This is a genomic window from Pseudoalteromonas sp. NFXS39 (genome assembly GCF_040148775.1).
Lineage (GTDB): Bacteria > Pseudomonadota > Gammaproteobacteria > Enterobacterales > Alteromonadaceae > Pseudoalteromonas > Pseudoalteromonas apostichopi.
Window position 1 is genome coordinate 461,372 of sequence record NZ_JAGDEC010000001.1, and the last position, 57,671, is coordinate 519,042.

General features: G+C 40.7%; 51 protein-coding genes (2 of these 51 running past the window's edge). 12 read left to right on the forward strand and 39 right to left on the reverse strand.

Features of this window, described 5'->3' with window-relative positions:
* Positions 1–3,566: the 5' portion of an Ig-like domain-containing protein gene (locus tag J3455_RS02005; RefSeq protein ID WP_349560890.1), read on the reverse strand. It extends 5,707 nt beyond the left edge of the window; the window shows 3,566 of its 9,273 coding nt (coding positions 1–3,566); the start codon lies at positions 3,564–3,566; its stop codon lies off the left edge, out of view.
* A gap of 121 nt (positions 3,567–3,687) precedes the next feature.
* On the reverse strand, positions 3,688–4,356 hold the full coding sequence (locus J3455_RS02010; protein WP_349561106.1) for an outer membrane beta-barrel protein: 669 nt from the start codon (positions 4,354–4,356) through the stop codon (positions 3,688–3,690).
* 278 nt (positions 4,357–4,634) lie between these two features.
* On the opposite strand from J3455_RS02010, the gene J3455_RS02015 reads away from it, so the two are divergent.
* The 3 genes from J3455_RS02015 (at position 4,635) to J3455_RS02025 (ending at position 7,960) form a co-directional block, all read left to right on the forward strand.
* On the forward strand, positions 4,635–5,612 hold the full coding sequence (locus J3455_RS02015; protein ID WP_349560891.1) for a Solitary outer membrane autotransporter beta-barrel domain: 978 nt from the start codon (positions 4,635–4,637) through the stop codon (positions 5,610–5,612).
* 73 nt (positions 5,613–5,685) lie between these two features.
* Positions 5,686–7,422, forward strand: coding sequence for an amidohydrolase (locus tag J3455_RS02020; protein ID WP_349560893.1), 1,737 nt, complete (start codon positions 5,686–5,688; stop codon positions 7,420–7,422).
* A 19-nt stretch (positions 7,423–7,441) separates the two neighbouring features.
* Positions 7,442–7,960, forward strand: coding sequence for a protein tyrosine phosphatase family protein (locus J3455_RS02025; protein WP_349560895.1), 519 nt, complete (start codon positions 7,442–7,444; stop codon positions 7,958–7,960).
* A gap of 30 nt (positions 7,961–7,990) precedes the next feature.
* Here the strand turns inward: J3455_RS02025 and J3455_RS02030 are convergent, their stop codons facing one another.
* From J3455_RS02030 to dapA, 24 genes are all read right to left on the reverse strand, one after another.
* Positions 7,991–10,237 carry a carbohydrate binding family 9 domain-containing protein gene (locus tag J3455_RS02030; RefSeq protein ID WP_502935085.1) on the reverse strand — a complete coding sequence of 749 codons (2,247 nt, stop codon included), beginning with the start codon at positions 10,235–10,237 and terminating at the stop codon, positions 7,991–7,993.
* A 199-nt stretch (positions 10,238–10,436) separates the two neighbouring features.
* Positions 10,437–11,738 carry a DEAD/DEAH box helicase gene (locus J3455_RS02035; RefSeq protein WP_349560896.1) on the reverse strand — a complete coding sequence of 434 codons (1,302 nt, stop codon included), beginning with the start codon at positions 11,736–11,738 and terminating at the stop codon, positions 10,437–10,439.
* Between the two features lie 67 nt (positions 11,739–11,805).
* On the reverse strand, positions 11,806–12,237 hold the full coding sequence (locus tag J3455_RS02040) for an excinuclease ABC subunit A (protein ID WP_250662206.1): 432 nt from the start codon (positions 12,235–12,237) through the stop codon (positions 11,806–11,808).
* Entirely contained in the window at positions 12,238–13,068 is an 831-nt protein-coding gene (locus J3455_RS02045; protein WP_130052706.1) for a MipA/OmpV family protein, read from the reverse strand.
* Positions 13,065–14,291 carry a beta-ketoacyl-ACP synthase gene (locus tag J3455_RS02050; RefSeq protein WP_250662207.1) on the reverse strand — a complete coding sequence of 409 codons (1,227 nt, stop codon included), beginning with the start codon at positions 14,289–14,291 and terminating at the stop codon, positions 13,065–13,067. The genes J3455_RS02045 and J3455_RS02050 overlap by 4 nt, the downstream gene beginning before the upstream one ends.
* Positions 14,291–15,016 carry a 3-oxoacyl-ACP reductase FabG gene (gene fabG, locus J3455_RS02055; protein WP_250662208.1) on the reverse strand — a complete coding sequence of 242 codons (726 nt, stop codon included), beginning with the start codon at positions 15,014–15,016 and terminating at the stop codon, positions 14,291–14,293. Before fabG ends, J3455_RS02050 begins: the two co-directional genes overlap by 1 nt.
* A complete protein-coding gene (locus J3455_RS02060; protein ID WP_167657516.1) occupies positions 15,013–15,468 on the reverse strand; it encodes a hotdog family protein in 456 nt (151 codons plus the stop codon). The genes fabG and J3455_RS02060 overlap by 4 nt, the downstream gene beginning before the upstream one ends.
* Positions 15,455–16,618 (reverse strand): beta-ketoacyl-ACP synthase, encoded by a 1,164-nt coding sequence (locus J3455_RS02065; RefSeq protein WP_250662209.1) that lies wholly within the window; start codon positions 16,616–16,618, stop codon positions 15,455–15,457. Before J3455_RS02065 ends, J3455_RS02060 begins: the two co-directional genes overlap by 14 nt.
* A gap of 2 nt (positions 16,619–16,620) precedes the next feature.
* Complete coding sequence (locus J3455_RS02070) at positions 16,621–17,172, reverse strand: DUF3261 domain-containing protein (protein ID WP_349560897.1); 552 nt, start codon at positions 17,170–17,172, stop codon at positions 16,621–16,623.
* Positions 17,160–18,401 carry an NAD(P)/FAD-dependent oxidoreductase gene (locus J3455_RS02075; protein ID WP_349560898.1) on the reverse strand — a complete coding sequence of 414 codons (1,242 nt, stop codon included), beginning with the start codon at positions 18,399–18,401 and terminating at the stop codon, positions 17,160–17,162. The genes J3455_RS02070 and J3455_RS02075 overlap by 13 nt, the downstream gene beginning before the upstream one ends.
* A gap of 3 nt (positions 18,402–18,404) precedes the next feature.
* On the reverse strand, positions 18,405–20,624 hold the full coding sequence (locus J3455_RS02080; protein WP_349560899.1) for an MMPL family transporter: 2,220 nt from the start codon (positions 20,622–20,624) through the stop codon (positions 18,405–18,407).
* Positions 20,621–21,139, reverse strand: a complete 519-nt coding sequence (locus J3455_RS02085) for a LolA family protein (protein ID WP_130052714.1) — start codon at positions 21,137–21,139, stop codon at positions 20,621–20,623. Before J3455_RS02085 ends, J3455_RS02080 begins: the two co-directional genes overlap by 4 nt.
* Positions 21,139–21,564 carry an acyl-CoA thioesterase gene (locus J3455_RS02090; protein WP_054554548.1) on the reverse strand — a complete coding sequence of 142 codons (426 nt, stop codon included), beginning with the start codon at positions 21,562–21,564 and terminating at the stop codon, positions 21,139–21,141. Before J3455_RS02090 ends, J3455_RS02085 begins: the two co-directional genes overlap by 1 nt.
* Positions 21,557–23,101: an HAL/PAL/TAL family ammonia-lyase gene (locus J3455_RS02095; protein WP_297330141.1), complete on the reverse strand. Its 1,545-nt coding sequence runs from the start codon at positions 23,099–23,101 to the stop codon at positions 21,557–21,559. Before J3455_RS02095 ends, J3455_RS02090 begins: the two co-directional genes overlap by 8 nt.
* Position 23,102: 1 nt before the next feature.
* Positions 23,103–24,068, reverse strand: a complete 966-nt coding sequence (locus J3455_RS02100) for a lysophospholipid acyltransferase family protein (protein WP_349560901.1) — start codon at positions 24,066–24,068, stop codon at positions 23,103–23,105.
* Positions 24,068–24,805, reverse strand: coding sequence for a glycosyltransferase family 2 protein (locus J3455_RS02105; protein WP_348708248.1), 738 nt, complete (start codon positions 24,803–24,805; stop codon positions 24,068–24,070). Before J3455_RS02105 ends, J3455_RS02100 begins: the two co-directional genes overlap by 1 nt.
* Before the next feature lie 3 nt (positions 24,806–24,808).
* Entirely contained in the window at positions 24,809–25,162 is a 354-nt protein-coding gene (locus J3455_RS02110) for an ApeI family dehydratase (protein ID WP_063707686.1), read from the reverse strand.
* Positions 25,146–26,504, reverse strand: a complete 1,359-nt coding sequence (locus J3455_RS02115) for an AMP-binding protein (RefSeq protein WP_130052717.1) — start codon at positions 26,502–26,504, stop codon at positions 25,146–25,148. Before J3455_RS02115 ends, J3455_RS02110 begins: the two co-directional genes overlap by 17 nt.
* The gene (locus J3455_RS02120) at positions 26,491–27,057 is read right to left on the reverse strand and encodes a COG4648 family protein (protein WP_130052718.1); all 567 of its coding nucleotides are present in this window, start codon (positions 27,055–27,057) and stop codon (positions 26,491–26,493) included. The genes J3455_RS02115 and J3455_RS02120 overlap by 14 nt, the downstream gene beginning before the upstream one ends.
* A gap of 8 nt (positions 27,058–27,065) precedes the next feature.
* A complete protein-coding gene (locus J3455_RS02125; protein ID WP_054554554.1) occupies positions 27,066–27,311 on the reverse strand; it encodes an acyl carrier protein in 246 nt (81 codons plus the stop codon).
* Positions 27,312–27,336: 25 nt separating this feature from the next.
* Positions 27,337–27,594: a phosphopantetheine-binding protein gene (locus J3455_RS02130; RefSeq protein ID WP_054554555.1), complete on the reverse strand. Its 258-nt coding sequence runs from the start codon at positions 27,592–27,594 to the stop codon at positions 27,337–27,339.
* Complete coding sequence (locus J3455_RS02135) at positions 27,591–28,376, reverse strand: lysophospholipid acyltransferase family protein (RefSeq protein ID WP_349560903.1); 786 nt, start codon at positions 28,374–28,376, stop codon at positions 27,591–27,593. Before J3455_RS02135 ends, J3455_RS02130 begins: the two co-directional genes overlap by 4 nt.
* Entirely contained in the window at positions 28,366–29,076 is a 711-nt protein-coding gene (locus J3455_RS02140; protein ID WP_130052720.1) for a beta-ketoacyl synthase chain length factor, read from the reverse strand. Before J3455_RS02140 ends, J3455_RS02135 begins: the two co-directional genes overlap by 11 nt.
* Positions 29,077–29,182: 106 nt before the next feature.
* Positions 29,183–30,097, reverse strand: coding sequence for a 4-hydroxy-tetrahydrodipicolinate synthase (gene dapA, locus J3455_RS02145; protein WP_130053029.1), 915 nt, complete (start codon positions 30,095–30,097; stop codon positions 29,183–29,185).
* A 160-nt stretch (positions 30,098–30,257) separates the two neighbouring features.
* Between dapA and J3455_RS02150 the strand changes: the two genes are divergently transcribed.
* Positions 30,258–30,911 (forward strand): DUF6058 family natural product biosynthesis protein, encoded by a 654-nt coding sequence (locus J3455_RS02150; RefSeq protein ID WP_130052721.1) that lies wholly within the window; start codon positions 30,258–30,260, stop codon positions 30,909–30,911.
* 239 nt (positions 30,912–31,150) lie between these two features.
* On the forward strand, positions 31,151–34,927 hold the full coding sequence (locus tag J3455_RS02155; protein ID WP_349560904.1) for a S8 family serine peptidase: 3,777 nt from the start codon (positions 31,151–31,153) through the stop codon (positions 34,925–34,927).
* A gap of 93 nt (positions 34,928–35,020) precedes the next feature.
* Here J3455_RS02155 and J3455_RS02160 read toward each other — a convergent pair whose 3' ends face one another.
* Complete coding sequence (locus J3455_RS02160; RefSeq protein ID WP_372799648.1) at positions 35,021–35,248, reverse strand: hypothetical protein; 228 nt, start codon at positions 35,246–35,248, stop codon at positions 35,021–35,023.
* Positions 35,249–35,497: 249 nt separating this feature from the next.
* Here J3455_RS02160 and J3455_RS02165 point away from each other — a divergent pair, with 249 nt between their 5' ends.
* Positions 35,498–35,749, forward strand: a complete 252-nt coding sequence (locus tag J3455_RS02165) for a type B 50S ribosomal protein L31 (protein WP_349560906.1) — start codon at positions 35,498–35,500, stop codon at positions 35,747–35,749.
* An 18-nt stretch (positions 35,750–35,767) separates the two neighbouring features.
* The gene (gene ykgO / locus J3455_RS02170; protein ID WP_349560908.1) at positions 35,768–35,905 is read left to right on the forward strand and encodes a type B 50S ribosomal protein L36; all 138 of its coding nucleotides are present in this window, start codon (positions 35,768–35,770) and stop codon (positions 35,903–35,905) included.
* 43 nt (positions 35,906–35,948) lie between these two features.
* Here ykgO and J3455_RS02175 read toward each other — a convergent pair whose 3' ends face one another.
* Positions 35,949–36,335 carry a cytochrome b562 gene (locus tag J3455_RS02175; protein ID WP_130052726.1) on the reverse strand — a complete coding sequence of 129 codons (387 nt, stop codon included), beginning with the start codon at positions 36,333–36,335 and terminating at the stop codon, positions 35,949–35,951.
* Between the two features lie 348 nt (positions 36,336–36,683).
* Here J3455_RS02175 and J3455_RS02180 point away from each other — a divergent pair, with 348 nt between their 5' ends.
* A complete protein-coding gene (locus J3455_RS02180) occupies positions 36,684–39,530 on the forward strand; it encodes a TonB-dependent receptor plug domain-containing protein (protein ID WP_130052727.1) in 2,847 nt (948 codons plus the stop codon).
* Between the two features lie 151 nt (positions 39,531–39,681).
* The gene (locus J3455_RS02185) at positions 39,682–40,725 is read left to right on the forward strand and encodes an ABC transporter substrate-binding protein (RefSeq protein ID WP_349560910.1); all 1,044 of its coding nucleotides are present in this window, start codon (positions 39,682–39,684) and stop codon (positions 40,723–40,725) included.
* A 22-nt stretch (positions 40,726–40,747) separates the two neighbouring features.
* Here J3455_RS02185 and J3455_RS02190 read toward each other — a convergent pair whose 3' ends face one another.
* The 5 genes from J3455_RS02190 to upp all read right to left on the reverse strand — a co-directional run bounded on the left by J3455_RS02190 (position 40,748) and on the right by upp (position 47,501).
* Entirely contained in the window at positions 40,748–42,517 is a 1,770-nt protein-coding gene (locus J3455_RS02190) for a sugar phosphorylase (protein WP_349560911.1), read from the reverse strand.
* Between the two features lie 12 nt (positions 42,518–42,529).
* Entirely contained in the window at positions 42,530–43,750 is a 1,221-nt protein-coding gene (locus tag J3455_RS02195; RefSeq protein ID WP_130052730.1) for a glycosyltransferase family protein, read from the reverse strand.
* Positions 43,743–45,485: an HAD-IIB family hydrolase gene (locus J3455_RS02200; protein ID WP_256853927.1), complete on the reverse strand. Its 1,743-nt coding sequence runs from the start codon at positions 45,483–45,485 to the stop codon at positions 43,743–43,745. Before J3455_RS02200 ends, J3455_RS02195 begins: the two co-directional genes overlap by 8 nt.
* 138 nt (positions 45,486–45,623) lie before the next feature.
* The gene (locus tag J3455_RS02205; protein WP_349560913.1) at positions 45,624–46,862 is read right to left on the reverse strand and encodes a uracil-xanthine permease family protein; all 1,239 of its coding nucleotides are present in this window, start codon (positions 46,860–46,862) and stop codon (positions 45,624–45,626) included.
* A 9-nt stretch (positions 46,863–46,871) separates the two neighbouring features.
* Complete coding sequence (gene upp, locus J3455_RS02210; protein WP_130052733.1) at positions 46,872–47,501, reverse strand: uracil phosphoribosyltransferase; 630 nt, start codon at positions 47,499–47,501, stop codon at positions 46,872–46,874.
* A 193-nt stretch (positions 47,502–47,694) separates the two neighbouring features.
* Here upp and J3455_RS02215 point away from each other — a divergent pair, with 193 nt between their 5' ends.
* A complete protein-coding gene (locus J3455_RS02215; RefSeq protein ID WP_349560915.1) occupies positions 47,695–48,513 on the forward strand; it encodes a hypothetical protein in 819 nt (272 codons plus the stop codon).
* Here the strand turns inward: J3455_RS02215 and J3455_RS02220 are convergent.
* The 5 genes from J3455_RS02220 to J3455_RS02240 form a co-directional block, all read right to left on the reverse strand.
* Entirely contained in the window at positions 48,510–49,481 is a 972-nt protein-coding gene (locus tag J3455_RS02220) for a Gfo/Idh/MocA family protein (RefSeq protein ID WP_349560917.1), read from the reverse strand. The two genes, J3455_RS02215 and J3455_RS02220, sit on opposite strands and share 4 nt — an antisense overlap.
* Before the next feature lie 2 nt (positions 49,482–49,483).
* Entirely contained in the window at positions 49,484–50,431 is a 948-nt protein-coding gene (locus tag J3455_RS02225; protein WP_349560919.1) for a phosphotransferase, read from the reverse strand.
* A gap of 145 nt (positions 50,432–50,576) precedes the next feature.
* Positions 50,577–52,832 (reverse strand): acyl-CoA dehydrogenase, encoded by a 2,256-nt coding sequence (locus tag J3455_RS02230; protein WP_349560920.1) that lies wholly within the window; start codon positions 52,830–52,832, stop codon positions 50,577–50,579.
* Between the two features lie 252 nt (positions 52,833–53,084).
* Entirely contained in the window at positions 53,085–54,617 is a 1,533-nt protein-coding gene (locus tag J3455_RS02235) for a phospholipase D family protein (protein WP_130052738.1), read from the reverse strand.
* A 158-nt stretch (positions 54,618–54,775) separates the two neighbouring features.
* Positions 54,776–54,970 (reverse strand): (2Fe-2S)-binding protein, encoded by a 195-nt coding sequence (locus tag J3455_RS02240; RefSeq protein ID WP_105181791.1) that lies wholly within the window; start codon positions 54,968–54,970, stop codon positions 54,776–54,778.
* Between the two features lie 371 nt (positions 54,971–55,341).
* Here J3455_RS02240 and J3455_RS02245 point away from each other — a divergent pair, with 371 nt between their 5' ends.
* Positions 55,342–56,040 (forward strand): hypothetical protein, encoded by a 699-nt coding sequence (locus J3455_RS02245; protein ID WP_349560921.1) that lies wholly within the window; start codon positions 55,342–55,344, stop codon positions 56,038–56,040.
* 57 nt (positions 56,041–56,097) lie between these two features.
* Here the strand turns inward: J3455_RS02245 and J3455_RS02250 are convergent, their stop codons facing one another.
* Complete coding sequence (locus J3455_RS02250) at positions 56,098–56,514, reverse strand: hypothetical protein (RefSeq protein ID WP_167657498.1); 417 nt, start codon at positions 56,512–56,514, stop codon at positions 56,098–56,100.
* 295 nt (positions 56,515–56,809) lie between these two features.
* On the opposite strand from J3455_RS02250, the gene J3455_RS02255 reads away from it, so the two are divergent.
* On the forward strand, positions 56,810–57,671 hold the 5' portion of the coding sequence (locus tag J3455_RS02255; RefSeq protein ID WP_349560923.1) for a CHRD domain-containing protein. The gene runs 1,418 nt beyond the window's last position; 862 of the gene's 2,280 nt are visible here — the first part of the coding sequence; it begins with the start codon at positions 56,810–56,812; its stop codon lies off the right edge, out of view.

Consider the following 57,671-nt stretch of genomic DNA (forward strand, 5'->3'; position numbering starts at 1 on the left):
GTTTCGTCTTTGTCAGCATCGGTGACAGCAAGTTGATATGCATAAGCTGTATCTTCAGTTGCAAGTACTAAGGCTTGTGAAGTAATCGTTGGTGCATCATTAACAGCAGTAATAGTTATAGTGCCATTTACAGGTGTGACAGTGTTACTGCCATCAGATAGTTTAAACGAAATACCCAATGAGCCAGAATAATCAGCAGCTGGCGTATACGAAAGGCTTGCTAAACTTGCGTTAACATCGACTAGTGAGCCACTCAATGTGAGTGTAGCTGTTTCAATATCGTAATCTAAGTTGGCACTACCACTTGCAGTACCCGCAAGTTTGCCTGATGTATTGTTTGCAAGAGTGATGGTAAGAGTAACATTATCGTTTTCTTTATCAGTTATTATATGCCCTCCAAAGAGTAAGTTTTTATTGCTATCTTCCTTGGTAGTCATAGAGAAGCTGTCAAAAATTGACTGCTCATACTTCATCATAGAAGCATTACTGTCGTTATCTGTATCTCCAAATGAAACTAGTAGTGTATCGTTGTCATCAATTGCGAAAGAAGGAAAAGTAGTTCTCTTAGTTGTTATTCCGGCTTTACCAACATGGTTCCACGTATTTCCCGTCAACTGCATTACAGATACATCTCCACCGTTGACATAATCATTCACAGCAACAAAAGGAATATTGTCACTATTTGCTGCTATTTTTGGCCCGAAACCACTGCCGCCCAAAAGATCACTGTTACCAGCCAACTCCCAAGTTTGACCATTAAACCTATTGACAGATATGAGTTGAGATGATTTTTTTGAAAAAGCAACGTATGGAACATCATTAATAATAGTGAAATCTAATCTCATTACATTCGTCTCAAAATTTGCAGAGCCGACCTGAGTCCAACTATTATTCTCGAATTTAACTACATTGATATTATTTTGATTAATATCTACTTTATATGCCAAATAGGGCGTGTCCTTACTATCAAAAGAGAGCTTCATTTGCGATGTAACCCCAGATGCAATTGCGGCTTCACCCACAGTGGTCCATTCTGTGCCATCCCATTTTTTCACTGTTGCAGTGTTATTATTTAAATAATCTTGGTAAGTGAGGTATAAATTATCAGCACTGTCAAAAGCAATAGAAGCGTGATTTGCGACCCCTGCGCTTACGGCCTCTCCCCCAAGTACTGTCCAAGAGCCATTTTTAAGAGTCTTTACAACAACCTTATTCTCAAACCCTGAATCTTCATAAGCAATAAAAAGCTCATCAGAACGATTAATAGCTAAACTAAGATTACTATTAACCGAGCCCTCAGCGAGATTAGTGTTACTTATGTTTTGCCAAGTCCTGCTATCATATTTCTTTACTGCAATTCCATACCCTGCTGGTTCGAGATAATAAGTAAAAGCTGAATATACTACACTGTTTCTATCAACAGCTATGGCGGTATCACTTATCCGTTCTTTTGCAAAATTTGCATCACCAACATATTCCCATTTTGCGGCTTTAGATATTTTAGGTGCATCATTTTGCGGTGTAATAGATATAATGAAAGATTGATCTATAATCGGTGCAACATCATCCTCCCCACCATCTGCAAGATCGAACTTAAAGTTATCAGAGTTTGTTTCAGTGCCATTGTGTTTATAATAAAGTTTTGAATCATCCAGTGTTTGCTGTGTAAAAGTACCATTCAACGAAAGCTTTTCACCCGCATCTAAACTGCTATTATCATTGGCATCGACAAATAAACTGCCATAAGTAGGTACTGATTTAAGCGTGTATGTTAACCCTGTGCTGCTATCATCAGGATCTGAAGCCGATAAGCTCTGAGTATTAATTACTTTCGTTGCACCTTCATCTAATGAAAGGCCCGTATTAATATCGATAGAAGGGGCTTTATTGGGTACAACAACTGAATAGGTCCCCACAATTGCAGAGTTTGTATCTGTGCCATCCGTTAATGAAAACGTGAGTGTGAATTGACCTGCACCATTTGCAGCCTGTATTAACTCAATACTTTCAAGCGAAGCATTAATATCTGAGACTGTTCCTGAAAGTGTTAGAACGCCTGTGCTAGAATCATAATTAAGTTCTGCGTTACCACTTGCAGTACCTGACAATGACCCGAATTGCGTATCTGAAATCGTAATTGTGAGGGTAACGTTATCGTTTTCAGCATCCTCAACTATTACATTTTCAAATAACCTAAAGCTTGATGCTCCCTCCATAATGCTCTTAGAATGATTGCTAAAAGAAGCATTTTCCTTAGTGATTACAAAAGGTCCACCAACCTCTGACTTTAAGTCAATAGCGTAGATAATGTCGCTTGAATTAAGTACAGCTCTCATTGCGAGGCCGAAATAATATGATTTTTCCGGTGGGGCAATTGGCCCTTTTAAATTCCATACCTCTCCTTCAAAAGCATATAGTTTTCCTCGGCCATATGTGCTCTGTTCATTAAATGCAATTAACACGTTGTCGTTTGAGTCAATTAATAGATTTAATTTTCTCATTGCAGAAAGGTTTGATGTATCGCCAACCGAAACCCAGTTATCCTCTACAAATTTATAAACCTTTACAGGACCCAAATATGTCGTAGAGTTTATAAATGAAATATAGAGTGTGTCTTGGCTGTCAAACGCTATTTGAGGATCTATCGCTGGTTGAGTCCCTAAAGCAGATGAGCTTAAAGTTATCCATGATGTGCCATTAAACTTTCTTACCTCAACAGAGGCAGGACTTACTGTTTTATTATAAACGACATACATTTCATTTTTCGAATTAAAGGCAATTTCAGGGCTTTTAGCATTTCCATTACTTGCCTGCGTACCTACATTAACCCAACTATTATTAGCCCACTTTTTCACGTATACGGTTGAGTTATCATAGGCAAGATATAAAATATCATTATCATCAACCTTTAAATCAATGCGCTCTATTTTTGTGCCGCTAATTTGGCCTGAGCCAAGCTCAGTCCAATTACCATTTACAAGTTTTTTTACAACTATTGTCTGCGACGAACCAGTGCCAGATATATAAGCAATATATAAATTATTCTTTTGGTCAAAGACAATATCTGTTTCGCCATACGCATCAGCAAGCGTTTCCCCCCCATCAATTGATTCCCAAGCACTATCCACATATTTATAAACATCGGCTCTATTGTTGAAAGTATTTTTTAAAATAATATAAGGGACTTCATTATTATCTAAAGTAATATTTGGATATAGAGAATCATCCAAGCTTAAACTCCCTAGTAGCTGCGATGGATTCTCATAGGAAAAACTAGGGGCTAAATTCGATTTAGTGACATTCAAAATAGAGTTTTTTACCACATTGTAATCAGACAATGACCGAGCATTTTCTAATGTTTGACCATTAAAAGTGATGATTTGTCTAGTCAGTACAATTTGAGTCTGCTGTTCAACAAGCCCTTTAACTGTTTCAATGCTGTCACTTGGCTCAACATCGAGTGTGAAGGTCACAGTAGGTGCGATAATTGTAATCGGCATAGCCAATATAGTCATAGGCGAAATAAGCGCTATGAGGTATAGGTATTTAATAATTGTTGATAGCATGACGTCGTGTTCCTGTAGAAATTTCAAGCTGGTAGTAAATTCATCTAAAATGGTTTACTCGTGTTTCAGCTATTCCTTGAGGTAATTAAAATGTACGCCCCTCGCATACATCGATAATGGGTTAGTCGAAATAATATCTTGCGCCAATTGAGAACATCGAAGCATCATTTGCATCTAGCGCTGCATGGTCGTAACTTAGAAAAATCTGGATATTTTTAAAAAGATCAAAACTCGCTTCAATTCCAAAGGTGGCACTGTTACCACTGCGTTTTGCTTTAAATAACTGTGAAGAGTTTGATTGGTATTGGTAATCTTGGTGCCAATCTAAATATCCTATCTTACCAGTCAGCGATATTATTTTGGTGATTGGCCACGACGCTAAAATTGATACCTGAGGCCCCTTTGCTGATTCAGGGTAAATTCGTTTTATGGCCGTGTGAAAGTAGTCTAAATCGGTGACTTCGCCTGTAAAGCTGAAATGTCTCTCACCGAAATCTACATAACCGACTTGTAGTGAATAAATTGAGTTGAATTTATAACCGATTGCAGCTTGGTAACCTGTATCCGAGTCTTTAATCGAAACAGAATCAATAATGGTCCCTTGTTCACTTAATGATGATGTTAAGTCTTTTGTGCTAAGGTCTGTGGAAGCTGAACCTATTTGCCCAGATACAAACCAGTGAGTTTGCTCGGCTTTACTATGTTGACTACATAATAATAAGCCAGTAAATAGCATGATTGTCGAAAACTTAAGTTCCAATCCATTATAACTAGTTAAAAAGTATGACACTTTCAAAGTGAGACCTCTTTATTAGGTTAATTGTAATTGCAACAAATCCACTGTTAATTACGAACATCCACTTTGTACATATCATTTACATTAGATTAAAATCCTAGCCATTCTAATGAGAAAATTCTGATTCAAGATGGGTATGTGAAATTTCTGACAACCTTTGTTATTAGTTCTGAGAAAGAACCTTTGTATGATCTGAATAGCAATTAGGGACTAATACAGCTAAATTTCCCCCCTTCGCTATTTAATACTTTTGAGCGAGAGTTGATTTTTTAATGAATAACAAGTACATACCGTATTTAACTGCTTGCATAATGATGACGTGTGTGTTTTGCGCGAGCAGCTATGCAAGCCCAACTAAGCAACTTGAAACCGCATTTGCAACCTCGTTAGTTTTAACTGATGGTGACAGTATTACCTTGGGGTTTGGTGATTTTGATCCGCAAACATTGTTTAACTCGCAACATGCTAGTAAAGATGAAGACAGTATCGCACTTAGAAAAAAACTCAAACTCTACAGCATTCCTTATACATGGCAGCTTGATGAGCCAATTTATCAGCACAAACTAAGTTTGACCGGTAGAGTCAGCTATTTAAATCAATCAGATTTTATCTCACTGTATGACAATGTCGCTGACGACTATATTTCAGAAACGGTGTATAACAGCATGATCGGTGTTAATGCAGAGAAAGCGCTTGGATCTAAATGGTCATATCAACTTGGCTTTAACAGTCACTACTTACATTACAACAATGATTACGAGTACAACTCGCCCGAATCTAGACGTAATATACAGCCTTTAGCTGATAATCTTTACACCAACCTAAATAGTAATGCACTAGTACTAAATCCAAATGCGACCATGATTTATCGCCTGCCAAGGCACTGGGGCTATTACGAATACAAACTTAACTTTAATTACTATTATGGCTGGGCCTTGTCTCATCCTGACGGAATGAGTAATGCAGCTCCTGAAACTTGGCGTACACTCAATGGAATTAAAGCTAAGTTTAACATGTTTAAAATAGGCCTTTTTGAGCAAGCTTTTTATATTAAAGGACAGCGAATTGATTTAGGTGGTGATGGTCGTATTGCATTTTCTACAGATCACTTTTATGAATACGGTATCGGCTTTTTATGGGACAGTAGAAAGTGGACGTCATGGTTTGACAACTTTGGCATTGGTATCAACATTCACAACGGTAGTAGCCTCGATGGTGCAGCTATAGTCTTGTACTTTAATGAAATTTAAGTCTATTTTTTAAAGACAAAATTTTTAAACAGACTATATTCTTAGACATAATTAAAATTCATGGAAGATTTAAATGAAACATCACCTCGCAATCGCTTGTTCATTACTTGCCTTAACGGCTTGCGATAATCGCCCTGAACAAACAGCTAAAACGCTACCTCTGCAAGTGAGTGCTGCAGATACCATTTATTATGGTGGCGATATTCTTACAATGACTGGCGATGAACCAGAATATGCACAAGCAATCGCTACCCAAGGTGACAAAATCATCTTTGTGGGTGATAAAACTAAAGCCCTTGAGTTTAAATTTGGCAAAACAAAGCTGATTGATTTACAAGGAAAAACCTTGATGCCAGGCTTTGTAGATGGTCATAGCCATGTCTACGGTGTTGGTTTGCAAGCCATGGTAGCCAATGTATTACCTAGCCCAGATGGTGATGCCAATAGTGTTGAGCAAATCGTTAATATGCTTACAGCCGCACAGAATAACCCTGATTACACCACATTTATTGAAAAAACCGGCGCTATCTTAGGCTTTGGTTACGATGATGCTGAGCTTGATAGATACCCGACTAAAATGGACTTAGACCGCGTTAGCACCGAAAAGCCAGTGATCATCATTCATACCTCGGGGCACTTAAGTGTTGCAAACAGCAAAGCTTTAACTCTGGCTGGCATCGACGAAAACACAGAAAACCCTAAAGGTGGGCTAATTCGTCGTATGGCGAACTCACAAGAACCTAATGGGGTGCTCGAAGAAAACGCGCACTTTGGTTTACTGTTTAAACTCATGCAGTCGTTTGATCCTGACTTACAAGATTTAATGCTACAAGAAGGACAAAAGCTCTACACAAAATACGGCTACACCACAGCGCAAGAAGGCCGAGCAACTCAAGAAGCCTATGATTCGATGGTAAGAGCATCAAAGGCTGATAAATTCGTGATTGATGTGGTTGCGTATGCTGATATGGCCACCAGCAGCAGTTTTATGGACTCAACCTATAACAGTAAACACTACACAAATCATTTTCGTATTGGTGGTGTAAAACTTAACTTTGATGGCTCACCGCAAGGGAAAACTGCTTGGTTATCTCATCCATACTTAAAAGCACCTGAAGGCCAAGAGCAAGGTTATGCAGGCTACCCTACTTTTAATGATGAACAAGCTTATCAATATGTAGAAACGGCCTTTGCCAATGGTTGGCAAGTGATGACACATGCAAATGGTGATGCCGCCATTGAGCAATTTTTAGATGCTGTTGAAAATGCCAATAACAAGCTTGGTAAAAAAGACAGACGCCCTGTACTTATTCATGGTCAGACAATTCGTCAAGATCAGGTAAATCGCCTTAAAGAGTTGGGCATATTTCCATCGCTCTTCCCAATGCATACCTTTTATTGGGGCGACTGGCATGTAAATTCGGTACTTGGTCACCCCCGTGCCGATTTTATTTCACCCACTCATGCGGTTCGAAAACAAGGATTAATGTTCAGCACCCATCATGATGCGCCAGTGGCTCTACCAAATGCACTAAGGGTATTAGATGCAACGGTGAATCGCACTACTCGCACAGATAAAGTATTAGGTCCTGAACAACGTGTTTCTGTGTATACTGCACTACAAGCAATGACGACATGGCCGGCGTATCAACACTTTGAAGAGACCTCAAAAGGGCAATTAAAACAAGGGATGCAAGCAGATTTAATTATCCTTGATAACAACCCGTTGAAAATAAAGCCCGCAGAGCTACATAACTTACAAGTGTTAGAAACCATTAGCCGTGGTAAAACCGTCTACCGCAAAAATTAAACTTAATAGAAGGAATAACATGAAGAGCTTCATATTATTAGCGTGCGCTACTTTACTGTCTTTTTCAGTATCGGCAGCACAAACGACCGCAACACAACTGGATATTTTAAATCTTAAGGCGCAGTCTGAGCATGTGCTAACTTCAGGGCAGCCCAATCAAACCGATTTTGCCAAGTTAAAACAACTTGGTGTTGAAAACATCATCAACCTACGTGGTGATAACGAAACAAATTGGTCTGAGCAAGAATTAGTGACTGAGCTTGGCATGAACTATTACCATATTCCTGTGCAATCTAAAGCTGATATTACGATTGAAAATGCCACTAAACTTCAGGCCTTACTCAATGAGCATCAACAACAAACCACCTTACTTCACTGTGCTAGCAGCAACCGTGTTGGCGCTCTCGTTGCGCTATACAATGCCATAACTTTAAAAAAGCCAATTGATGAAGCTGTCGAGATTGGTAAGCAGTGGGGCTTAAAAAGCCTTGAAGGGGTGGTAAGAAGTAAAGTAAACGAAGAAGTTGGTCAGCCATAAGCTGACCAAGTTTTTATTATATTGCTTCAGCTATAGCTGCCATGCATAGCTTAGCTTAGTGAAGAAGGTGCGTTGATCACGCTCAAGACCTTCCAACGAATCGTCTTGGTATCCTTTATCTGAATAACCTAAATAAAACAGTGTTTGTGAGTTAATCTTGTACGAATACACTAACTGACTACCATAATCGCGGTTAGTTTGGCTTACATCAAATCGATAAGCTTCGTTGTTTCGATCGACATCTTCAAACTGCAAAACGAGTTTCAGCATTGAACGCATATTAAATTTATAATAAACGCGTAGATCCGTTAAGTTAGCAGTATAAACACGCTCATTTTGCTCGTTATCTAGGTAGCTGTAGCTGTGCTCCAACTGAACCTGCCAATGATCGTTAATATCCCACGTCATCTCAGGTTCAATGCGGACCATTGTACCTAGAGCTGCATTACTGTAGTCAATTTTGCTGCCATATTGAGCATATAATAAGAAACGGACATCGCGGATGGGTCTAAAACCGCCGTAGATATAACCTATGTTTTGATTAAAAAACTCACCGGCATAAAATTCATTACGATGGATAAAGCCAATTTCTGTTTGCGATTGCATCTTACCTTTAAAGGTAAAAAAGCCATCGTATTCTTCTTCAAGTAAGTCGCCATTTTGCGCCCAAGTTTTATCCCATTCAGCATTATAGCTGTACTCAGTGATTGCATCATCAGCATCACGGTACCAGGTTTGCCCACCACCTAATTGTATTTGCTCGTAATCAACTTTAGCTTGGTAACCTAAGTCTGAGCGGTATTCTTTACCTATATTTTCGTAATTAGCATAAACTTCGTAATCACGCTTAGTTCTAGTAAATTCAATAGCATAAGCTTGATCTGATTGATTTTTATCAACGCCATAATAATCAACTAAAAATTCTGAGTTAGTGGTATCTGTGCTTGCTACTTGATACTGCAAACTATCTGATTGATTAAACCAGTAGCTGCCATCTAAAGATAACACCGTATTATGATAATCATCATTTTCACGGTGAGTGCTCATCACACCAATTGTGCCTTTTTGGCCAATATCAAACTGATAGCGCCCTGCTACGGCTTGCGTTTTATCTGCCAGATTAGCAAAGCCAGAACCTTGATTCGTCGGAAGTAATACACTAGTGTTCTGATCGTCAGCGTACATAAAGCCGTAGCTGTGCGCGCCGGTTTTACCTGTTAATTTTAAACCTACATCAGGTTCAGCAATCATTCGCGTATATAAAAGCTCTAGTTGGCTGGTATTAAAATAAGAGGCGCCATCTAAAAAGAATGGACGCTTTTCAGCGTAGTAAATTGAGTAAGTAGTATTTACATCAAGTTCAAGTGAATCGGCCTCGACCTGCGAAAAGTCAGGGTTAATGGTGGCATTAATAACCGCATCTTGCGTCACCCCCCAACGTAAGTCCAAGCCCGCTTCAGTATCAATATCGCCATTTTGCCAATCACCAGGCACTGCGTCTTTGGTATCATGGCGAAGCGCAGTTAAAGTTGGCGTAAGCTGAATGTTTTGGCTTTCAGTCATGTTGGCAAAGCCTGTTAGTTTATCAAACTGACAAAAGCTACATTTTACATCTCTGTCAAAACCAACATTCGACATTTGATAAAATACATCACGCGGGTAATTACGCCATACAGCAAAACTCCACGTTAACTCAGCTTGATCTTTTGGAAAGCGAAGAGCAGTGAACGGAATACGCATTTCAACCACATAGCCATCGTTATTAATTTGCCCTGCACTATCCCAAATGGCATCCCACGATGGGTCTTCCACCCAATCGTCAATATCCGTCATGCGCATATCCCCTTGCGCACCTAGTGGATTTACATAAAACTCATAACCAGTTCGTTCATCGTTGAACGTATCAATCATCAAGGCAACATTGTCATCTTGCCAAAGCGTGTCGCGGTCACGAAGTGCAGCACGAATTTGTGAAGGGTCATCATCTTTTGCAATAAAGCCAACATACAAGTATTTACCATCTTCATACATATAGGCATCAGTTTGTACAAGCGGTGTGCCTTTTTCGGTTGGTTCATTTTGATATTTTAATGACACTTTTGTGGCTTCTTGCCAATGCGGTTCATCCATTACACCATCAACGCTGATGGACTCTTTTATATGGGCAAGGGAGAATTGCGCTTTATCATAGGCATTGGCATAAAAAGGCACACAGACAACACCAAGTAAAAAAGTAGGGGTGATTATTTTTTTTATAATTCTTTTTAAGTACTGCATAAACATCCATTTAGACACTGACGCGTTAGAAACGCTACTTGACTGATTTCAAAGCGATTGTAATTCAGCATGGTACATTTGTTAATCTAATTCTGCATTTAACACCATAAAAATTAACAAAATACTCCGTTCGTACTATATATAGAGCCAAAAAAAGCCCCATTGCCAAACAGCAATGGGGCTTTTTGTAGAAAATTTATTACTTTTTAAGGCTTAGTTTATTGCCTTTCAAAGATTTGCGAACATTTGCGATGCGTGAACGGTTTTTCGCACGAGCCTCGCCAGTTGCCTGACCTGAAGGCTTGTTTGTGCGACTGCGGCGTAAATGTGATGGCTTTTTAACTATTTTATCAATCAATACATCACGGTTACTTACTTCATAACCAGGTAAAACAATACGCTTAATACGCTGACCAATTAACTTTTCGATATCGAATAACGTGTTTTCTTCTTCACGGCTCACAAACGAAATTGCTTGACCCGGCTTACCCGCACGACCTGTACGGCCGATACGGTGAACGTAGTCTTCTGCAAGCCAAGGTAGGTCGATGTTAATCACACGTGGTAAACCTTCAATATCAATACCACGGGCAGCCACTTCAGTGGCTACCAGTACGCGAACATTACCTTCTTTAAATTCACGTAAAGCACGGCGGCGATTACCTTGTGTTTTATCGCCATGACAAACAACTGCAGGAATACCATCAAGATTCAGCTCTTTGACAAGCTCATCAGCGGTTTCTTTCATGTTTACGAAAACAAGTACCTGCTGCCAATTTTTCTTACCAATCAATTCAGATAAAAGCTCTTGCTTACGACGTTCTTCAACTGGATAAACAACGTGTTGCACTGTTTCTGCAGTACTGTTTGTTTGATCTACATGAATGACTTCAGGCTGCTTTAAAACTTTACTTGCAAACTGTTTAATTGCAGCTGGAAAAGTTGCAGAGAACAGTAAGATTTGACGCGCTTCATCACAGCCATTGATAACATTTTGCATATCGCTGATAAACCCCATGTCTAGCATGCGGTCAGCCTCATCAAGCACTAAATGCTTCACTTTAGCTAAGCTAATGTTACCCAAACGAAGTTGGTCAAGTAAGCGGCCAGGTGTTGCAACTACAATATCGACACCCGCTTTTAAGTCATTAGCTTGGCCTGCAAGATTAACCCCACCAAAAAGACAAACAGTTTTTAATTCCGTGTATTTGGCAAACGCTTTAAAATTATTGGCTATTTGCTCTGCTAATTCACGAGTAGGCGCTAACACTAGGGCACTTGGCGCATTCTTATCACTAACAGCAGATTCTGATAACTTTTGAATAATAGGCAATGCAAAAGCAGCCGTTTTACCCGTGCCTGTTTGCGCACTAACAAGTACGTCTTTGCCTTTTCTTACCGCAGGAATTGCACTACGTTGAACGGGAGTAAGCGTTTCGAAATTAAGCTCTTCTAATGCCTGTAAAAGCTCAGAAGAAAAACTAAATGATTTAAAATTCATGCTGTATAACCTGCGGCCATCATATCAAGGGTCGCAAATTATACAGAAAAAAAATGACTTTAGTTAGTTATAACTTAACTAAAGTGCCTTTTAATGCCACACCAGCGATAAATGTACCCGCACCACATTGATATTCGGTTTGGCTAACAAACTCACGTTTCTTGTAGTACGACTGAATATTTACAACCGCATTCATGCCTTCACGTACAGCACGCTCTTGTAATGCTTTTAAAGCACTAAGCATTACCCACTCACAGGCTTCACGGTCCGTTTTATTAAACGCGTTGGTTTTCTTATTGGTGATAACTTCACCATACTTAGTTTTAATGGTGTTATGACTTTGATCAGCAAAGTAAAGTGGAATATCTAACAGTGCTTGTTTCGCTTTACTGGTTGCAAGTAATGCTTGTATAGGTAGGGTTTGTATATCATCACGTGCAAAACTTTTTACTGAAAACAAACAAGCAACTAAAACACATGTAAGGATAAATAATTTCATTTAAAAATTCCTTCTATAAAATTTCCAAGCAACCCCAAAACCGACCGAAACATTATAATCTTGCTTCACTAGCGGGCTTGCATCTTGTTGACTGTCAGCAAGGTGATGATATTTAACAAAACCACCTAACCAATACTTTGGTGTGTCAAAATGTACCCCAATTGATACATCAGCACCAGAAAAACCTGAACGGCTTGAGTATGCTTGGCGAGTTTCATTGCTATGTAAGTCACTCACCCCATAGTAGTAATCAAGGTATTTATCGGTAGCAAAGTTGATATTGCCACGAAACGCTAATGAAAATTGTGAATCCGCCTTTTCGATGATCGGCACTCGATAATACACACTTGGTCCATAACGCCAACCAATATCATCAATACCAGAGAAATCCGTTGCAATGGCTTTGCGTGCAAACAGGCTTAAATACAAGTGCTGTTTAGCGTTTGGTTCACCTATTAGGTAGTAATTAAGTGAAGGCCCTAATTCAAACACCCAATCTAGATCATCCATACCTTCTCGGGCTTTATTGTCTTCACTGTCAACCGCAAGCCCCACATTGGCAGATAAATCTAAATGAAGATTTTCTTGTTGCCACAAAAAACCAGTGAAATTGTTGCGGTCGATGGCCATTTTATCGCTTTGATAACGAAAATAAGGCACAGGCAATAAGTAGTGCTCACTTTCATCCGATCCCAAATAATGTGGGATATCAGCATAAAACAGGCCAGCGCCTAGCTCCATTTTTGCAGCACCTTTTTCTGCACTATCTTCTGCAGCATAAGCATTAAAAGTTAGAACAAATAAAATACTTAAAATGCAGCGGTTGATCATGCTTGCCACTTTTTAAAGATTAACGACGTATTGATGCCACCAAACGCAAAATTATTACTCATGATGTAATCTGTTTGCATTTCACGGCCATTACCCTTGATATAATCTAAATCAGCGCACTCTGCATCGACATCAGTTAAATTGATAGTAGGTGCAAACCAACCATCATTCATCATATTAATACTTGCCCATGCTTCAATGGCACCACACGCTCCTAAGGTGTGACCTAAATAGCTTTTTAATGAGCTAATTGGTTTCTTCCCAAGGGCATTGAAAGTCGCCAGAGATTCCGCAATATCACCACGGTCCGTTGAAGTACCATGGGCATTTACATAGCCAATCTGACTAGCAGTAAGCTGTGCATCATTCAGTGCCATTTCGATAGCTACTTGCATTGTTTCTGCAGTGGGCTGCGTGACATGTTGACCATCTGAGTTACAACCAAAACCGACTAACTCAGCATAAATAGTCGCTCCACGGGCAACAGCGTGTTCATACTCTTCTAAAATGAGTGTGCCCGCGCCTTCACCAATAACGAGACCGTCACGATTTTGATCAAATGGCCGTGGCGTGCTTTTCGCAGCATCGTTTTTGGTGCTTGTAGCATATAAGGTGTCAAATACCGCGGCTTCAGTGATACACAACTCTTCTGCACCACCAGCAACCATGGCTTTTTGACGGCCATACTTAATGGCTTCGTAGGCATAACCTATCCCCTGAGAACCTGATGTACAAGCTGAGCTAGTGGTGATCACTCGGCCTTTTAAACCGAAAAAGACCCCTACATTCACAGGCGCCGTATGTGCCATCATTTGGATGTAACTAGTTGCCGTTACGCCAGTCATTTCACCAGTTTCCATCATTTTCGCAAAAGCCAATAATGGTGGCGTTGACCCCGTTGACGAACCAAAGGCAATACCTGTTGAACCATCGGTTAGACTTGGGTGTTCGAGCAGACCAGCTTCTTCTAAAGCAAGCTCTGTGGTTCGCGTCGACATCATAGCAACGCGCCCCATTGAGCGAACTTGTTTGCGTTTGTAGTGGCTTGGTTTACTAAAATGAGTAACAGGTGCGGCTAATCGAGTGTTTAATTCTGGTGCAACATCCCAGTCAGTCATGTACTGAACGGCATTTTCACCTTTTTGCAAAGCTGATTTAAATTCGCCCCATGTATCACCTAATGCGGTGATAGCAGACATGCCTGTAACAACAACGCGCTTCATTACACCATACCGCCATTCACAGAAATAACTTGGCGTGTGATATACGCGGCGTCATCTGAGCATAAAAATGACACCGTGCCAGCCACTTCACTAACTGAGCCCATACGTTTTAATGGGATCATTTTTAGCATTTCATCAACTGGTAAATCGTCTGTCATTTCGGTTTCGATTAATCCAGGTGCCACACAATTAACGGTAATCTTACGCTTAGCAAGCTCGAGCGAAAGCGCTTTTGTCGCACCAATTATGCCCGCTTTCGCTGCACTGTAGTTTACCTGCCCGCGATTACCAGCAATCCCTGACACTGATGCCATAGTTACTATACGTCCACCTTTACGACCTTGCACCATTGGCATCACGGTTGGATGAACCACATTGTAAAAACCATCAAGGCCGGTACGGATCACCTTATCCCAGTCATCACCTTGCATTGCTGGAAACGCCATATCATTAGTGATACCAGCATTACAAATCACGCCGTAATAAGCACCATGCTCAGCGATATCTGCTTCAATTTGTTGTTTAGCAAGCTCTCTGTCGCACACATCAAATTGCAATAAGCTTGCGTGGCGACCAAGGACACTAATTTCTTGACAGGTTTGCTCTGCTTCAGCCACACCACTGCGACAATGAACAGCGATATCAAAGCCATCGTTAGCTAATCTAAGAGCGATTGCTTTGCCTATTCCGCGGCTTGAGCCTGTGACTAAAATACGTTTTGTCATTGATTTTCTCTTATAAACTGCATTGGGTCCTGTGGTTGAAACACATTAATTTTAGCTTCTGCTAAGCATGTTTCATCGCTGTGAATTTGACACTCAAATACACTCAACCCTGATTCTTCTTGATATAACTTTGTGACCGATACTTTAAGCGTCTGCTCGTTTTTAAATACCGGGGCATAGGTTTTATATTTGCGCGTACCAATTAAAAAGCCAATTTGAACTTCATCCCCTTTGTCCTTTGCCAGCGCACCAGCGTAGGCCGCGATAGTTTGCGCCATATATTCACAGCCAATATAACTAGCAACTCCATTTAAGCTCTCGTCATAAAACGGGCTGTGTGAACTAATATCAACTTCGCAGCAACCTGACTCTTCGCTGTAATTACTGAGACGATTGAGCAAAATCATTGGTTCGCTATGAGGGACTACTTGCTCAATTTTATAGTGATTCATTTAGATGTCCTAATACTACACTGACATTATTGCCACCAAAGGCAAATGAATTTGATAAACAGTGATTAATTTCTGCTTTTTCTGACTGCGTTATTAAGCCAATTTCAGCTAAAGAGTCATCCTCAGTAACCTGATTCCACACTAAATCATTAAACTCTGGATAAGCTAGGTATAACCAACATAACCCAGCCTCTAAAGCACCGGCGGCTCCTAAAGTATGCCCGGTTAAATGTTTAGAGGAGCTCACCTTGGTATCTTTGCCAAACACTTCACTGATTGCCAAAGATTCCATTGCATCATTTTGCGGCGTTGCTGTCCCATGAGCATTTATGTAGTCGATATCTGATGGCCTTAAATTCGCGTCTTGTAACGCCATTGTCATAGCAGCGATTGCACCAGAACCATCAGCAATCGGAGCTGAAATATGATGGGCATCAGAGCTTTCACCACCACCTAAAAAGGCGATACTTTGTTTTGTATGCTGCTCTTTACTCATAACAAATAACGCTGCGGCTTCACCAATATTAATGCCTGCTCTGTCAGCGCTAAATGGCTTACAAATTTCATCACTGATAGAAGATAACGAATCAAAACCATTGATAGTGAGTTGGCATAAACTATCTACGCCACCACAAATCACCACATCGGCTAAATCGGCACTAAGTAAGGCGCGAGCACTAATAAGCGCCTTGGCACTTGAACTACACGCAGTTGAAATACTATAACAGGGCCCGTTTGCAGCGAGCTTTTTGGCAATGTAATTGGCCGGAGCGACGAGCGCTTGGTCGTAATAATCAAATCCCTCTGGCCACTTTCCCTGCGCCGCATGGGATTTTCGGCCTCTTTCACCTTCTTGAATGGCTGCAGTACTAGTACCAATAACCACTGCAATACGGCTGCTCGGAATGTTTATACTTGCTAATGTGTCTGCAATTTGCGCCAGCGCTAAATCGATTAGCTGATAAAATCGCATTGATGCTGTTAATGGCAACTCATTAACCAAGCCGACAAAGGTTGGACGCTGCTCAAATGCAAGCGACGTCACCTCTGTGAGTGTTTGTTTAGGTTGTAAGCTGATACTTTGCATTGTCTGTTGGTGACCAACCCCCAATGCACTAACAATACCTAAGTCGTTAAGCCAAAATGGCATAATCAATTAACCCTTTGAAATTTAATTTTGTAATTTCGCTGATAGTTTACAAGTTCTGTTGCACCGTCTAAATAGCGAATTTCACTAATTAACTGCTCACCCTGATATAAACGTCGCGTCGTTCCTTGTTCAACTAGGTTCAAGCCATAAAGCTGAGAGTTCAGCACAGTAACAGGCCAGTGCACAAGCATGATATCAGCGAGAATATAACGAGGATCAACAGCGTTGATTGGGAGCATTTTTTCGCTTTTAATTGGCCCAAGTGGCGCTTTCTCTAATTGAAAAATAGGCATACCTTGAGCTGTCATAACAGCCAAGTTAATACCTGTTTCACTATTTAAACTCAGCTGCGCTAGTAATGTATGCTGCTCATCATCATGGCGTACTTCAAGCACTTGCTGCCAATTATCAGCAACTAATGACGGAGGTGGATCAAGCAAGTAAATTCCTGCATTTGGCGCTAAATCAACGCCCGTTTTTACAGCAAATTCACTGGCACAACTAGCCACTAATATGCTCAAACTTAAAAGCAAAGAGCGTGTTAATCGCGACATAATTCAACCAACGTATTTAAGCGTTTGTTGCTTTGCTTTACAAATGGGTTTTGTAAATCCCAGGCATAGCCTGCAAGAATAGCACTGATCATCTCGCGAATTTGTTGGTTTTTCTCACTGTAAAAAATCACGTCTTGAAATGAGCCATCATACCAAGCACTAACGTAGGTTCTAAAGCAATTAACTCCTTGTTGCAAAGGCTCACTGTAATCGTTTTTGAAATCAACTTGCTCACCACGTAAGTAGCTATCAACTAAAGGAGCAACCAATGAGGCTGATTTTAACGCAATCGTCACCCCAGATGAAAACACCGGATCTAAAAATTCACCTGCATTACCAAGTAGTGCAAAATGCTCACCATACAAGCTCGACACATTAGCAGAATAGCCTTTGATAGCACGCGCTTCACCTATAGCTTCTCGGTTGGCTAATAACTCACTTAAATAGCTGTCTTGCTCGATAAATTCATTTAAGCCAGCGAGGGGGAGTTTATCTTCAAGCTGCTCTGGTTTACCAACTACACCAATGCTTGCCGTACCATCACTAAATGGAATCAACCAATACCAAATATCTTTATGCTCTGGATGAACATTAATTAAGATTTTTTCACGGTCAAACTGGGGATCGCTAATATTATCTTTAAAATGGCTGAAAAAAGCCCAGCGTACAGGGAAATTTGATGCTGACTCTAAATCAAGTAAGCGAGGTAATACTCTGCCAAAACCACTGGCATCAAGTACAAAACGCCCTTTAATTTGATAGCGTTGCTGGTTTTCATCTGTAACATCAAGTAAAGCGCCATCTTCACAATCGGTGTACGCAAACACGCTATGCTGGTAACGTATTTCAGCCCCCTGCTGCATGGCACCATCGGCTAAGCATTTATCAAAGTCCGCACGTTTTACCTGAAAAGTCGTGCCAGGGCCTTCGCTAAATTTTTCGGTAAAATCGATCGTTGTGTGGTCGCCCCGACGCTGAAACGCCGCACCATTTTTAAACTGAAAACCAAGCGATTGTGCCTGTGCTTGCACCGCTTGCTCAAGGTCTGCCTCAGCTAAAAAGCTCATGCACTGAGGTAATAAACTTTCACCAATCGAAAAACGAGGAAAGGTTTGCTGCTCTAACACCACCACATGCCAACCTTTTTTCACCAGTAAACTGGCAGCCACGGCTCCTGAAGGGCCAGCACCAATAATAACAACATCGGCCTGTTGAACTTGATTATTCACCTATTATTTTTCCTTATTTTTAGGTAATGCAATACTGAGCGGCGCCAGGATATAGATACAAACTAGCCCCACTAATACCGTTAATCCGAAACTGAAAATGGCCGGCGTTTTTGAAACGGCCAACATGCCAAATACCCACATCGATGAAGCCGCTGATAAACTAATTGCAAGCACATTGCTAGGACTTAAATTATTAACTTGATAAAACACCAAATAATCAATTGCCAAGGCTAATATCAATAAACAGCCTAACAGATTAAAAATCGATAGCTGAGATTGCAGCGCACTGCAGAGCAGCAGTACTGCTGAAGTTGTTAGTATAAGCACTAAAATTTGCTTACATGCTGTTTTAAAACCAAATTTAACGCTAAAAAGTAATAACGCAAAGATCATCGCAATGGCCAGTGTCACCAGTAACGAATTTGAGTAATGGCTTAAACCTTCGCTTATCATCGCAACTTTATCGTAAACAATTAAGTCTGTAGAAGCGTTGGCCAAATCCTTAAGCTCGGATTTATTTACACCGGTTACCATAAACCAGCTTGCGGTGAGTGTATTGTTTGAGATCACTTGGTTAGCGATTAACGGCGCTAATGGTGAATTAAGTGCCGCGTTTAAATCAAGCATTGATGTTGAGAGCTCAACAGGCGTCCCTGTCATTTGGCTAACCACACTCATGGCTTGCTGGGCCGAATGTAATTGCTCGTAGTTTTGTTTTTGCAATTGCTTACTAGGCACTAAGTCACTAAGCATCAATACGTTACCATTGAGCCCAGTTATTTTTGTCTTGAGTGTTTCTTGTTTTTCTAGTAATTGCTGCGCATTATCGGCAAATAAAATCATGATTTGCCCATTATCTTTACCTAATAAAGACATATGCAGCGCTTCGTTTTGCATTAAATCCGCAGGACTTGCATTTAGCAGCTTTACATCATCATTAATCACAGGGGGTTTTAGTAAGGCAAAAGCACTCAGAAACACTAACATCAGCATGCTGAGTGCAGCGCGATAATGCGTTAATTGTTTTAAATAACCACTTAAGCAGTTAGCTAATCGATGCGCAGCAGTGTTAATGGTTAAGCCAGCTTGCCAATAAGGCAATAAAATACGGGTGCAAAGCCAAGCTGTAACTAGCCCTGCAACAACAAATACGCCTACTTGACTGAGTAACTGTACTGGTGAGAAAAACAAACTCGCGTAGCCGAGTGTGGTGGTTAGTAACGACAACACCAGTGCCAGTTTGAGCCCTTGGCTAAAACCTTGCGGCTGCTCGGTTAAATCAAGCATGCCATGAAATGCATAATCAATGGCAATACCAATCAGCGTCACTGCAAACACCATGGTTAATACATGCACCTGACTAAAAATACTGATCAGCGCAATGGTGCCGCCAATAGCGGCGCTTATCACGGTTACAGAGGCCAGCCACAATGCATTTATCGAGCGAAACACCCACACCACCATCACAATAAGCGCCAGCAAGCTCACCGAACCAAACAAGGTCATTTCAAATTTGGCTTGCTGCGCATTTGCTGCGGTATGAAATAAAGCACCGGCATAGCGAATTTGTGTATCGGGATAGCGGCTTTCAAGCTCAGCGATATAGGTAACTATCTCATTGCTCAAAGCTATTGATTGATTTATTGAAAAGGCATTGTCAGCACTTTGCACGAATAACATTAAATACTCATCACCTTGATAGTTAATGTTAATTCGGCCATCTTGCAGCTCAAATTGCTGCATGTGCGCCATTGCCTCGGATAAGAACCCCGCTGTAGCAAGCGTAGGGTCTTGGTTGATAGTACTTGAAACAAAAGGATCAGCGACTTTACTCAACTGATTAAAGTAATACTGTTGAAAGCGATTAGCATCGCCAATCGCTTGCTTATATTCCTCGGAAACTAAATGCCCTGCGTACTGACCGTAAAATGCTGCCAACTGGGATATTTCTGGTAACTTAAAACGAGGCTCAATGTGTTTGCTCGCCAGCCATTGATGTAATTCATCATAAGCTTTTACTGCATTCTCACCACGAAAAGAAAAGCTCAACTGCTGTTTGTTAGCTGAAAAAAAATGTTCTTCGACTTGCTGTAAACGCGGTTCTGACTTTGGCAACAAAGCCAAAATATCATTATTCAACGTAGGCTGTTTTAGAATAAAAACAGCCACTAAGGCGCTAACTAATAGGCTCAGCCAAGCGAGCGTTAGGCCCCATGCTTTCACTGTTTTTGCTCATTGTGAGGATAAGCAAAGCGTAATACAGTAAAGTTACCATTTGCTTCTTGAAGACGCACACGGCTCACTTGCTCTGCTGCTACACATAATTCGAACTGACTAAATAGCTGCTTTAGCAGGTCATCTTTAGGTAATAAAGTCTGACAACCGGGCTCTGCATGGTCTGTCATCGTAAATTGCTCAGCAAGCGCCACTTCATCATGCTTTAAAATTGCTTGCAGTAAATTAACGTAAGGCTCAGCGCCTTTTTGTAGCTGCGGCTCATCTTGAGCGTTAAGGGTATATACTTGCCCTTGCTTAATTAATAGCGTGCTTTTAACCGGAGACTCAACCTGCCAAGTGAGGCCATCTTCAGCAAGTTCAAACGAACCTGTTGATATAAAAGGTTTACTAAATCCTTTAAAATGCTTCTCTTGGCTAAATGTGCCTTGCTCTGTCACTGCGCTTGATGCAAACACAGGAAAAAAAACTAGCACACTCAGTAACAACACGCTTAATCGCATTAAATCACCTTTTGAAGTTTTTCATGTAAAACAGGCGGCGAAACAAACTGCATTTCTTTTTTCTCTATATCAACCGCAACTTGGATAGTCGTTGCTTTGGTTAACTTTTTACCTGTAGCGCAATCAGTGATTACGTAATCGATACGTAATCGTGTTTCATATTCTTTTAAGTACGCATCAACGCGGATTTTTTGTGTGAACAATGCTGAGCCGACGTACTTAATATGCATGTCAATAATCGGCCACGCATAGCCAGACTCTTGCATTTGCACATAGTCATAGTCAAACAAACGCAGTAATTCGCAGCGCGCGACTTCTAAATAGCGCGGGTAATTACCATGCCATACCACATTCATTGGATCGCAATCATGAAAAGGAATTTCAATCTCAACATGAGTGCTCAGCAACGAGCCACGACTATGCATATAAACTCCAACGTTTTGTTTGAATAGCGTCAACCGTATAGCGAAGAACAGCTTCTAGTGGACGGTCTTCATCAAGCAGCGGGAAAAACTCGCTAATGTCTTGATACATACTTTGTACATCACTAGTTAAACTAGCAAACTCAAGCTCACCACTGTTAATACGTAAACGTAGACCTTGAATACTCGCGAGCAACGTACTAGCAACAACTTGTTCAGTAAGCTGCAATATACGTAAACAATCTCGCGCTGCTATGGTTCCCATACTCACTTTATCTTGGTTATGACACTCGGTCGAACGAGAAAACACACTCGCTGGCATGGTCAGTTTTAGCGCTTCAGCAGTGTACGCACTAGCACCGATTTGCACCGCTTTAAAACCATGGTTAATGTAACGGCGCTCATCGTTACTTGCCGATAGATTAGAGGGTAACCCATTGTTATAGCGTGTATCCACTAACGATGCTATTTGTCTGTCAGCTAAGTCTGCTAAATTTGCCACAGCCGTTTTCATGCTATCCATCACCATTGCAATATGGCCACCATAGAAATGGCCACCATGCAGCACGTGTTCACCTTCACCATCAATAATTGGATTGTCATTCGCCGAATTTAGTTCATTTTCAATCATTTGCCTAAACCAAGGCAAACTATCTTGAAGAACACCAATAACATGTGGGGCACAGCGAATTGAATACCTATCTTGCAAGCGGTCAGCGTTACGCGGGTGCTCTACATGGTTTAAGTCTCCACGGATCCATGCAGCTACTTGCTGTTGCCCTGGATGTGGCTTCACCGAAAACAAAATATCATCAAAGTGATGACTGTTACCTTTTAATGCAAGGCTTGCAAGGGCTGTTATACGGCTGGTCAATTTAACTAAGTAATCTGCTCTATCATAAGCAAGACATGCCAAAGCTGTCATCACGGCCGTGCCATTCATGACTGCCAGCCCTTCTTTCGGGCGCAGCTTTAATGGCTTTAAGCCAAGTTCTTGCATCACCTCTAGACTGTTTTTAATTTCGCCTTTGTAATACACATCGCGCTCACCAACCATGGCACCGGCTACATACGAAAGCGGGGTTAAATCACCACTGGCTCCCACCGACCCTTCTTGCGGAATTACCGGTACAATATTGTGATTTAAAAAGTCACGTAATAAGTTCAACATATCCCAGCTAACACCAGAATACCCCTGTGAAAGCGAGGTTAAACGGGTCGCTAAAATAGCGCGTCCTTGGGCTAGATTAAAAACATCGCCAAGGCCACATCCATGAAAACGAGTAAGATGCAGTGGTAGCTCATTCACTAAATCAAGTGGCACTTTTACGGTTACCGAGTCGCCATAACCTGTGGTAACGCCGTATATCACGCCATCATCTTCAAGCAACTTATCTAAAAACGCTACGGCGCTGTCTATTTTATTCGCAAATTGACGGTCTGATGTTAACGCTACAGCACCTTGCTCTAATGCAATATGAACAATATCTTCAATCGATAAACGCTGCTCGCCAAATACGGTAGTCGTGTGCTCTGACACCTTAGTTCTCCTTGTTTTGACCACGAGACACTTGCTCGTCATTTTGCCAAAAATCATAAAAATTAAACCATTGATACGGATAGGCCGCAGCGTAAAAACTGAGCCTTTGCGCATAATCGCTAACAATTTGTTGTAATGTTTGTTGTCTCGTTTTACGCGGTAGAACGAGTTTGTCGGCGTATTTTTCAAAAATCACGCGGTAAAATATTTCGCCATTTGGCTTTTTATCTTTTAAACAAAACAGATGAAACACCGGGCAATCTAACAGCGCAGCTAAAATAAATGGCCCTTGTGAAAAAGGGGCTGGCTTACCTAAAAAGTCAGCTTCGATTACTCTTCCTGTGGTGGTACTGGTTCTATCACCGACAATCACCACTATTTCACCCTGCTCGACTTTCTCTTTGAGCATAATCGCCATATCTGGGCCAAGATCGGTTACTTGAATGAGGTTTACCGCAACATCCGGATTAATACTTTTCAGTAATTTATTAAACTCAACAGCATGATGCGTAAACACCAATACATTAATCGTTTTACTGTTTCTGTGTTGGCTAAGGGCCCTACATACCTCTAAGTTGCCAAGATGCGAGCCGATAAAAATAGCCCCTTGCTGTTGCTCATCAAGTTGTTTAAAAAGCGCTTCGTTAGTGTAAAGAATGTTATGTTGCTGTATCCGCCCAAGCCAAGCATCTATTTTGTCAAAAGCGCTGTCTGCAAAGCAGCGAAAATGACGAAAGCTGTCACGCCAAGTAACGGCTTTACTATTACCATTCACCTTACGCGCTTGGGTTAAGAATGTATGTGATGCTTGGCGGGCAGTTTTGCCTGTTAAAAACAAATAAAACACCACTGGAAACAGCACCAGCCACAAGCCTTTACGACCAAATACGCGATAACACACAAGCAATATCTGCATGCCAAAGCGATTGCCACGTTCTTGCATTTTTGACCAGTGCTTTACAGCCATTAGCCAGCCACCTTACGCCAAAGTAGCTTAGGTGAGCGTAGCAACATGCCAAAGAATAAACGCGTATGTAGCCAAGAAATTCCCACGTTATCGTGTAAGGCTCGAAAGTGAGATACGCCATTTTCAGGGTAAATGACCTGGGTTGGCAAAAACGTGACTTTTACACCTTGCCAATAAAGCCTGACCATAATCTCGATATCAAAGTCCATGCGCTTGCCAAGCGGTTGCTTTGTCATTAATTGTTCAACAGCTGCTAATGGATAAACCCGGAACCCACACATTGAATCGACAATATCAAAGCTTAGGGTTTCCACCCAAACCCAAAAATGGGTGATATAACGGCTCAAATAACGGTGCTTAGGCACTGAGCTGTCATAAATTGGACAACCGCTGATCACTTTTTTCGGTGATTCATTACTCAGTTCAATCAACTTACTAATATCTGCTAACGAGTGCTGACCGTCTGCATCAACCTGAATAGCATGGCTAAACCCTTGTTGATAGGCAGCCAACAACCCAGTTTGAACGGCCCCACCCTTACCTTGATTTTGAGCATGGCTTATCAAGGTTAAAAAGTCGTACTGAGTGTCAAGCTCTGCAAATACTTGCTTGGCATCTTCGTCACTACCATCATCAACCATGATAATTGGCAGCTGTAATTCTTTTAGCTCATCGAGTACAGCAGCAATAGCATGTGTATGATTGTAATTAGGAATAACAATACAAAACTGGTTCATGGCTTAATCACAAAATACAATTCGACCAGACGCATGCTGGCCTTTGTCTGATTGATAGCTAAACAAGCACTTACCTTTTGCATTACGCTCAAGGGTTAGGTTTACCGTCATATCAGGGGTTGTTACTACCTGAAACTTTAACACTTCTAAATCTTGTACAAGTTTGCCAAAACCCAAATATTGCTGAGCATATTTTACTGCCCAATCCAGCTGTACTACGCCTGCTAAAATTGGCGCATCTGGAAAGTGGCCGCGAAAATAATCTAAATCAGCTGCAATGGTTAACGCTAAACTCACGCTAGTTTCAGTTTGTGATAAAACGGCCACCTCTGGGGTTACGTTATTCAGGCTTGGCAAAATACTGCTCCAATGTTTTTAAACTTAATTTAGCTTGGCTGTTAAAAGGAAGTGCATCGATGTAGCGCCATTTACGTGGTAAGCAAATACGTTCAAAGCGGTTTGAGAGGTGCGCTTGTAATGCGCGGTTTATTGCTAATTTACCGTGTTGTTCAAGCTCTTTATTAGCTTCATCACTGAGCACAACCACCGCACCAATTTGTACACGCTTGGCTGGAATAACCACTACTTTTACTTCTTTTACCCAGTCATGGTTTTGCAGATAACTCTCAAGCTCATCTAAATTTAAACGTTTTTCTTCAATTTTTATCGTTCTGTCTATACGGCCCAACAGTTTAAATTGACCATTTTTATGAACGAGTGCTCTATCATCTAAAGGAAAGTTCGATTGCTCTAAAATCGCAGAATCTAGCATCAATCGCCCTTCATGATTTAACGATAAAAAATTACCATTAAACGGCTGCCATGGTACATCGACCGCCGCCTGCGTAACTTGTCGATAAGCAATACCGCCAGTCTCTGTACTACCAAAGACTTGTGTTGCTGGGCGAGCTAACTGATTAAATAAAGTTTCGGCATGCTCATTATTGAGTGGTCCGCCAGAGGAAAATAACCACTTAATTTTGTCGCGTTCAGGTATTAACACATTATCAGCACATAAACGGCCAAGCTGTGCTGGGCTTGAAACGAGCACAGCATATCGAATGGTTTTTAACCTTTGCGCGATATGTTCTGGATACTGAATTTGCTCGCTATCAATTATATGACCCTTAGACAACGGCCAAAGTAAACGGAACAATAAGCCATAAATATGTTGATGCGATACGGTCGCTAAAAACGTAAATTGACGTGGTAAGTCAAATGACATTGATAATACTGCGAGTTCTCTATTTAATACCCGCCACGGTTTCACAATCGGTTTAGATTGTCCTGATGAGCCTGACGTATAAAATATAACAGCAGTGTTTGTTGGCCATTGTAAACGGTTAGTTTGCAAAGGCGTGTGACCAAGGCTTTGTTCAAGGTTGGTAAATAACACATCGTCATCGATATTAGTTGCATCACCAGCAAAAAAAGCAGACTGCGCAAGCAATAAACTTAGTGTTTCATGCTGACCATTAGGTGGCAAAATGACATTATGACCACTACAGGCTAAAGCAAATAAGCGCACTGCAAATTGGTAGGTATCAGGATGGAATAACACTACATGGCTGCCAGTTTTCAGCGCTGTGAGCTTACTTTGATAAGCCGCAATATCAGCATAAAACTGTGTTTGTGTTATTGGCTGCCCTGCAACAACAAATGCAGCGTCTGGGTGAAATTTCAGGTTACTCGCTACCATTACTTTTAACCTTTTGTCTTACAAGCCATTCCACAAGGCCTAAGAGAGCTATCAGAATATAGGCTATTAATCCGTTGTACAGAGTCCATGTCTTTAACGAAGTAAATAGGCTAGTGTATAACGCAATACTGCCATTAATAATAAAAAACGCGCACCATACTTTAGTAACTTGGCGCGTGTAATTAACCCCTTTTTCATCAAGATCAGGCTCTTTAATTCGAGCAAAACTCTCAATGACTGTTGGGCCATTTTTCAGCGAATAAGCAAAGGTGATTGCCATTACTGTATTTATAATGACTGGGTAAAGTTTTAAGCCCAGATCACTGTTAAAAAACTGCGTTGTTGCTAAAGCGATAATTGCCAAAATAGAGGCGGGTTTTATCCATGGCATAGATTTGAGCAGCTTTTTGCTAAGCAAAAGCCTTAAGCCGACCAATACCATCAGTACCAAGCTCACTTGCCTTAATGAGATATGCTGTAATCCAAAATACACAATAAACGGGTATAAAGATAAGCACACTAAGAGCAGTGTTGTGGTTATCGCTTTGAGCATAATAATGTTTATGAAACGAGTTTTTCTACTTCGTTTACCACATCTTGCACAGTACGCACTTGTTTAAATGCATCTGGCTCAATTTTTTTGCCAGTGATTTCGCGTAACTTTACAACTAAGTCAACAGCATCAATGCTATCAAGATCTAAGTCTTGATACAGGTGCGCATCTAGGCTGATATCATCAGCATCAATCTCAAATTCATCTACTAAAATGCCCTGTAAAACGTTGTAAATGTCAGCAGCGGTTTTCATGCTTATTCCTACTTCTAAGTCTGTATTATGATTGGTGTTGGTTAATAAATTCTGCCAGTGCATCTACTGATGCAAAATGGGCTTTTGTTTGTTCTGAGTTTGCGTCAATTTTAACGTTAAACTCTTTTTTAATGGCTAAACCAAGCTCAAGCGCATCGATGCTATCTAGACCTAAACCATCAACAAATAGAGGTTGGTCATTTTCAATATCATCCACGGTAATATCTTCAAGATCTAAGCTGCTAATGATTAATTGTTTTATTTTGTTCTTTAGTTCAGTCATAGGTGCCTGAGTTCCTCTGAAAAGTAATGTTGCAAATCACGGGTTAATTGTCGTGCTTGCATAGCGGGTTGTTCATTATTAAGTGTGTCATTAAATGTAAATGGGTCACTGGCAAAGCGCATTTCAAAATGCGCTTTTGTTGCTGCGACGCAATACCATGGTGTGCCTTTGGTCAAAGTACTTGGTTTCATACTAATCAGCACTGAGGTAATAGGGGCTTTACAGCGAGCAGCAATATTCGCAGCGCCACGCTTAAATTTTAACTGTTCACCAGGGGTTGTGCGAGTGCCTTCAGGAAAGATAATCAGGTTATTTCCAGCAGCAAGTGATGCTTCACATTCGTTTAGTAACTCTTGTGGGTCTTCATTACTAATATAACCTGTGCCCTTAATTACACCGCACATAAATGGATTTTTAAATAGGTGTGCTTTGACCACGCAGTCAGCATTTTTAATGACAGATATCAGCACCACAACATCAATTAATGAAGGATGATTGGCAAGTACAAGTTGCCCTTTAAGATCATGAAATCGCTGTTTATCATGCACCGAAAAATGGATAGCACCAGTGTAATGCATCAAGGCAACAAAAAATTTAAAACTATAATGAACCGTTAAACGCGCTTTTTGCTTACGTTTTGCTTGGCAGGGTTCAAATAAGCGTTGGATAGGTAAAACCAATAAGGTTAGAAGAATACCGCCAAAACCAAATACAGTAAAACAAAACCCCGTTGCCAATACACGCCAAATTTTATTCAACTTTATATAAAAGTTAGTCGCCATGGTACTGTAGCATCCAAGCTGATTGTTGATGTGAAAGCAGCGATTGTGTTCCTTTGCTTGTTAAAGCAGCTGCCAATTGCAAACTCAATGGTAAACATGAGTCACTTTGCGTATGTTCTGATTCAGGAAGTTTTATTAATTCAAAATACGGCTTACCGATCTGTGCTTTTGATAATACAAACGACACACTATGAGCAATTTGTTGCTCATCGCTAAATGGTAAGTATTCATCGGGTAATACGCTTTCGGCATGGGCTATTAAAATTTGCTGCTCAACACCAATATGAACACGTGCAAAGCCATCGATCATGGCAGAAATAATACTGTCTTGCCCACCTGCGATGGCATTCATTGGTGCTTTATTTTTTGCAATAATAGAGAACAACCCGGTTGCGGCATTGTGCACACTCAAACCAAATGCGGTAGGAGAAAGAGGCTCTTGTTCAACTAGTGAATGTAATAGATTCGCCGTTTTTGGTAAGTCGCCATGACGCGATGAAAAATTTACGGCGAGCTGCTCGTGATTCCCTTGTGCTTGATGCATAGTATGAAGAGCCATTTTCATGAAAGGGCTTAAACGGCGACGCTGCATAGGTGCAACCCAGCTTAAATCAAGGTCGAGAAGATCGAGGTGGCTTAATCCTGCTACTTGTTGCTCGGGTGCAACCCATAAACACAGATTATCAACAACAAATTTCACAAGTATTATTCTTATAACGCCAAACGATTGCTAATTTTACCTATTAGCTACAAAAAAGTAAAACAATGGTGCTTAATTACAAAAGTAATTAAGCACTCATTCATTTTTATCGTAAAATGACGTCTTTTTCAGCTAAAAGTTGTGCTTTTTCGCCTACTATATCAGCAATATCAAGTTCGTTAATATATGCTAACCCTATTTTTTGTTGCTCATTTGATAGTGGCACATAAGGTAGACGGAAAACAGGGTTCACCGCACCTGTCATCATCAGAGCAGTATTTATCGCAATTGGATTAGGCTCGCAAAACAACCACCCCATTAAAGGCTGTAATTTTGCGTTTAATGCATCATTCTTTTCATTCATCAAGTGACGGAATAAGCCTGGAATAATATTAGATGTAACCGAGATAACACCGTGGGCTTTATGAATGTGTCTTGCATCATGCGCTTCATCGTCGTTACCTGACCAACAAGCAATGCCTTGCTGTTCATAATGAGCAATTCGCTCATTGCCACCGCACTCTTTTACACCAATAAAGTTTTCGTGCTTAGCGAGTGGTTCAATGATATCGGGGGTTAGATCTTGACCTGTACGACCTGCTACGTTGTAAATAAACGCAGGACCAATATCTAGTAAACGATTAAAGTGTTCTTTTACTCCGGCCAAAGACGTACGCCCGTAATATGGATTGATTTGTAGCGCAGCATCCATCCCTGTAGCAAAACCATACTCGGTTGCTTTAATCGCTTCACGGGTATTGTTACTACCCGTATTACCTACAATTAGTAAACGATCTGAGAATTTGCTAACACTATGTGCAATCAGCATTAAGTGTTCTTCCCAATTCATTAGTTGGCCTTCACCTGTGGTACCGCCCACAATAATGCCATCAACGCCAGCTGCAATTTGTTGCTCAACAAGGCCGTCATAGCAAGCAAGGTCAATTTCACCATTCGTTAAATATGGTGTTTTTATAGCGGTGATCAAACTTGCTTGTTTAATTGTTTCTAGGTTGCGCATAACTTTTTTAATGTTTGGAAAATTTGCGCTAGTTGTATCATAAACACAGCCATTTTCCGAGTAGTGAGCTGTAATAAATAAAAATACTTGAGAAAAAATCAAAGTTAAGCCAAAATCAAACACTGTATATATTAACAGTATTTATAACGAGTATTTGACAATGCAACTTTCTAAATTTTTGGCAACCTACTTTTACACTACCGAAGAGCTGTGTCAGACCCTATCAATTGATGAGGAAACCTTATCAGAATGGCAGCAAAGTAGTTTATTTCCAAAGCCAAGTTACTGTTTGCAGAGTCAGTTAGAGTGCAGTTCATATTCAGGTATTTACCAATGCGAAGAATATCAAGACTACTACCCTCGTGGCGCGGCGAGTTGGGGGCAATTAATTATTAAGCACGACATTACTTCATCTTGCCAAGCATTTAATTATTTTGCCCAGCAATATTCAAATCATCTGAGTAAACTGGCCGAGCAAGGATTTGCAATAAATGAAGAGTTGTTTGGTAGTGAAATTGAGGAACATTTACAACAAGTATGGCAACAGTTTTTATGCAGCAAATATGGCGTCCTCACACAAAATGGCTTAGTTGAAGAAGCAGTGCAGCTAGATGTCGCTAAATTACTTATTGATGATATTACTGAGCTACGCACTAAAATCGGCTTAACTTTGGAGGAGCGACAAAGCTTACATAAAGCTCTCAAATTAATGAACCGCGCTTTAAGTTATGGTACTGGAAACGAGGGTAAAAACACTCTAAGACATCGTTATATAGATAACGTGGTCACTAAATACGACCTATCAATAAAATAACCCGATTAATTTGCCACTCTAAAATGAAGCAAAACTGAACGACCGGACAAAGTTACAACAACGTTTAAATTGTTACCGTTTAGTTAATACAATTTGCTACTTTTGTTTTGTAGGTTTTCATATTTTTAATCGTTAGATTGATCTAGTTGAGTTACTTAAGTTGCGAGTGCAATACACATTAACAATGAACAGTGCTCTTCTCTTCTCAACTAATTAAATCATAAATGAAGGATTGAAAGATGAAACCTTTTTCAAGGCTTGGTCGCATAAATGCGACCTACTTGGCTATGCTCGGCTTGAGTTTAGCGCAACCAGCAATGGCACAAGATGTTGCCATCACTAAAACAAAAACAGATGCGCTTACCTTTACACTGATTACAGGTGACAAAGTATCTGCGGTCGTCAATAAAAACGGTGAGTTAGGTGGTATTCGTTTACTCAATGCAGATGGCTCTGATGCAATTACGAGTATTTTTAAACGTGGTAAAAGTACTTATGTTATCCCAACGCAAGCACAAGCCCTTGTAAATTCACAATCAATTGATATGGAATTATTTAATATCAATAAACTTTACGAGTCTGGTTATGATGATGCATCTACTGATGTACTGCCTATAATTGTTGAATATCGCGATGGCAGCCTTGCAGGTACGGCAGTACCAAAGACATTTGCAGGCATATCATTGACTAGCGAAATAGAACTTATCGACAGTGCAGCATTCGCAATTAGTAAAGATAAAGCCGCTCAAGCTTGGCAAACGCTAGCATCACAAGCTGATGTAGAAGGTATTTGGTTAGATGCTATCGTTCATGCTCATAAAGTCTCAAAGTCAGAGACATTAACACCGACAGTACCTTTAACCGGCGCTTATGGTGAAGCAGCCATTAACTACAATGGAGCAGGTATTAAAGTAGCCGTTCTTGATACAGGCTATGACACTGAACACCCTGATTTACATGGACGTGTAGTTGCATCTCGTGATTTTACATATTCAAGTAACGGTGTTGACGATATAAATGGTCACGGTACACACACTGCTTCAACCGTGGCTGGTAATGGTCACGAATCTGATGGTAAATGGGTCGGTGTTGCACCCGGTTCAGAGCTTATAATCGGTAAGGTACTTGGTAATAATGGCGGCGGTTCAACACTAGGAATCCTAAATGGGATGTATTGGGCTGTCATGGATGAACAAGCAGATATTGTTAATATGTCTCTCGGCGGTACGGCAACAACTTGTAGTGGCCCACTCGTTGACATGGTTGAAGCTCTTAGCGAGAAGGCATTATTTATTATCTCGGCAGGTAATAGTTTTACCCGTGAAACTATTGGTTCACCGGGCTGTGCTCCAAGTGCACTAACCGTTGGTGCTATAGATCGTGACGGTAATACAGCTTCGTTCTCTTCACGCGGTCCATCACCAGATGGTCACTCAGCAAAACCAGATATTACCTCACAAGGTGTGTCAGTTGTAGCAGCTGCATCGGGTGGCTTAGGTGATACTGCATACCGAGTTTACTCTGGTACATCGATGTCAGCCCCCCACGTAGCTGGAGGAGCAGCTATTGTCATGCAGGCCCGCCATGATTTAACACCACAACAAATAAAAGATGTACTGACTTCATCTGTAAAAATAACCGATTCACATGTACTTGAGCAAGGCGCAGGCCCGATGGATATCAATCGCGCGATTGATCAAGCCATCATTGCCCCACCTAACAGAGAACTTGGCTTTTTTAAGCATACTGAAAACGATGCTTTTACTGAAACATCAGTAACCTTAAAAAATATCTCGCATAAAGATATCACCCTAAAATTAAAACTCGATTTAATTGGTGAAGATGGTAAAACACAATTACCAGCGACACTGGCAGGACTAGCTGCTAAATCAATTACAATACCAGCCAATGGCGAAGCGCAAGTACCAATGTGGATCGACCCGTCTGTTGCATTGAGAAACGGTGCATACGGAGCGATTACTGGTCGTATTACAGGTACTTCAACAAGCCAAAGCAATGAGCAACTTATTGTTCCCGTCTCTTTTTGGATAGATCAACCAAAAGTTTCTCTCACAGTCAACTTAACTGACCGTTGGGGTAATCGTGCAAGTGCTCCTTCAAAGGTGTATCTAATTAATGAAGAAGATGATTGGGGTTCACTTGTCCGACTAAATGGTGGGAAAGCAGAAGCTGAAGTACCTGCTGGTTACTATACTATTGTGGCTAATATCATGACTTACGATAACCCTGACTCAAATTCAGGTCTCGTTGATTCAGCAGCGCAAATGGCCGTTCTAAATAGAAAAATTGATAGTACTACAGTAATTGATTTAGATGCTCGAACAGCTCAACAAGTAACCTTCAAAGCTGAACAACCTCTTGCTCCTCAAGGTTATTCTTTTGGTTTCACCTATGCCCTAGACGATGAAAAAGTAGCGAAACTAGCCGGCATTGAAATGGCACCAGATTATGTAAGTGATATGTTTGCATGGTCTCAAGGTCATGATGATCGTTTCCGCTCATTTGTCACTACACGCGCACTTGCACCAGAAACAACGGTAAAAATGCAAAATGGCGTTGAGCTTGACTATATTAAGCAAGGCTTAGCACTTTCTTTTCATGGCGAAGGCTCTGCTGAAGTAGTACCAGTAGGTGATGCAGATTATAGCACTGACTGGAGTCAATTTCAGTTAGAAGGTAAAATAGCCCTTATTACTAACCCTTATTATCTAACTTCTTACATGGTTGGTAACGCGATGAAGAATGGCGCCATTGGCGTAATCTTCTATCGTCCATCTCGTGCAGGTCGCTATAAAGGAACCATTACAGGCACACCTAAAATACCTGTAATTGGTATTAGTTCTGAGCAAGGTGAAACGCTTATGACTGAGATCGAAGCAGGTAATAATATGGTAAGTTGGTCAGGGATTGCAGCCGAACGCTCACCTTATGCCTACTCTATTAATCATATTACTGATGGTCGTATTCAATCAGGTCAAATCAATATCACTGAACATAAGATGCATAAGATCACCGCTTCTTATCATTCACAAAATGATGAACGTCCGTCTTGGACTGATGCGATGGCAATGACCAACAGTACAGGTGAGTTTTACTCTACAGGTAGTACACAGATGATCATGCTACCTCATGTACGTGAAGAGTATTACACAGCCACAACGAAGAATGCGTGGACGAATATCGTCATGCCAAATTATCAAATGCAAAGTTCTGGCGCTTACTTTGATGGTCCACGTACAATGACACCCGCAGAAGAAGAAACAACAACATGGTTCAAAGGCCCTCGTGCTGGTAGCTTAGGCAGCAGTGGTTCGCCAATTATCCGCCGAGATACTAACTTACTCCACTTCAATATTGCAGCCTTTGGCGATGCCTCTAATCACGACGGGATGTTTGGCTATATGGGTAGTTCGGCATTCGGTTTAACTTTAGATGGTAAGCCGGTATCCCCTTATCAAGGGACCCTAACTCTTGAGCCTGGCGACCACCAAATTACACTCGAGGTGCGTTCATACGCACGTGGTGTTGGTGAGCGCTCTCCTGTTAAAGACAACCTAGGATCACTATACCAAGGCTTCTATACTTTTACTGCCAATGAGCAGCATCAAGGTATACAACCAGTACTGATACCTATGATTGATTTACCTGTAGACATCGAAAACACGATGAATGTAGGCGAAGCTGCACAGGTTAAGTTATCAGGCTTACTTGATGGTGTTGGCGAAGTTCCATTAGCAGACGTACAGTTCCAATATGCCTATGGTCAAGAGTGTGCAATTACCTCAATTCCTGCATATATCTACTGCCCTGTATCAGACAAGTTCTCCCCAGAAAACTGGGTTGATGCACAGATACAAAATATTGATGGTGAATGGATTGCGACAATTCCAAATGATGGCAACTCAGGTGATTTTGTCCACATTCGTACTGTTGTAAGTGATTATGGCACAAGCACAGCTGAGCAATTTACATTACGTGCTTATATGCTCAAATAATTAGTTAGCGCTAATCAGCAAAGCCGCCTTCGGGTGGCTTTTTTCATATAAAACATGATGCTTAAACACAATATATTCAAGCATGAATAGGTATTAAGAATCTAAATGCTCATACTGCCCGCGATAAACTTCAAAAGTTTTAACGACGGTATGTTGCTCTTTACTTAGATTATCAAACCAAGTATCAAAACGTTCATCATCATCTTGTTCACTTAGTGCTAAATATTGTGCTAACAGCTCAATAATATCGTTGTGACTACAAGACAAAATATCTACATGATTAGCTAAAATAGAATGGTCTTTATCGCGAAGCATGTTCATTACATTTTGATCTAGTTCTTCACGGCTAGTTTTATCATTCACTTCCATATCCTTCTTTAAAATAAGCACGCATACCTAGTTATAACAGCCTTATCGACAATATCCAGCTTTTTAAAGCTAACTGCTTATTGATTGCTCAGCTTGTATAAATTTAAAACAGAACACAATAAATAAGAATTATTTTCATCTTGATATCAATACACAACCACCATATAGTTGATACATTATCACATAACATAGAGTTAAATTATGAAGCCCAATATCCACCCTGATTACCAGCAAGTCGCTTTTCATGATACAGCAGCAGACAGCTACTTTATTATCGGTTCTACTATCAAAACTTCGCGTACGGTTGAACTTGAGGGAAAAACTTACCCTTATGTACCAATTGATATCTCAAGCGACTCTCATCCGTTTTATACTGGTAAACAAAAAGCCCTAGCAAGCGATGGACGTGTAGCAGCATTTAATCGTCGTTTCAAAAACTTAGCGAGCAAATAGTTACTATAAGGAAAGAACATGAAAGTATTAAGTTCATTAAAAAGTGCTAAGAACCGCCCGGGCTGCCAAATCGTAAAACGTAAGGGTCGTGTCTATGTTATTAATAAAGACAATCCGCGTTTTAAAGCAGTTCAAGGTAAAATGAAAAAGCGTTAAAAAAGGTGCCGATGCACCTTTTTAAAATTAAAGTAAATCTAACTTACTTACCAAATAACAACTCCCAAAAGCCTGGTGGCTCATGTAGCTCATGATATTTTTTTCTGAGCTCATCAATAGATTTAAGCGGCGCCTTAGCAGCTTCAAGGCCATGAGTACTTGCAAGCTGCTTAGCTTGTTTTGCTTGATTTATTACTTTATTCAGCCCTTCTAAAGACGCCGTTTTATGCTGTTTAAAATCAGCAGTTTTAGCTGTCTCTAACAATTCAATAAATTCATCAATAGCTGTATTAAAGGTGGCAAGATCATTAGCACGTACAGAGTTTTTATAAGCAAGTCCCATATTTTTCATATTGGCCTCAAGATCTATACTGGTAGCCGAACCAACACTCGAATAAAACAACAATAAGCTAACGATAAAAAATTTCATAAAACTCTCATATATATAACTATTGCAGCATTATAAACCGAAACTCAGGCACAGCCTAATTCTGACATTTAGATTAAGTTCATAACACATCATCTTTATACAAATAAACACATCAATAATCCCGCCATAATTATAGAAACAAAAACAATCCAACATTAAATTTTGAAATGAAAAATAAAGCCTCCCCGTAAGTGACTGAAACAAATGAATTAAACTTAATACATTTTGCTACGTATTTTTTATTTGAAATAAACAGGGACAATGATAGAGTAACAACCGTTAACATATTGGAAACGATATTTAACAAAACCCTTCCAGGGAAAGAACAATAAAATAACAGGTGAAACAATGATAAAAAATAATTATTTAGGTGCCAGCATCAAGCTCGCTCTTTGCTCATCGGCGCTTGCCATTTCTAGCCAATCGATGGCTGCTGAAGATCAAGGTGCTAAATCAATCGACCGAATCGAAGTAACAGGTTCTCGTATTTTACGCGAAGGTGCTATAGCTCCAGCTCCAGTAACGGTTATCAGTGGTGATGACTTAGTTAATACCGGCGCTGTTAATATCGGTGAGGCACTAAATAAATTACCAGCTCTTGGTAATACTTTTTCCCTTTCAAACTCAGGTCGCTTTATCGGTACTGCAGGCCTAAACATTCTTGATTTACGCAACATGGGTACTGACCGTACGCTAGTACTCGTCAATGGTAAACGCCATGTATCTAGCTCTGCGGGCTCTCAATCAGTTGATACCAATACAATTCCTAGTGTATGGGTAGAGCGTGTTGAGATCATCACAGGTGGTGCATCTGCAGTATATGGTGCCGACGCTGTAACAGGCGTAGTTAACTTTATTCTGAAAAAGAACATTGAAGGCTTTAGTGCAAGTGTAACTCGCGGTGAGTCTGACCTTAGCGATTACAATAACGAAAAAGCGACATTCTCATATGGCACAAACTTCGATAATGACCGTGGTAATGTAGCCTTTGCTGTTGAGTATTCAGCACAAGATACGCTCAATGCGCTTGATCACCCATGGACTGACGGCTCTTATCGTAGCATGCGTAACACTGCGCAAACTGAAGAAAACAAAGACGATCCAAACTTCCCTGATTTTATCTACACACCAAATGCCGGCTACTATGCAATCAATAATGCAGGTGTTTTCGCGTTAAGTAATGGCTATGTGAACTCATTCAACCCAGATGGCACTTATCGCGAACTCAATATTGGCGACCAAGTCGACGGCTTATCTTGTGCTAATTGTGATTCGTTTAACCTTGCACAATTCAATGAGATTCAACCTGAATTTGAACGTTACAACGTAAACTTTAAAGTTAACTATGACGTTGCTGAAGATATGAATGCTTACTTTGAAGCAAAATACGTTAACAGCGAAGGCCAAAGCATAGGTCAGCCAGCATTCTTCTTCTTTAATCCAAATAACAGCATTAAGATTGACAACCCTTATCTTGACTCTAGTGTTAAAAATCTAATGGAACAAGAAGGTGTTAGCTCTATTATGGTTAACCGTATGATGACTGATTTAGGTCGTCGTATAGAAAACAACACACGTGAAACAACCCGTTTTGTTACAGGCTTAAAAGGCACTGTATTTACAGATTGGGAATTAGATGCATCGGTTGTTTACGGTCAAACAGATCTAGAGCGCGTTAATGGCGCAAATATGATCATGGCGAACTATTACAATGCCCTGGATGCTATTGATGATGGTTCAGGCAACATTGTTTGTCGTAGTGAAGAAGCACGTGCTGATGGCTGTGTACCAGTAAATATCATGGGCTTTGGTGCACCTAGCCAAGAAGCAATTGACTATATCAATACCGTATCAACAGGTACGTCAACAATCACCCAAACTGTTGTAACAGCATCACTTGCAAACTCTGCAATTTATGAATTACCAGCTGGCTATGTTGGTTTTGCTGCCGGTGTTGAATACCGTAAAGAAGAAAGTGAAACTGAAGAGCCAGACAACGCAGTAGGTACGTTCTTTAACGCGCTGGGTGAAGACAAAGGTGAGTTTGACGTAAATGAAATTTACTTCGAAGCATCAATCCCACTTCTTGCCGACTTACCTCTTGTACAAGACTTAGTTCTAGATACAGCGGTACGTTACGCTGACTACAGCACAATTGGCGATGCAACAAGCTGGAAAGTGGGCTTAGATTGGACTGTTAACGACCAATTACGTGTTCGTGCAACACAATCTGAAGCTCTTCGTGCACCAAACATTGGCGAAATCTTCGGTGCACCTAGCCAAACCTTCTACAGTGTTGACGATCCTTGTTTAGCTGATAACTTAAATGATTTACAAAATTCAGAAGTACGCCGCGCGAACTGTGCAGCCCTTGGTGTGCCTGCAGATTTTGAATCAGATTACGATGCACAAACCCTTGAAGGTTTAGTAAGTGGTAACCGAGATGTAAAAGGTGAAGAGTCAACTAGTACGACTATTGGTTTAGTTTACCAACCTTCATTCCTAGAAAACTCAGTTGTTACAATCGACTATTGGAAAATTGAACTTGAAGACGCAATCTCAACAATTGCATCTCAAGAAATTCTTGATCGCTGTGTTGACGCTGAAGGCGGTATCAATAACCAATACTGTAATTTAATTACGCGTGATAGCGCATCAAGTGAAATTACATTGATTCAAAACTCGGTATTAAACGTTTCTGGTCAAGAAGCATCGGGTGTTGACTTTGAGTTAGGTTATGACTTTGATGCATTAGAAGGTAACTTCTCTACACGTTTAATTGGTACGTACTTAATTGAACGTAAAGACTATCCTTTCCAAGATCAACCTGAAGATTATATCGAATATGCAGGTACAACTGGCGAAGCGAAGTGGCAGGCAAACCTTTCAATCTCATATAAGCGTGATGGTTTCTTCACTACGCTTGATACTCGTTATATTGATGAGGTAAGCCTTTATACAGACCAAGATCTAGAAGATAACCCGAATCCAAATAGCTTAACTAAATTTGGTACCTATGTTATCTCTGATGCAACAGTTGGGTATAACTTCGAAAACGGTTTTGGCGTTAAGCTAGGAGTTGATAACATCTTTAACCGCAAACTTCCATTCGGTACGATAGGTACTGGCTCAGGAAGTGCGAGTTATGACAACATTGGCCGCTTCGGCTACTTAAGACTTTCTTACGACTTCTAATCGTAAAAAATTTGATTCTCTTAGGGCTGCACTTTTATGCAGCCCTTTTTCATTTAAGAAGTCAAAAACGATCTTATTCCAATCCATTACTTAAAACCTATCAATTCAAGTTATATACTAGGGCAAATCAGTCAATTAACTTAACTTACCCATGCTAAAAACGGTATTTTTCACTATCTGCCTATTTTGCTTACCGAGTGTATTTGCCAAGCAAAGTGTTATTTTTATAAATCCTGGCCATGCCGATACTAATGTCACGGGCCCGTTTTGGTTTGAAGTGTCGCAGTTGATGCGTGACGCTGCCAAAGACTTTGATCTCGATTTAACGATTCATTATGCCAACCGAAATCATATTGAAATGAAGTCATTAGTGGCTAAAGCGATTAAAGCAAAGCCAGATATGCTGATTTTAGTTGATGAGAAAAGCGTGCTAACCCAACATCTTTTGAGCATAGAACACACTTCTACGCCGATCTACTTTTTACTTAACCGCCCATCTGAAAAAGAACTAAAAAGATTGATTGATCATGGTATTAATATCACAGGTAGCGTGGTACCCGATAATAAACAAGCGGGGCAACTTCTTGCCAATAAGCTGATTGAAAATAGTCAACAAGCTGCTAATGTTTTTGCGATTAATGGCGATTACACCACTCATGCAGCTCTTGATAGGGAGCAAGGTTTAAAACAAAGTGTATTAACGCATGATAATACGCACATCACGGCGAAAACTGTTGCCAACTGGTCAGCAACACAAGCGTATCGTCATAGCCTTGGCTTTTTTAGCCATCAACCAACCATTAATATTGTTTGGGCAGCCAACGATGCTATGGCCTTAGGAGCGATTGCTGCGCTTGATGAATTAAACAAACGCAAAGAAGTATTAGTTGGTGCAATTAACTGGCCGCTTCGAGCTGTAGCAGAAAAAATAGACGTCACTATCGGTGGTCATGTTACGCTGGGGGCTTTAGCAGTGGTGAATATTCATGACTTACTGAATAAACACTCCTCTGGACCTATTCATCAAAAAGTGGCCATTTTCAGTCAACATAACGAACAAACGCTTAAACTCGTTGAACAAATTCACAGTGATAACTTGGCAATTAACTTTCGCGTTTTCAGTAAAGCACATATAACACCTCTTCCTTTTAGTGTTGAATCTCTTCTCTTAGAGGCAACAAAAAGCGCACTGTAAAGGGCATTTACAGTGCCTGCCTTCATTTATTGCTGAGCCATACAGCTTGGTATGGGGTTAGCGACATGGTTTTTGTCTGCTCGGTAATTTGCTCACCGCTGATTAAATCACGCCACTGCTCAGTACCAATCAAATTTAAGTCGGCAAGAGTAAGAATTTGCGTCTCGTCACTGATGTTATAAACACAAAACATACTTTGCGAACGGTTGATACTTTGTCGCCAAAAACCAAATAACCCCTCGCTTAAATGTAATGTATATTGCGTTGCATTAGGGTGAAAAGCGCTTTGTGCCTTACGAATAGCCATTAGGTTTTTCATCGCTTTAAACACAGTACGATGATGAGCATTTTCGTTACTCAACTTGGCAAGTAAATCTGACTCTTGCCAGCGGTGACGGTTAATCGCTCGGTTATGTTGGCTGTTTTCAAAGCGTTCATAATCATTGGTAGTACCGAGTAGGCTATGAATATACAAACCTGGAATACCTTCAAGTGCAAACATAATGGCATGCGCACATAAAAAGCGTGCAACCCCCCATTTATCAGGGCCTTTATGGGTACCTTGCAGCGCATCAAACAATGCGATGTTTAACTCATAAGGGGTGTTGGTGCCATCTGGTGCGGTACGTAATGATACTTTACCGCCATATTTAGCCGTGGTATTGACCATTTCGGCAATTTCACTTTGCTCCAATAACCCTTCGACAGGCCTTAAACCTATACCATCATGTGATGCTATAAAGTTAAAGTATGCAGTCCCTTCTTGAGGGGGTGGCATGCTCATCATCCAGTGCTTTAATGCGGTGCTATCGCCACTCAGTAAGGTATGTAATAGCAAAGGCGGTAATGAGAAATTGTAAATACAATGTGCTTCGTTGGCATTACCAAAATAAGAGAGGTTTTCGCGGTTTGGAATATTGGTTTCAGTGATAATAATCACGTTAGGCTCAAAATGCTCTATCAGGGTGCGAAGTAATCTGATCACTTCGTGAGTCTCTGGTAGGTTAATGCAGCGGGTATTCAGCTTTTTCCATAAAAATGCCACCGCATCGAGGCGGAAAATTCGTACACCATTATCTAAATAATGACGAATAATGCTGACAAACTCATTGAGCACATCTGGGTTGGCAAAATCAAAGTCGACTTGATCGTGGCTAAACGTACACCATACATGTTGCAAACCGTTTTTTGTTTCAACCGCTTGTAAAAGAGGCGATGTTCGCGGGCGAACAACTTGAACAAGATCGTCACTCGGGCTTGCTGTTTTAAAATAACTCTTACCAGGCTCTTTGCCTTGAATAAAGTTTTCAAACCAAACACTTCTGCTAGAGCAATGATTGATCACTAAATCAGCCATCAACCTGACATCCTTCGAAATATCGCGGATATGCTGCCAACTGCCTAACGCTTCATTCACTTGCACATAGTTCATTACCGCGAAGCCTTCATCTGAGCTATACGGGTAAAATGGCAAAATGTGTAATGCATTAAGTTCAGGCAAGCATTGGTTTTTTACAAAGCGATGTAAGGTATGCAAAGGCGGCTCTTCAGGCTTAGCAACCGCTTCATCCGTGTTAGCATGGCGAATAATCGAATCACCATAGGCGATTAAAATCATATCTTGCTCATCCCAACGGTTTTTATGTGGCGTTGGGTCACGAACAGGATCATCACCTAACATGGTATCGATTAATCTGTCTGCGAGTTGTTCAAGCGTTGTTGATAGTTCAACCTCGCCGTAGATGCAGGTTAAATGCTGAATAACCCTTTGTTGGAGTAGCTCTAAAGTCACGTGCCTTCCCCGTTAAATATATTCTTTGTTATCAAGCTCTACGGCTTCTTCTAAGCGAGCAAATACATCTGGCATTGCCGAGGCTACTCTGTTCCAACTCGGCACAAATGGTGCTTCCATTGGGTTTTCTAGAAAATGCTGACCCGCATTCATAATATTTTGTGCAAACATTTCAACGGCTTTCTCTTCTTGGTGAATATCCAATGTTAAACCATTCATAAGCGCATCATTGTGATATGTTTCAATAAAGTCGAGGGCGATACGATAATACGTTGCTTTTAATGAACGAATTGTTTCGCTCGTAAAAGTAACCCCTTGAGTAGCCAGCTTTCTGAATAGAGCTTTAGTTATATCAATCGACATTTTCGACAAGCCAGCAGCTTGATTGCCTAGTGATAAGTCTTGATGTTTATGGTCATAGTTATCAGCAATATCAACCTGACATAAACGATTATGCGAGTAATTGCGATACATCTCTGATAACACGCCAATTTCTAAGCCCCAGTCACTTGGAATACGGATATCGTTGAGTACATCGCGACGGAATGAAAACTCTCCAGCTAATGGATATCGAAACGAATCCATATACTCTAGATAATCACTACTGCCCAAGATCGTTTTAAATGAACGCAGTAATGGCGTAACTAATAAACGAGATACACGGCCATTGATTTTGCCTTCTGCAGTGCGAGGGTAAAACCCTTTACAAAACTCATAGTTAAAACGAGGATGAGCAACAGGGTAAATCAAGCGAGCTAAAAGTGCTCTATCGTATGTCAATATATCACAGTCATGTAATGCAATTGATTCCACTTTTGAGGTGGCGAGTTTATAACCCATGCAATACCAAACATTACGGCCTTTACCTAATTCTCGTGGCGCAACACCTAACTTTTGAAGTTCTTTATCAAGGGCTTGTAGACGCGGGCCATCATTCCAAAGTACCTTATGGTGTTGATCAAGCTCTGCAAAAAACTGCAGTGCATGGCGATATTGGCTTTCGTCGGCGCGATCAAGGCCAATGGTTATTTGCGATAAGTAAGGCACATGTTTCAGCTCAGCAATAATATTTTGCAAAGCTGGCCCTTCTAACTCACTGTAAAGCGAGGGTAATATAAGGCCCATTGGGCGTTGTTTAGAAAAGCCCAACAACTCTTTTTCTAGTTCTTCTACTGGGCGATCAGCAATATTGTGTAGCGTAGTGATAATGCCATTTTGATAGAAATCAGCCATGAGATTGCTCCTGTTTTGCTGCAAAACGCGCTTTGATGATAGTTAACGCAGAAACTTCTTGAACCCAACCCGCAGGGGCTGGTTTTTCGCTGAGCTGCCAGGCTTTTTGTAGTATTTGTGATTGAACTTGGCTGCCAGGGTTATTGATTAATATGGCGGTATCGGCCGCCTTTAGCATGGCTACATCGTTTTGACTGTCGCCAAGGGCAATCACAGTAAAAGGATTGCGATAGGCTTTTTTAAACTGATTTAACAGCCACTTTTGTGCAAGCCCTTTGTTGTTACCTTTGGTTAAATGGATAAAACGCCCGCCAACAAGCACTTCGTAGCCAGCTTGGCTCATTGCATCTATCAGACCTTGTTTTTCTTCATCGCTGCCCGAGAAACAAACCGGATCTGAGTACTGTCTTTGTAAAGCCAGTTCACTTTTATCGACGGGTAGCCCTGTTAATTTGGCTATTTCTTGTGCACTAAATTGACTAAATAAGCGTACACAATGACTATAATCACTCGCATATCGTTTAAGATCTTCATGCAATTTATCGGTACTTTGTGTCATAGCAAAGCGCCAATAACCTTGATATTCATCACAGCCAATCGGCTTTACTTTAAAATAGTCTTTCGGGATGTAAACAGCCGCGCCATTTTCAACAATAAAAGGTTGATGATGAGCCAAACCGTTTTGAATATCAGTGACTTCAGCAAAGGTTTTGCTGGTATTAAAAATGACATTGACACCGGTATCATTCAACTTTGCCAAAAATGGTTTGATCACCTCACATTCGTAGCTATCGTGATCGAGCAATGTGCCGTCTAAGTCAGTAAAAATAAGTGGCTGAGCAATTTGGTCAGCGAGTAGTTCCATCTTAGTGATGTCACGCTCTGTGTCGAGCAATAATAAAGCATCTACACTCTGCGCGAGGGTTGCTAAATTTTCACGCGTAATACGCTCAAAATGAGAGATAAAACGTTTTAAACTCTGTTCATCAAAGGTACCCTGCCCTTCGCCTTTTTTGGCGATTAACTTATGCTCCTGCTCTAACCGCCAAGCATACACATCTTCAAATGAAGGCGCTTTTAACATAATGGTGTAATCGGCCATTGCGAATACATTTTGATATTCATTCGCTAAGCAACTATTTACGCAGCGACGCCAAATGCCGTCGGCATCTTCTAGTTGCTCTAATTCATTAACTGGAGTTTGTAGTTGATAAGGTTGCTGCGGTGTACTGGCTACACACCAGCCTTCAAAAAACACGATATCAATCGGTTTTTGGTTACTAGGCCACTGCGATTGTGGCACAGGATCATCGGTTAGCTTGTCAAATTGAGGTAGTGGCACATCCATTTTACCTGCCAACAAAGCCGATAAGGTTTGTTCCATTAATTGCGTATCATGCGTACCCGGTACCCCACGACTCGCAAACAAAGGATGAACATCTTTAGCAAGCTCATTGCGTGCATCACGGCTTAAATAAAAGTCATCGATTGATAATGACACGCTATTAAATTCGGTATTACTATTAACCCAAGTCACTAAAAAATCAGCGAGAGTTGTTTTACCTGAACCTTGGCAGCCGTTGATAGCCACCAACATAGGTTGGCCGGTCATTTTTGCGCTTAAGATATCGTGCGCGAGGGGTATAAAAAACTGCTCACTTAAGTATTGATACTTGAGTGGTAACTGATGCTTCGCTAAAAACGGGGTAATATCCACAACATTTGCCTCTTGCATAATCGCTCCTACCAGTATGACATAGAGATAAATGCAGTTAGTAGACCAGTTTTATAATTCCTTATTTTTTATATAGTTACAAAAAAAGCGCATATTTAATGCGCTTTTTTGGTGCAATATTCCAGCAGTTATTCAGTTCTAATCAGCTTGTTGCACTGCTTTGGGGAGGACAGCATTTAAAATAATCCCCAAAATTGCGCATAAGCTCACACCCTGCAAACTAAACTCGTCATCACCAATATGCATACCACCGATTCCAAACACTAAAATCAGTGCGATGATAGTCAGGTTACGAGGCGCAGTAAGGTCCTCACCTGATTTTACTAAGGTATTTAAACCAACAACAGCAATAGAACCAAATAGTAAAATCATGATGCCACCCATCACAGGAACCGGAATAGTTTGTAATCCTGCGCCCATTTTTGCCACAAACGCGAGCACAATTGCGATGATTGCAGTCCAAAGCATCACTCGAGGGTTGAAGTTACGCGTAAGCATAACCGCACCTGTTACTTCAGAGTAAGTAGTATTAGGTGGACCACCAAAAACCGATGCCGCAGAGGTTGCTAAGCCATCACCGAGTAAAGTGCGATGTAAACCCGGTTTCTTTAAATAGTCTTTACCTGTTACTTGGCTAATTGCCATCATGTCACCAATATGTTCAATGGCCGGAGCAATTGCCACAGGTACCATAAACAAAATAGCTTGCCACTTAAACTCAGGATAAGTAAATGCCGGCACAGCAAACCAGTTTGCTTGAGTAACCGCACTAAATTCAACAATACCTATAAATAACGAAGCAAGGTAACCTGCAATAACGCCAGCGAGAATAGGGATAAGTTTAAATACACCTTTGCCCCAAACAGCAAAAATTAACGTAACCAGTAATGATAAACCTGAAACCCAAATAGCTTGCGCATAAGGAACTAATTGCGCACTGCCATCACCAGCTTTACCCATTGCCATATTCACGGCAACCGGCGCTAAGGCTAAACCTATCACCATAATAACTGGGCCAACAACCACAGGCGGTAACACTTTATGCAGAGCATTTACGCCTTTAAACTTTACAATCAAGCTAAGCGCAAAATAGCAAAAGCCTGCCACCATTAAACCGCCCATTGTTGCAGGAATGCCCCACATTTGTACTGAGGCGATAATGGGTGCAATAAAAGCAAAAGACGATGCTAAAAAGATAGGAACTTGGCCTTTGGTAACCACATGAAACAGTAACGTTCCTAAGCCTGCGGTAAATAAAGCCACATTTGGGTCAAGGCCTGTCAGTAACGGCACAAGTACCAATGCACCAAATGCTACAAACAGCATTTGCGCGCCTGTTAGAATGGTTTTTAACGAAAATGTTTGATGATTTTCCACGTGAGCGCCTTACACTGTGCCAAAAATCTTATCACCGGCATCTCCTAAGCCTGGAATAATATATCCTTTTTCGTTTAAGTGACTGTCTAAAGATGCTGTGAAAATTTCAACATCTGGGTGCGCTGCAAGGGTTTTTTCTACGCCTTCTGGTGCAGCCACTAATACAATCACTTTAATATCTTTACAGCCTGCTTTTTTCAGCATATCGATAGTTGCGATCATTGAGCCGCCCGTTGCCAGCATTGGGTCAATAACAAGACTTAAACGCTCATCAATTTTGCCAACTAGTTTTTCAAAATAAGGCACTGGTTCAAGTGTTTCTTCATTGCGCTGAAGACCTACCACACTTACTTTTGCAGCAGGTAATAATTGCATTACGCCATCCATCATGCCAAGACCGGCGCGAAGAATAGGCACAACAGTAATTTTTTTTCCTTTAATATGCTCTACATCTAAAGTTGAACCATCCCACCCTGTGATTTGCACGCTTTCTAATGGTAGGTTTTTTGTTGCTTCGTAAGTAAGCAAGGTACCTACTTCAGACGAAAGCTCACGGAAACTTTTTGTGCTAATACCTTGTGCGCGCATAAGGCCAAGTTTGTGTTGAACTAACGGATGAGTAATTACATGGATAGACATAAGTAGAACCTAAATGAAATAAATTACGCCTATTTTAGCGCAAAATAGTCTTCTCGACTGCAAAAAATGCACACTCACTGCATTAATTTCTTGTTCTGGTCTAAAATCATACAGGACATTGCAAATATTAATTTTTTTGCAACAACACGTATCGGCAATCTTTAACACTTTATTTATTTTTGGCCCTGCAGTAATGAAAACGTTTATCCTTACTTCGATACTACTTTGTAGCTTTTGCCTACCTACCCACAGTGAAACACTCGATATTCAAGTTATGGCTGATTTTGTTCCGCAAGATGGTGGTAATCCAAAAAATGAAGCCACCAAGTTCTTACTTGCTGCTGCAACTGAGCTAGGCGATGAAATCAGCCTGCGCTTTATACCTGCAAGCCGGTTAAGAGAATGGCAGCAATTAAGCAAAATGAATAATGCTTGCTTGTACAATAAATTAAAAACCCCTGAGCGCGAGGCCCATGCTGTGTTCAGCCAATACCCAATAATGGCTTTTCCCCCTAATAAGCTAGTGGTATTTAATAAGCCCACCATTCCAGACTCAATCACACTAGTGCAAGCTATTTTTCATTACGATTTAACAATAGGCATAGTTAAAGGTCGGTCATACTCAGAAGAGATTGATCAGTTTGTACGTTTAAATGATGAGCATTTTTTCATACTCGATGGGGCAAGAAATGCACCAAGGCTCGGACAAATGCTATTTCAAAATAAAATTGATGCCGTTTTAGAATATCAAACTATATTTAGTAACCGTTATAAACGAACACAGGATCTAAGTAGTATTCGCTATATCAGCCTTAAGCCAGAAAAAGCCGCGGTGTTTGGTTATATTGCTTGTTCACCAACAGAGGTCGGCAAACAAGCAGTCGCGATGTTCGACAAAGCGCTTAAAACCGAAAAGATACGCACTTTAATTAGCGAGCGGCTAATGGCACTATTTCATGAAGGTGAAAACACCCAAATTGTAAATGCCTTCAATGCAGCGTTTGAGCACTAAGCCGATAAAATCTGTTCCATAACCCAGCTTGTATGTAGTGCGGTTTCACCGGTGGATGGGTGTGGCTGCTGAGCATGAAAATAGTTTGCAATGTTTTCAACATGATATTGTTGAATATGTGCAGGGTTATCAACTATGAACTGTTGTTTGCCCTGTGCGTTGTTAAGCACAATCGGCTTTTCATCAAAAACACTAAAGCTAAGCTCGCCTTCACTGCCATAAATCATTACATCATCAAAACGATTCGCTGAAGCAAAGTTCCAGCTCCCAGTGCCGGTAACGCCAGATTGATGCTGCCAGTGCGCAGTAATAGCATCAAATGCAGAATATAAGCCTCGTTGATTGGCACATAAACCATGCACCTTATTAAAATCACCTAAAAGGTAGGCAAGTAAATCAAGGCCATGGCTGGCTAAATCGTCAAAGTAACCACCTCGTGCCACGTTTTGATCTGTGCGCCAGTTATACTCACCCGATAAATCAAGGGCGTTAGGAGCTTTACTTAAATGCCAACTAACATGACGAGGCTTACCAATAACACCTTGTTCTAGTAACTGTTTAACTTGATTAAAGCGCGGTAACGAACGGCGATAATAAGCCACAAATAGCGGCTGTTTTGCCTCTTTAAACGCTGCGACAATGTCAAGGCTATCTTGATAACTCGGTGCCAGCGGCTTTTCAATACAGCAAGGTTTACCTGCCGCTGCAACCTCAAGAGCATACGCTTTATGGCTATCTGGCGGCGTGGCTATATATACTGCATCAACACTGTTATCGTTAATTAGTTCGCTTGGCGATGCGAACACCTTTGCAACATTATGGCGTTTAGCGTAATCATGGGCTTTTTCAAGGTCGCGGCGTGTCACCCCAATAAGCGCAATACCTTCTGCTTGTTGATAAGCAGGGCCGCTTTTCAGTTCGGTTACTGCACCACAGCCGATAATGGCAAATCGCATTGGCTTATTCATTGTTAATCCTTTATTTCTAAATACGTTACAAATTGCTGCTGCATGTAGCCGTTTATTTTTGCATGATCAGGGCTCCAACCTGCTAAAAAGCGATAAAAATCGCTCCATGCGTAACACCAAAGCGCTTGCCAACTGCTAACGACATGCGCAGGATTGACACTCGGTTGATAGCGCTTTAGTGCTTGTGTGAAGGTATCAAAATAGCGATTTAAATAGTCATCTGCAACTGATTTTAATGCTGCATCATCTAAACAACTACCTAAAAAGTACATCACATCAATCACCCCAATTCCCTTGCCAACGTATTGAAAATCATAGCCAAGAACGTGCTGGTTTTGTGGCAAAATAGCAAAATTGGCAAGCTTAGCATCACCATGAATTAACGTTTGGTAAGGTGACTCACTCAACGCAGTATCAATAGCGTGTGCCTGCGCTTTTAAGCTTAAATCGCTCATACGCTGTAGCTCATCAGGCCGCGTTGCTAAATGCCAGTAACTACCTCGCGGCCAAAGTCCACCAGCAGAGCTTGCTAAATGAAAAGCATGAAAATGTGCAAGCCAGTTTATAATTGCTTGAATGTCGATGTGTGTAGCACTTGCTTGCTGGTAGCCAAGTGCACTGAAATCACTAAATAACAGCGCTTGCTTACTGCCCTCTTGTATTGCCTCAATGCAGTGGATAGCCGCAGCTTCATGGGGTAATTGCTTAGCGTAACGCCGATACCAATTAAATTCGACTAAGTAAGATTGGCGCTTTCTGGCAAGCGCAAAATCACTTTGTTTTATACGACTATGATTGATCTGGCTAGGCACTTCAATCGCTTTAATTACCGCAGCAGTACCATCCATTTGGCAACGAATAATCTCACCGCAACCGCTCCATACTGATGCCGCTTGCTGCAAACCTGTAATGTTTGAAAAGTGAGATGTAACAAATTGCCTAAGATCCATAACGCTCTGTAATTTATATAAACTGATGGCAATGGTAGGTGAAATTAGCTACTGGCACAACGGCCTATAGGCAATAAAAAACCCGTGCTAAACACGGGTTTTCGAAGATAAAGTCCTAATACTGCTCAGGACTTGCATTGTTGAATTACTCGTTTACCACACTTTTAAGTGGGTTTACTGGCTTTGCATTGTCATCCAGTAAGTTCATATCAAAGTCAAACTCATCAACACGAATCGCTTTTTCACGTTTCTTGTTGTAATCAATCAGTTTTGCGTACTCTCCTTCGTTGATAACACTTGCAACTAGTGCATTATCAAGCGTTTCTGCAAAACGAACGCCCGGCTTAATAGTTTTAGCACGCAGTGCTTTTTTAACTTTCTTAAGTAAATCAAGACACGCCATTTTCGCTTTATACGCTTGCTCATTAATGTAATGACCATCACCTTCAATTGGATTAACCAAGTGAGTGATTTGCGCTTTAAATGCGGTATCCATTTGCGCTTGAGTTGCAAGTTCACGAATTAAATCATCGCTGATCTTAGGCATCTTCATTGAATAGTTCATAGTAATGAAACGCATAAACTTACGAGTACCACTTGCAGGGAAGTTATCTAAGAACTTATGCAATGCTTCTTCAGCGCTTTGTAGTGCAAAGCGAGTCGCATAGTGGAAGTAAGGCGCAGCTTGCTCACGTTCACTGCTTGCTACTTTTTGCTCGTAGTATTTAATCGATGCCATGGCAGCATATAAGAAGCTCATTACGTCACCTAAACGTGCAGATAACATTTCTGCTTGTTTAAGTTTGCCGCCAAGTACCAATAACGAGAAGTCAGCATAAACTGCAAGTTTTGCAGATAGTTTGTGCGCTGCTTTTTCGTATTCACGTACTTCGGGTAGTGACGATTTAGCACCCGCAGTAAACGGTAATACACCTAAACGGAAAGCTCGTAAGCTGTTAGCTACGCTGTAGCCTACTGTTTTACGTAAAATGCTATTGAATTCTTTATCTGCATTTTTGTCTTCGCTGTGGATAGACTCAACCATAGATTGTAGATAAGGATGACAACGCATTACACCTTGACCAAAAATCATTAAGTTACGAGTAAGAATGTTTGCACCTTCAACCGTGATTGCGATTGGTTGTGCAACATAACCACTTGCTAATGTATTTTGTGGACCATTTTGAATCGCTTTACCTGCTTGTATATCCATTGCTGAATCAAGCACGTTACGACCAATTTCTGTCATATGGTATTTAGCAATTGCAGTGACTACAGATGGTTTTAAGCCCATGCCTAAACCTTCTGTTGTTAATACACGCATTGCTTCTTGAAGGTAAGTTTTACCTGCGATATCAGCAAGCTTCTCTTGGATACCTTCGAATTGACCAATCGCAAGACCAAACTGCTCGCGTACTGCTGCGTACTCTGAAGCACCTTTAAATGCTACTTGTGATGAACTAACACCAAGCGCCGGTAACGAAATACCACGACCTGCACCTAAACAGCTAACCAGCATTTGCCAGCCACGACCGATGTTCTTTTGACCACCAATGATGAAGTCCATTGGTACAAATACTTTTTCACCGCGTGTCGTACCATTATAAAAACGGATACCCATAGGATCATGACGATTACCAAGTTCAACACCTGGGTGATCTTTAGGGATAAGCGCACAGGTAATACCTAGGTTTTCTTTGCCACCTAGTAAACCATCAGGGTCAACAACTTTAAATGCTAAACCTAACACTGTCGCAATTGGCGCAAGTGTGATGTAACGTTTGTCCCAGGTAATTTCTAAACCTAACACTTCTTCGCCATTGAACTGACCACGTTTAACAACACCAATATCTGGAATGCCACCCGCATCCGAACCCGCTTCTGGGCTAGTTAGTGCGAAACAAGGAATATCACGACCATTTGCAAGACGTGGTAAGTAGTGATCTTGTTGCTCTTTTGTACCAAAGTGAAGCAATAACTCACCTGGGCCTAATGAGTTAGGAACCATCACGGTTACCGCAACCGCAGAACTCTTCGTCGCGATAGTCGCAACGATTGTAGAGTTTGCATAAGGGCTGAATTCTAAACCGCCGAATGATTTAGGAATGATAAGCGAGAAAAAACGCTCTTTTTTCAAGAAATCAAGAATGTAGTCAGGAAGATGAACACCGTTTTGAATTTCAGAATCATCAATCATTGATAATAATTCTTTCACTGGGCCATCTAAGAATGCTTGCTCTTCAGTGCTTAGCTTAGCTGCAGGCACGTCACGAAGTGCATCGAAATCAGGTTTACCTTGGTAGATTGAACCTTCTAACCAAACATCACCCGCATCTAACGCTTCTTGTTCTGTAATTGAAATACTAGGTAATACTTTTTTTAATTTTGTACGTAAGCTCATAATAAACTCATCCGACCAGATAGTAATACCTACATTACGTCATAAAATGAACAATAGATCAATTGGTCCAACCAGTTTTTTTAACATTTTTTTATATTTATTTTTTCTTTGCATGCTAAGCACTTGAATATATTGGGTTTACACGTGTACGCTCAAATACTTTTTTTATCCCGAAATGGTTAACAACTAAAGGCTGATAACAAAAAGCCCAACTAAAAAGTTGGGCTTAGGTATAAATGCTGAAGGAATGGCTTAGAGCTCATCTTCGATGGGGAATAACGAAATAAACCACACTTGAAAACGTCGCCAAGAAGAAGTTTGTGGTTCTTCATCAAACTGCTCATTACTCACTGTGTCGAGCCAAACTAAATCATCCTCTTTAAGCTCGACTTTCCAAGCATATTCGGGCATTTGATTATCAACCCAATGGGCCAAAAAGCGGCTAAGCTTTTTGCTTTCGATTAATACACCCATCTCGGTATTTAAATCAATTGAGCGGGGGTCGAGGTTCATGGTACCCACAAAAATCTTTTCATCATCAAAGGTCATGGTTTTTGCGTGCAAACTTGCCTGTGATGACCCGGTTACTTTACGTCCCGCTTTGCGCTTAATGGCCATTAAGTCACTGGGTTTTAACTCCCACAGCTTAACCCCACCCTTTATAAGATCTTCTCGGTACTTTTTGTAACCAGCATGCACCGCAGATACATCGGTAGCAGCTAAAGAATTAGTGAGTACAGTGACATCAACGCCCTGCTGAGCCCAGTTTGTTAGCAATTTAACGCCCTGCTCACGGGGAATAAAATACGGCGACACAATAATTGCTTTTTGTTTTGGCTCGCCCATTTCTTTAAATAACATTGGCGACATATTGGCCGATTTTTCACTGACGTCGTTCATCACCTTATCGGGATGATCATAAAACAACACAGACTTTTGCCAATCGAATTCTATTTCATCGTGCAATAAGCGTTTTACAAAGGCGCTTTCGCGTAATTGCTCAACGTAATTACTCTGCTGATTTTGCTCAACATAGGTCGATAAGGTTTTAGTGATATCAATAAGTGATTGCTCATCACGCTCACCGTGCAAGTCTTCAACAGGGAAAGACAGCTGATGATTCCAATATAAATCAAATGCCTTTGATGCCTCAGGCACTATCTCGCCAACACTCATAACATCTAAATCAATAAATTCAGAGTGATCTTCAGCCGAGAAATACGCATTACCTATGTTGCGCCCACCGGTGATAAAAATTCGATTATCAACAATAAAACTCTTGTTATGCATGCGTCTAGAAAGCTGGCTAAAGTTGGTAACAAAACCAAGCGCTCTAAAACGACGGTTAGGAAATGGATTAAATAATCGAACTTCAATATTAGGGTGAACAGCCAGTGCAGCTAAATCAAGCTCACTGTCAGCTTGTGACAAGTCATCGAGCAGCAAGCGAATTCTTACCCCTCTATCTGCGGCTTTTAACAAAAAGGCCGTAAATAAAATGGTAGTTTGCTGCCTGTGGTATAAATAGTACTGCACATCAATGGTGTGCTCGGCAGAATCAATGAGTGCTAACCTAGCTACAAAGGCATCGACCCCATCTGCTAAAGGATAAAACCCTGATAACCCAGGATGATTATTACCCACTGCATCTCCTATGGTGCTGGGTGTATCTGCTGCAATGGCATAGCTAGGTTGAATGGACTCTCGTGAAGGTAGCTGCGCACAGCCCGCAGTGATTAAAATAAGTACTACACAAAAAAGTGATTTTGAAGAGTCTATTATCATGGCTTCCTACCAATGACCGTGTGATACACGTATCTGCTTTGTTATAACCCTAATAAATGAAGGGGTTAAAAGCAAATAAAAACTCGTAAGTAAGCGGATAAATTAGAAGAATTAAACGAAGGAAAAATAGTTAAGCAAGCAAGCTTAAGAGCAAGTAATTACGCTACTTGCTCAGTAATATCTGCAATCTCGATCAGTTTGCGATTAAGAATTTTTTTACAACAACCACAACACTTGCCGCACTGGCTACCCACTTGCAGTTCTTTTGATAACTCACGCATTGTCATTGCGCCATCATCAATTGTTTGTTCGATTTTTTTATCAGTCACACCATGACATAAACAGATATACATGAATGCAAACCACTCTCATTTCTCTTGATGGTCAGTATATTAATCTAAACAGTAATAGTTCGCAATAGTGTTATAGGCAATATTTGCATAACTTTTATACCGAAATTTCCAAAATGGCACACAGCTAAAAATTTTCCCTTATGATTTGGGCAGTTAGATCAAGGCGAGTAAAGAAAAAATTTTTAACTTTTTAGGTATTGTTTCGCTCTAGAGATAAGCTATTCTTTAGATTGAAATGCATGCTAGATTTCATGTAATTAGTTTTGATAAATAAGTCATTTTTAATAAAACAACAAAACGAACCCTTTAGTTGGTAATAAAGCAATGCTTTTACTATTTTTATCCAACACTTAATCTGTAACCGAGGACACATGGAAGCGCCTACAGTTGAATTAACTCGTGAGAACTTTAACTCCATCTTTTTTCAGACTTTCATAAAAACGAAAGTGCAACCTGAAATACCTATCTTGAGATGCGCAGTCCCTTTACCTAAAGCGCAGAAATTCAAAGCAAAGTTAATCACTGGTGCTATATTCATCATTGCATGCCTCCTTGTTTGGAAAACACAATCCGGTGCAGGTGCAGTTGCCGCTGTGATCATTACTTACCTCAGTTACTATTTAATTCAGATGTTTATCGCCAATAAGCGTTACTTCATCCGTGAATCCCCCTTGTGCGAAATAAAAATAAACCAAGAACAGGTTTACCTGCCCGCACTTTTATTCGATGACAGAAAACCACGAACAATTAAAAGAGAAGATTTACTAAATGTTGAGGCCGTATGGAATTTTACACGCACCAAAAGCGGCTACGATATTAACGATCCACAACCTAGGCGTGCCTATCTATTTTCTGTGATTTTTAAAACTCGCTATGGTGATTCAATTCCTTTAAATGACTGGAGCTTAGAACATCCTGAACTCTTCAAGACACTTGTTGAGTATGATTACCCAGTCACTATGATAAGAACAGCCAAACGCGGGTCACCAATAACAGTTCACATAAAATGGTTCTTCCTATTTACTTTTATGTGTATTTTCATCTACTCACTTATAAAATATGTAATTTAGCGGACTTATAAATATGCAATTGGCAAAGTCACTGCGAACAAGCGCTTTGCCTTGAACTTACGCTTTATTGTTAAACAGCATACCAGAGTGATTACTAGAAGTAGGAGCAAACAAAGAGTTTATCATCGTAGAAACATTACTTTTTACGGCAAGCTGGACTGTATTTATTTCTTCATCAAGTTGTTTATTAAGCTCTAGTAACTCACTTTCTCGTTGTTCTGGAGCTAGCTCTTCGTTACTTTTTAAACTATTAATCTTATTTTGTAACTCCTTTATTTTAGCTACTAGCTCTTGTTGTGTTTGTGATGTTTTCGATTTAGTCTCTACTTCAGGATCAGAATCGACATCAGTTTCTTGACGTTTTGAGCCTTGAAGGTTTGTTGCTTTTTCACTTGCTGGGTTTAGCTCATTTTTATTTTGCTGATCTAATAATGGCTCTTTTAGAAATGAGGATGTGTACGAAGTTAGCTGCATAGTTTTCCTATCGTTTATTTATTGGCGTTTAACAAAGAAATTTTCGAAAAGAAATCTAATGCATAATTCGTACCCATTAACAAGCCAAACATCTCTAATTCAAACTGCTAGAAATATTCATTTTCAAATAATTGCTAAAAAGTTTAAATTCTTAATTTCACCAAAAACCAATACTAAAGAATTAAAAATTAACTTTTATGCAACCTTTTTTGATCGCATTTTAAACATCTTCCGTAAGCCTTATTGAAATGGACACGTCGTAACGTCCGAACATACAAAGATATAAGGAAGAACGATGAAATACATACTCTTATTAAGCAGCCTACTCCTGGTAACTGCTTGTAGCGATGACGATGATAACAAAGAAGTCATCACACCACCGCCACCTCCTCCAGTTCAAGAATTCACTCCAAGTAAAACCTATGCTGTAACTTTAAGTGGCAAACAAGAAGTGCCAATGAATGATTCAATGCAAACAGCGACTGCAACAGTAGAGCTTGACGAAAGTTTAATGCAATTTCGTGCAACGCTTGATGCAAGCTCAGTCGAAGGTTTTAGCGCAGCACACATACACGACGGCGATTTAGGCGCTAATGGCGATGTTGCTTTTGCATTTGAAGCCACTACCGATGGTGTGTATGAAGTCGCAATCACCGACCTTGATGAAAGTTTAATCGCTGATTTAATGGATGGTGATTGGTACATTAACCTTCATACTGAACAGTATGCAAACGGTGAGCTTCGTGCGCAAATTGTGCCAGATACAACCAGCATCATCACGTTTGTTTTAAACGGCGATCAGCAAGTTCCTATGAATGACAGTGATGCTATGGGTTATGGCTACGCATCTTATGACAGTGCCACAACAGAATTACGACTTCGCGCAGTGACAATGGGTGTTGATGACGCAACAGCTGCTCACATCCACACCGGCAAATTAGGCTCAAATGGTGATGTATTCGTGACTTTAGAGCAAGACGATGAAGTAATGACCGACTGGGTAGTGCCAGAAGGCACCATGATAGACAGCGACACTCTGGCAGTACTTTTAGACGGCGGTCACTATGTTAACGTTCACACACCGGAATTTACCGGTGGCGAAATTCGCGGCCAAATCTTAACAGACAACTACGCAGTTGCGACCTTTGACTTGAGTG

What these genes read in the sequence shown, in the direction of transcription:
- J3455_RS02195 (WP_130052730.1), bottom strand. Translation starts at nt 43,750, where the DNA reads ATGGCTGATTTCTATCAAAATGGCATTATCACTACGCTACACAATATT.
- J3455_RS02040 (WP_250662206.1), bottom strand. Translation starts at nt 12,237, where the DNA reads ATGAAATTATTTATCCTTACATGTGTTTTAGTTGCTTGTTTGTTTTCA.
- J3455_RS02155 (WP_349560904.1), top strand. Translation starts at nt 31,151, where the DNA reads ATGAAACCTTTTTCAAGGCTTGGTCGCATAAATGCGACCTACTTGGCT.
- J3455_RS02100 (WP_349560901.1), bottom strand. Translation starts at nt 24,068, where the DNA reads ATGGCTGTAAAGCACTGGTCAAAAATGCAAGAACGTGGCAATCGCTTT.
- J3455_RS02085 (WP_130052714.1), bottom strand. Translation starts at nt 21,139, where the DNA reads ATGCGATTAAGCGTGTTGTTACTGAGTGTGCTAGTTTTTTTTCCTGTG.
- J3455_RS02130 (WP_054554555.1), bottom strand. Translation starts at nt 27,594, where the DNA reads ATGACTGAACTAAAGAACAAAATAAAACAATTAATCATTAGCAGCTTA.
- J3455_RS02165 (WP_349560906.1), top strand. Translation starts at nt 35,498, where the DNA reads ATGAAGCCCAATATCCACCCTGATTACCAGCAAGTCGCTTTTCATGAT.
- J3455_RS02090 (WP_054554548.1), bottom strand. Translation starts at nt 21,564, where the DNA reads ATGCATAGTCGTGGCTCGTTGCTGAGCACTCATGTTGAGATTGAAATT.
- J3455_RS02070 (WP_349560897.1), bottom strand. Translation starts at nt 17,172, where the DNA reads ATGTCGCGATTAACACGCTCTTTGCTTTTAAGTTTGAGCATATTAGTG.
- J3455_RS02020 (WP_349560893.1), top strand. Translation starts at nt 5,686, where the DNA reads ATGAAACATCACCTCGCAATCGCTTGTTCATTACTTGCCTTAACGGCT.
- J3455_RS02235 (WP_130052738.1), bottom strand. Translation starts at nt 54,617, where the DNA reads ATGATAATAGACTCTTCAAAATCACTTTTTTGTGTAGTACTTATTTTA.
- J3455_RS02135 (WP_349560903.1), bottom strand. Translation starts at nt 28,376, where the DNA reads ATGGCGACTAACTTTTATATAAAGTTGAATAAAATTTGGCGTGTATTG.
- J3455_RS02120 (WP_130052718.1), bottom strand. Translation starts at nt 27,057, where the DNA reads ATGCTCAAAGCGATAACCACAACACTGCTCTTAGTGTGCTTATCTTTA.
- dapA (WP_130053029.1), bottom strand. Translation starts at nt 30,097, where the DNA reads ATGCGCAACCTAGAAACAATTAAACAAGCAAGTTTGATCACCGCTATA.
- fabG (WP_250662208.1), bottom strand. Translation starts at nt 15,016, where the DNA reads ATGACAAAACGTATTTTAGTCACAGGCTCAAGCCGCGGAATAGGCAAA.
- J3455_RS02060 (WP_167657516.1), bottom strand. Translation starts at nt 15,468, where the DNA reads ATGAATCACTATAAAATTGAGCAAGTAGTCCCTCATAGCGAACCAATG.
- J3455_RS02200 (WP_256853927.1), bottom strand. Translation starts at nt 45,485, where the DNA reads ATGCAAGAGGCAAATGTTGTGGATATTACCCCGTTTTTAGCGAAGCAT.
- J3455_RS02030 (WP_502935085.1), bottom strand. Translation starts at nt 10,237, where the DNA reads ATGCAGTACTTAAAAAGAATTATAAAAAAAATAATCACCCCTACTTTT.
- J3455_RS02225 (WP_349560919.1), bottom strand. Translation starts at nt 50,431, where the DNA reads ATGGATCTTAGGCAATTTGTTACATCTCACTTTTCAAACATTACAGGT.
- J3455_RS02115 (WP_130052717.1), bottom strand. Translation starts at nt 26,504, where the DNA reads ATGGTAGCGAGTAACCTGAAATTTCACCCAGACGCTGCATTTGTTGTT.
- J3455_RS02185 (WP_349560910.1), top strand. Translation starts at nt 39,682, where the DNA reads ATGCTAAAAACGGTATTTTTCACTATCTGCCTATTTTGCTTACCGAGT.
- upp (WP_130052733.1), bottom strand. Translation starts at nt 47,501, where the DNA reads ATGTCTATCCATGTAATTACTCATCCGTTAGTTCAACACAAACTTGGC.
- J3455_RS02065 (WP_250662209.1), bottom strand. Translation starts at nt 16,618, where the DNA reads ATGCCATTTTGGCTTAACGACTTAGGTATTGTTAGTGCATTGGGGGTT.
- J3455_RS02160 (WP_372799648.1), bottom strand. Translation starts at nt 35,248, where the DNA reads ATGAACATGCTTCGCGATAAAGACCATTCTATTTTAGCTAATCATGTA.
- ykgO (WP_349560908.1), top strand. Translation starts at nt 35,768, where the DNA reads ATGAAAGTATTAAGTTCATTAAAAAGTGCTAAGAACCGCCCGGGCTGC.
- J3455_RS02025 (WP_349560895.1), top strand. Translation starts at nt 7,442, where the DNA reads ATGAAGAGCTTCATATTATTAGCGTGCGCTACTTTACTGTCTTTTTCA.
- J3455_RS02250 (WP_167657498.1), bottom strand. Translation starts at nt 56,514, where the DNA reads ATGCAGCTAACTTCGTACACATCCTCATTTCTAAAAGAGCCATTATTA.
- J3455_RS02050 (WP_250662207.1), bottom strand. Translation starts at nt 14,291, where the DNA reads ATGAAGCGCGTTGTTGTTACAGGCATGTCTGCTATCACCGCATTAGGT.
- J3455_RS02125 (WP_054554554.1), bottom strand. Translation starts at nt 27,311, where the DNA reads ATGAAAACCGCTGCTGACATTTACAACGTTTTACAGGGCATTTTAGTA.
- J3455_RS02150 (WP_130052721.1), top strand. Translation starts at nt 30,258, where the DNA reads ATGCAACTTTCTAAATTTTTGGCAACCTACTTTTACACTACCGAAGAG.
- J3455_RS02220 (WP_349560917.1), bottom strand. Translation starts at nt 49,481, where the DNA reads ATGAATAAGCCAATGCGATTTGCCATTATCGGCTGTGGTGCAGTAACC.
- J3455_RS02035 (WP_349560896.1), bottom strand. Translation starts at nt 11,738, where the DNA reads ATGAATTTTAAATCATTTAGTTTTTCTTCTGAGCTTTTACAGGCATTA.
- J3455_RS02215 (WP_349560915.1), top strand. Translation starts at nt 47,695, where the DNA reads ATGAAAACGTTTATCCTTACTTCGATACTACTTTGTAGCTTTTGCCTA.
- J3455_RS02105 (WP_348708248.1), bottom strand. Translation starts at nt 24,805, where the DNA reads ATGAACCAGTTTTGTATTGTTATTCCTAATTACAATCATACACATGCT.
- J3455_RS02015 (WP_349560891.1), top strand. Translation starts at nt 4,635, where the DNA reads ATGAATAACAAGTACATACCGTATTTAACTGCTTGCATAATGATGACG.
- J3455_RS02230 (WP_349560920.1), bottom strand. Translation starts at nt 52,832, where the DNA reads ATGAGCTTACGTACAAAATTAAAAAAAGTATTACCTAGTATTTCAATT.
- J3455_RS02180 (WP_130052727.1), top strand. Translation starts at nt 36,684, where the DNA reads ATGATAAAAAATAATTATTTAGGTGCCAGCATCAAGCTCGCTCTTTGC.
- J3455_RS02240 (WP_105181791.1), bottom strand. Translation starts at nt 54,970, where the DNA reads ATGTATATCTGTTTATGTCATGGTGTGACTGATAAAAAAATCGAACAA.
- J3455_RS02245 (WP_349560921.1), top strand. Translation starts at nt 55,342, where the DNA reads ATGGAAGCGCCTACAGTTGAATTAACTCGTGAGAACTTTAACTCCATC.
- J3455_RS02045 (WP_130052706.1), bottom strand. Translation starts at nt 13,068, where the DNA reads ATGATCAACCGCTGCATTTTAAGTATTTTATTTGTTCTAACTTTTAAT.
- J3455_RS02175 (WP_130052726.1), bottom strand. Translation starts at nt 36,335, where the DNA reads ATGAAATTTTTTATCGTTAGCTTATTGTTGTTTTATTCGAGTGTTGGT.